This is a genomic window from Kitasatospora sp. NPDC059827 (assembly GCF_042731675.1).
Lineage (GTDB): Bacteria > Actinomycetota > Actinomycetes > Streptomycetales > Streptomycetaceae > Kitasatospora.
Window position 1 is genome coordinate 115,344 of the sequence record NZ_JBHWIV010000014.1, and the last position, 41,848, is coordinate 157,191.

23 protein-coding genes and 2 pseudogenes (1 of these 25 running past the window's edge) are annotated in these 41,848 nt (G+C 74.2%); 15 read left to right on the forward strand and 10 right to left on the reverse strand.

Annotated features, from left to right (window positions below):
* Positions 1-675, forward strand: the 3' portion of a protein-coding gene (locus ACFV8H_RS12145) for a hypothetical protein (RefSeq protein WP_380398843.1). It extends 24 nt beyond the left edge of the window; only the last 675 of its 699 coding nucleotides appear in the window; its start codon lies off the left edge, out of view; the stop codon is at positions 673-675.
* Between the two features lie 52 nt (positions 676-727).
* Here ACFV8H_RS12145 and ACFV8H_RS12150 read toward each other — a convergent pair whose 3' ends face one another.
* Positions 728-1,408 (reverse strand): macro domain-containing protein, encoded by a 681-nt coding sequence (locus ACFV8H_RS12150; protein ID WP_380398845.1) that lies wholly within the window; start codon positions 1,406-1,408, stop codon positions 728-730.
* 242 nt (positions 1,409-1,650) lie between these two features.
* Here ACFV8H_RS12150 and ACFV8H_RS12155 point away from each other — a divergent pair, with 242 nt between their 5' ends.
* The 6 genes from ACFV8H_RS12155 (at position 1,651) to ACFV8H_RS12180 (ending at position 10,960) form a co-directional block, all read left to right on the forward strand.
* Positions 1,651-3,291 (forward strand): ADP-ribosyltransferase domain-containing protein, encoded by a 1,641-nt coding sequence (locus ACFV8H_RS12155; RefSeq protein WP_380398847.1) that lies wholly within the window; start codon positions 1,651-1,653, stop codon positions 3,289-3,291.
* Positions 3,292-3,873: 582 nt separating this feature from the next.
* Positions 3,874-4,587 (forward strand): thioesterase II family protein, encoded by a 714-nt coding sequence (locus ACFV8H_RS12160; RefSeq protein WP_380398849.1) that lies wholly within the window; start codon positions 3,874-3,876, stop codon positions 4,585-4,587.
* An 80-nt stretch (positions 4,588-4,667) separates the two neighbouring features.
* Complete coding sequence (locus tag ACFV8H_RS12165) at positions 4,668-6,227, forward strand: condensation domain-containing protein (protein WP_380398851.1); 1,560 nt, start codon at positions 4,668-4,670, stop codon at positions 6,225-6,227.
* On the forward strand, positions 6,224-7,723 hold the full coding sequence (locus ACFV8H_RS12170; protein WP_380398852.1) for a lyase family protein: 1,500 nt from the start codon (positions 6,224-6,226) through the stop codon (positions 7,721-7,723). Before ACFV8H_RS12165 ends, ACFV8H_RS12170 begins: the two co-directional genes overlap by 4 nt.
* On the forward strand, positions 7,720-8,700 hold the full coding sequence (locus ACFV8H_RS12175) for a kinase (protein ID WP_380398854.1): 981 nt from the start codon (positions 7,720-7,722) through the stop codon (positions 8,698-8,700). The genes ACFV8H_RS12170 and ACFV8H_RS12175 overlap by 4 nt, the downstream gene beginning before the upstream one ends.
* Positions 8,690-10,960 carry a pyridoxal-phosphate dependent enzyme gene (locus ACFV8H_RS12180; RefSeq protein ID WP_380398856.1) on the forward strand — a complete coding sequence of 757 codons (2,271 nt, stop codon included), beginning with the start codon at positions 8,690-8,692 and terminating at the stop codon, positions 10,958-10,960. Before ACFV8H_RS12175 ends, ACFV8H_RS12180 begins: the two co-directional genes overlap by 11 nt.
* A gap of 89 nt (positions 10,961-11,049) precedes the next feature.
* Here ACFV8H_RS12180 and ACFV8H_RS12185 read toward each other — a convergent pair whose 3' ends face one another.
* The 4 genes from ACFV8H_RS12185 to ACFV8H_RS12200 form a co-directional block, all read right to left on the reverse strand.
* Entirely contained in the window at positions 11,050-16,215 is a 5,166-nt protein-coding gene (locus ACFV8H_RS12185) for an amino acid adenylation domain-containing protein (RefSeq protein ID WP_380398858.1), read from the reverse strand.
* A gap of 67 nt (positions 16,216-16,282) precedes the next feature.
* On the reverse strand, positions 16,283-17,557 hold the full coding sequence (locus ACFV8H_RS12190) for an MFS transporter (protein ID WP_380398860.1): 1,275 nt from the start codon (positions 17,555-17,557) through the stop codon (positions 16,283-16,285).
* The gene (locus ACFV8H_RS12195) at positions 17,554-18,306 is read right to left on the reverse strand and encodes a thioesterase II family protein (RefSeq protein ID WP_380398862.1); all 753 of its coding nucleotides are present in this window, start codon (positions 18,304-18,306) and stop codon (positions 17,554-17,556) included. The genes ACFV8H_RS12190 and ACFV8H_RS12195 overlap by 4 nt, the downstream gene beginning before the upstream one ends.
* Positions 18,307-18,371: 65 nt before the next feature.
* Positions 18,372-23,948 carry an amino acid adenylation domain-containing protein gene (locus tag ACFV8H_RS12200; RefSeq protein ID WP_380398864.1) on the reverse strand — a complete coding sequence of 1,859 codons (5,577 nt, stop codon included), beginning with the start codon at positions 23,946-23,948 and terminating at the stop codon, positions 18,372-18,374.
* Between the two features lie 194 nt (positions 23,949-24,142).
* Here ACFV8H_RS12200 and ACFV8H_RS12205 point away from each other — a divergent pair, with 194 nt between their 5' ends.
* The 3 genes from ACFV8H_RS12205 to ACFV8H_RS12215 are packed head-to-tail and all read left to right on the forward strand — an operon-like array spanning position 24,143 to position 30,178.
* The gene (locus ACFV8H_RS12205) at positions 24,143-27,391 is read left to right on the forward strand and encodes an amino acid adenylation domain-containing protein (protein WP_380398866.1); all 3,249 of its coding nucleotides are present in this window, start codon (positions 24,143-24,145) and stop codon (positions 27,389-27,391) included.
* Entirely contained in the window at positions 27,388-28,614 is a 1,227-nt protein-coding gene (locus ACFV8H_RS12210) for an NAD(P)/FAD-dependent oxidoreductase (protein WP_380398868.1), read from the forward strand. The genes ACFV8H_RS12205 and ACFV8H_RS12210 overlap by 4 nt, the downstream gene beginning before the upstream one ends.
* A gap of 22 nt (positions 28,615-28,636) precedes the next feature.
* Positions 28,637-30,178, forward strand: a complete 1,542-nt coding sequence (locus tag ACFV8H_RS12215) for an AMP-binding protein (RefSeq protein WP_380398870.1) — start codon at positions 28,637-28,639, stop codon at positions 30,176-30,178.
* A gap of 81 nt (positions 30,179-30,259) precedes the next feature.
* Here ACFV8H_RS12215 and tgmC read toward each other — a convergent pair whose 3' ends face one another.
* Together tgmC and ACFV8H_RS12225 are read right to left on the reverse strand one after the other, a co-directional pair.
* On the reverse strand, positions 30,260-31,408 hold the full coding sequence (gene tgmC / locus ACFV8H_RS12220) for an ATP-grasp peptide maturase system methyltransferase (RefSeq protein ID WP_380398871.1): 1,149 nt from the start codon (positions 31,406-31,408) through the stop codon (positions 30,260-30,262).
* Positions 31,405-31,590, reverse strand: a pseudogene (locus ACFV8H_RS12225) (ATP-grasp ribosomal peptide maturase); the annotation flags it as partial. The pseudogene ACFV8H_RS12225 and the gene tgmC, both read right to left, overlap by 4 nt.
* Before the next feature lie 179 nt (positions 31,591-31,769).
* On the opposite strand from ACFV8H_RS12225, the pseudogene ACFV8H_RS12230 reads away from it, so the two are divergent.
* Together ACFV8H_RS12230 and ACFV8H_RS12235 are read left to right on the forward strand one after the other, a co-directional pair.
* Positions 31,770-31,886, forward strand: a pseudogene (locus ACFV8H_RS12230) (helix-turn-helix transcriptional regulator); the annotation flags it as partial.
* A gap of 33 nt (positions 31,887-31,919) precedes the next feature.
* A complete protein-coding gene (locus tag ACFV8H_RS12235) occupies positions 31,920-33,005 on the forward strand; it encodes a transcriptional regulator (protein WP_380398893.1) in 1,086 nt (361 codons plus the stop codon).
* A gap of 4 nt (positions 33,006-33,009) precedes the next feature.
* Here the strand turns inward: ACFV8H_RS12235 and cutA are convergent, their stop codons facing one another.
* From cutA to ACFV8H_RS12250, 3 genes are all read right to left on the reverse strand, one after another.
* Positions 33,010-33,336 carry a divalent-cation tolerance protein CutA gene (gene cutA / locus ACFV8H_RS12240; RefSeq protein WP_380398873.1) on the reverse strand — a complete coding sequence of 109 codons (327 nt, stop codon included), beginning with the start codon at positions 33,334-33,336 and terminating at the stop codon, positions 33,010-33,012.
* A 100-nt stretch (positions 33,337-33,436) separates the two neighbouring features.
* Positions 33,437-35,821: a non-ribosomal peptide synthetase gene (locus tag ACFV8H_RS12245; protein ID WP_380398875.1), complete on the reverse strand. Its 2,385-nt coding sequence runs from the start codon at positions 35,819-35,821 to the stop codon at positions 33,437-33,439.
* Positions 35,818-37,197, reverse strand: coding sequence for a condensation domain-containing protein (locus tag ACFV8H_RS12250; RefSeq protein ID WP_380398877.1), 1,380 nt, complete (start codon positions 37,195-37,197; stop codon positions 35,818-35,820). Before ACFV8H_RS12250 ends, ACFV8H_RS12245 begins: the two co-directional genes overlap by 4 nt.
* A gap of 358 nt (positions 37,198-37,555) precedes the next feature.
* Between ACFV8H_RS12250 and ACFV8H_RS12255 the strand changes: the two genes are divergently transcribed.
* The 3 genes from ACFV8H_RS12255 (at position 37,556) to ACFV8H_RS12265 (ending at position 41,723) form a co-directional block, all read left to right on the forward strand.
* Positions 37,556-39,988, forward strand: coding sequence for an amino acid adenylation domain-containing protein (locus tag ACFV8H_RS12255; protein ID WP_380398879.1), 2,433 nt, complete (start codon positions 37,556-37,558; stop codon positions 39,986-39,988).
* A 14-nt stretch (positions 39,989-40,002) separates the two neighbouring features.
* On the forward strand, positions 40,003-41,391 hold the full coding sequence (gene glyA, locus ACFV8H_RS12260; protein WP_375890507.1) for a serine hydroxymethyltransferase: 1,389 nt from the start codon (positions 40,003-40,005) through the stop codon (positions 41,389-41,391).
* Positions 41,392-41,510: 119 nt separating this feature from the next.
* Entirely contained in the window at positions 41,511-41,723 is a 213-nt protein-coding gene (locus tag ACFV8H_RS12265; RefSeq protein ID WP_380398881.1) for an MbtH family protein, read from the forward strand.
* Positions 41,724-41,848 lie beyond the last annotated feature (125 nt).

Here is a 41,848-nt window from a genome sequence, read left to right on the forward strand (position 1 = left end):
GTGCTGCTGCCGGCCGGGATCGCGGTGGCGGTGGTGGGCGGGGTGGCCGGGCTGCTGTTGTGGGCCGAGGTCCGGCTCGGGGGGAGTGTGCTGTTGGGGGTGGCGGGGCTGCCGCTGCTCTCGTTCCTGGCGGTGTTCGGCAACGCGGCGGTCCTGGTCGCTGCTGCGGGTGCCCTGCGGGGGCGGCCGGTGGGGGTCCGGTCCGGCTACGGGCGGGTGGCCGGGCGGTGGCGGGCCTTGGCGAGGTGGGCGCCGGCCGGTGTCGTGCAGGTGCTGAGCGCACTGCTGGTGGTCGGCCTGCCGTGGTCGCTGCGGAACTACCTGGTGGTGCCGGCGGTGCTGCTCGACGGGGTGGGGGTGCGGGCGGCGATGCACGGGTCGCGGGAGGTGTACCGGCGGGACACCGGGGCCTTCCTGCGGGGGACGACTCTGCTCGGGCTGCCGTTCGTCGTGGCCTTCCTGCCCTCCGTCGTGCTGCTCCTGGTCGGAGCGACGGCCGCCGAGCGGGGGCCGGGGGCCCTGCTGATGGCCGGCGGCGGGCTGCTCCTCTGGGCGGGGTCGTCGCTGACGGTCGGTCTGTTCGGGGTGTTCCGGACGCGGCTGTACCTGGAGTCGAAGGGGGCGGCCGGACCGGAGCCGGCCCGGTCGGTGTTGCACGTGTCGCCCGTGGAGTAGGACGCGTGCGGGCCGGCAGCCGCGGGGGCGGCTGCCGCGCGACGGGACCGAACTACCGCCCGGAGCGGCTGCGGGTCGGGGGCGTCGCGATGCGGACCCGGGTGGTGGCAGGCGCCTGCTCCAGGTCGTCCAGCTGGGCGAGGATGGTGGCGCGCAGCTCGTCGTCGTCCTCGAACCGGTGGTCCTGGAAGAGGGTGTAGCCCGTCCACATCAGGTTGGCGCACACCCGGGCCGGCACCCGGCCGGTCTGCGCGCCCATGCCGACCAGGGCCACCGACCGGATGCTGTCCGGCGCGAGCCGGTTCTGCCGGTGGACGGCCTGGAAGGCGGCGGCGCAGGCGAGGGCGACGTTCAAGGTCTCGCTCACGTTCTGCGAGGAGGTCTGCATCGTGGGCGCCGAGATCAGGAACTTCGGGTTGACCGCACCGGAGGGCACGCAGACCGCGCTGCCCACCGGCAGGGTGCCCGCGTGGGCGCTGCGTATCCTCCGCTGCACCTTCAACTGGATGCCCGCCCCCAGGTGGCGCTTGATCGCGGCGTCCGCCCCGCCGTCCATCCGGCCCTTGGAGTTGGTCGGGCTGACCCAGGCGTCGACCTGCTCGGTGAGGATCGACCCCTGCCGGATCTCGATGCCGGGGGTGTCGGCGAAGGCGGCCCGCCAGGACTCGACCACCGAGGCGTTGAGGTCCGTCAGTACCACCCTGAGCGGGGTCTGCGCGCGGTCCGTCGTCATGCGGCAACTCCTTTCGTACGGGGAGGGGTTCTCCCCGTCGTTCTTCGTGTCGTTCTCCCGGTCGAATCCGACGCTAGCGGGTGCCACTGACAATCCGTCCGGGGCCGTTCGGGCAGGTGGAGCGTCGGGTGGGGCGTCGGGCCGGACTGTCGGTGCGGGCTGTTAGGAATGTGTCGTCCGCCGGAGAGCTGACGGACCGTCATTCGAAGCCTTTCCGTGACCCGACCAGCCGGAGTACCACCATGAGCGCTGCCGACACCTCCGCCACCGACCAGCCCGGAACGAACGACCCGAACGACCCGTTGGCCCTCGCGGAGCTGTTCCGGGGCGGCGGCGAGCCGTGGCTCCCGATGCTCAAGCCGGTGATCGAGGCGCAGCCCGGCGCGGCCTCGTTCATCGGCCCGGAGCGCGGTTCGGAGGTCGTGCCGGTCCGCGAGCTGACCTTCCAGGCGCTCAAGCCGCACGCCCCGCACCGGTGGAAGGTGGTGGTCTTCGGGCAGAACCCGTACCCGCGCCCGGAGAGCGCCACCGGCATCGCGATGTTCGACAACGCCTTCCACGACTGGAAGGACAGCCAGTTCGGCCGGGTGATCAGCATTCGCTGCATCATCAAGGCCGCGGCGATGTGGAAGTACGGCATACCCAAGAAGACGCCGATCGCGGACATCCGCGCGCTGTTGAAGAAGGAGGAGACGGTCCAGCCGCCGGAGTGGTTCCAGGCGATTCTGACCCAGGGCGTGCTGCTGCTGAACGCGGCGCTGACCGCCAGTGCGGACGGCGCGATGGGCCCGGATCAGCACACCGGGTTCTGGCGGCCGGTGGCCGAGCGGATCGTGGAGGAGATCCTGCAGGCCAAGCAGCAGGCGGGGGAGGAGGACCGGGGTGTGGTCTTCGCCTGGTGGGGTGCGCACGCGCGCAGCTTGAAGAGCGTGGTGCAGCGGTTGGAGAAGAAGTACCCGGGGGTCGAGGTCCGGCACATCGACCACGCCAACCCGGCGGCCCAGGGCGACATCTTCTGCGACAACGAGCACTTCGCCGCGGTAAACGCCGCGCTCGCCTCGCTCGGCGCGGACGGGATCGACTGGCTGCCGAGCAAGGGCTGGGACGCCGCCGCGGCCGCGGTCGGGGGTGCCGACGACGGTGTCGCCGAGCGGATGGGCGCGTTCATCGCGTCCACCATGGAGCTGCACCAGCTGTACCTGGACCGGCTCGCCGGGGTGAAGGACGAGGGTCTCGATCTCCCGGCCATCAGCGGGGTGTTCGACACTCCGCTGATGGACTTCCGGGAGGCGGTGGCCCCGGTGGCCGAGCTGCTGCGCGGGCTGGACCGGCACGTCACGTCGTCGCACGAGTTCGGCAGGCGGCGGGCGGACGAATGGGCGGGGGCGCCCGACGGGCTGTCCGCGGACGCGATCGCCGCGCTGTACCTGTACACCTGCGAGTCGGCGTTCTACCGGGAGATCAACGCGGTGCTGCGCTCCCCGGACCGGGCCCGGCTGGTGCCCTACCTGCCGTACCTGCGGCTGCTGTTCGCCGCGGTGTCGCAGCTGCCGGTGCGGACGGAGCCGCTCTGGCGCGGGGTGGCGCTGGACCTGCGCAAGCAGTACCCGCTGGGGCGGACGGTGACCTGGTGGGGGGTGTCCTCCTGCACGTCCGAACCGGGCGTGGCGAAGTCCTTCCTGGGCAGCCGGGGCAAGCGGACGCTGTTCGAGGTGCGGCCGCTGCGCGCCACGGGCATCCAGCGGTTCTCGGCGTTCACCGGCGAGGAGGAGTACATCCTGCTGCCCGGCACCCAGTTGGAGGTCACGGATGTGCAGGCCCAGCGCGGCGGGCTGTGCACCGTGACGCTGACCGAGGTTGCGGAGGCGCCGCTGGTGTCCTGAGCCCGTGGCCCGGACAGTCCGGACGGTCCGGACGGTCCGGAGCGCCAACGCCCGTTCGCCGGGCGGCCGCCCGGGTGGTCGGGTTCGTGGACCGACCGCCCGGGCGGCGGGGGCCCTCGCCCGGTCCGGTCCGGCCCCCCGCGCGGTCGGCGCCCGCCCGCGGCCGGGCCGTGCCGTACGGGGCGCCGCCGGATAAGCCAATGGGAGTTCCCCGCGAGTTGCGCCCCCGATTCCCGGGCGCGGTGGGCGGGTTGTCGAATCGACCCATTCGGGAGGGGGCGCTGCCGCCTGCTGGCCGGTTATCGCCAACTATTGAGCGTGCTCACTCAGCTGAGGTACAGTCATCAGCGGTTGATCGGCACACTATTCATCATCCTCGATGGCAGAACCGACCAGGCGGCACGACCGGCCTCCGCAGAGCGGCGATCCAGTGACGGATCGAATGAGTTCTGACATCTTTTCCAGAAAGGCCGCTTCGGAGACCATGGACTTTCCGGACGACCTCGGGCCAAAAGCCGGACTTCCTGGATGGCGCCCGTGAACGGCCAGATACTCCCCGACAAATGGTTCGTTTCCCGAGAATTGCGTCCGGAGGCGCCGGTCAGGCTCGTCTGCTTCCCCTATGCGGGCGGCGCCACGTCCATCTACGCCCGCTGGCCGGCCGCACTCGGCCCCGAGGTCGAGGTCGCCGCACTGGCCCTGCCGGGCCGGGAGCGCCGCCTCGGTGAGCCCGCGGCCGTCGACGTGGAGCGGATCGCCGAGGCCGTCGCGGCCACCGCCGACCGCCCGTACGCGCTGTTCGGCCACTCGATGGGCGGCCTGCTGGCCTTCGAGGTGGTCCGGTGGCTGCGCCGGTCCGGGGCCGAACTGCCCGTCCACCTCTTCGTGTCGGGCTGCCCGCGGCCCGACCTGCCGCGGGGCGACGACATCTTCGACGGCCTGTCGGCACTGCCGGACGACGCCATGCTCCAGCGGCTGGTGCGCGGCGGTGGCCTGCCCGCCTTCGTGCTGGACGAGCCGGAACTGCTGGAACTCGTCCTGCCCGTCTGCCGGGCCGACTTCGGCTGGCTGGACGCCTACGACTGCGGTGACGAACCGCCGGTGCCGGTACCGATCACCGCCTTCGTCGGCAACGAGGACGCCTCGGCCCGGCCCGAGGACGCGGCCGGCTGGGCCGCGCACACCACCGGACCGTTCGCCCAACACGTCCTGCTGGGCGGTCACTTCTTCCTCGACGACAACCTGGACGCGATCAGCCGGGCCGTTCGTGCCGGGATCGGGAGCCCCGTGGCGTGATGCCGCGGGCCCCGGCAGGGGGCCCCGAGACAGGCAGGCCCCAGTCCGCGACGGTTGGAACGACGAGGTCAGGAACTGCGATGGCGGATGGAACCACCGGGTCGGCCGGGCCCGGCGCGGAGGGGGCGCGGATCGCCCGGGCGGCCCACGGCCAGGAACTGGTCTGGCGGACCGGCCGGCGCTCCGGGGGCCTGCTGCTCCAGCACGTGGCCGACACCTTCCGGTTGGACGCCGCGGTCGACGAGGAGCAGGTCCGCTCGGCGCTGGCCGCGCTGACCGCCCGGCACACCGCGCTGCGGACCTCGGTACGGGTGCTGGACGGCGAGCTGCGGCAGGTGGTGCATCCGGGGATCGAGCTGCCGGTGGAGTTCACCGACCTCAGCGGTCCGGACGACGGCAAGCGCGCCGAGCGGCTCGCCGAGATCGCCGACCAGGCCGCCGTGCTGCCCTTCGACCCGGCCCGGGCTCCGCTGTGGCGGGCCGTCGCCGTCCGGCTCGGTGAGGCGGACTGGGCGGTGGTCCTGGTCGCCCACCAACTGGTGTGCGACCCGGCCTCGTTGTTCCTGCTGAACGCCGAACTCGCCGAACTCTGCGCCGCCGAGGAGCAGGGCCGGGCCCCGGTGCTGCCGGAGCGGCTGCTGGACTTCGCCGACCACGCGGACCGGCAGCACGAGCGGGACCGGTACGAGCGGGACCGGCAGCACGAGCGGGACCGGTACGAGCGGGACCGGCAGTACGAGCGGGACCGGCCGGAACCCCACTCGGACACGGCCGAGTTCTGGCGCTCCCGGCTGGCCGGACGGCCGTCCGGGCACGGCCTCCCGCTGGACCGGCCCCGCCCGGCCGTCCGGGCCTTCGCGGGCGCCGAGGTCCGCGCCGAGTTCCCGTCCGGCCTGGCGGCCGCGCTGCGGGCGGGCGCCCGCCGGCTCGGCGGGTCGCCGGCCCCGGTGCTGCTGGCCGGTTACGCGGCGCTGCTGCACCACCGCTCCGGCCGGACCGACCACCTGATCGGCGTGCCCGTCTCGGGCCGGCGCGGCCCCGAGACGCTGTCGCTGGTCGGGGCGCTGGCCGGCCAGGTGGTGCTGCGGCTGGACACCTCCGGCGACCCGTCCTTCGGCGCGCTGGTGGAGCGCGTCCGGGAGGTCGCCTCGGCCGCCTGGCAGCACCAGGAGCTGCCCGTCGCGGAGCTGGCGGACCTGGCGGAGCTGGCGGAGCCGTCCGCCGGGCAGGCACCGGGACCGGGCGCGCCCGTCCACCAGCTGGCGTTCACCCTCGCCGAGGGCGAGCTCGGTGCCCCCTGCGGGTACGCCGAGGACGACCTGCTGCTCGAAGTGGCCGACCGCGCCGCCCGGTTGGTGTACGACACCGAGCTGTTCGCCCCAGCCACCGCGCGCGCCCTGCTCGACGACTACCTGGCGCTGCTCGCCGCCGGTCTCGCCGAACCGGCCGCCCCGCTGTCCGGCCTGCCTGGGCTGCCCGCGGCCGCCGCGGGCTTGACGCCCGCCGCCCGCCCGGCACCCGGCGCGGCCGGGGACGGCCGGGCCGAGAGTTTCCCCACCGGCAGCCCCGGACCGGCCGGGCCGGAGGGTCCGGGCGAGGGCCGGTCCGCCCCATCGGTTCTTCTGAGGAGCACGCAATGACGGTGACCGGTCGGATCGTCGGCATCCCGAGCGAGGTGTGGCACGAGGAAGTGCTGGCACCCCAGTTCGCCTACGAGGCCGAGCACCTGCTGCGGCACTACGTGGCGATCGAGAAGGTGCTGCTGCTGGAGTACCGGCGGATGGAGCTGGTCGACGGCCCCGGCACCGCCGCGATCGCCGCCCGCCTGGACACCGTCGACCAGGACGGCATCCGGGCGAACCCGAGCGAGAACATGTCGGACATCTCCTTCGCCCTGGAACGGCACGTCGCGGCCGGCCCGGTCCCGCCGTTCGCCGCCTGGCACGCCGACCGCAGCCGCAACGACCTCCAGGTCTGCGCCCAGCTGCTGTCCGCCCGCGAGCAGGTCCGGGCGCTGGCCGCCGACCTGCTGGCCTTCGACGCGGCCGTCCGGGCGCTCGCCGCGGGCGCCGTCGAGGTGCCGATGCCCGGCTACACCCACGCACAGGCCGCCCAGGTGATCAGCCCCGGCTTCTACCTGGCCGCGCTGTCCAGCGAGACGCTGACCGCCGTGCGCCGACTGCTGGCCGCGTACGACGAGATCGACGCCTGCCCGCTGGGCGCGGGCAGCATGGCCGGGCAGGAACTCGACTGGGACCGCTCCCGGATGGCCGGGCTGCTCGGCTTCGCCCGGCCCCAGCCGCACGCCCTGGTCGCCGTCGCCTCGCGCGGCTGGGCGCTGGCGATCGCGGCCGAGGCGGCGAACTTCGCCGTCGCGCTGAGCCGCTTCACCACCGACCTGATGGCCTGGGGCGGCAGCGCCCACGGCTTCCTGGACCTCCCGGACGAGCTGTCCGGGATCTCCGCCGCGATGCCGCAGAAGAAGAACTTCCCCGTGCTGGAGCGGATCCGCGGCCGCTGCGCGCTGGTCGCGGGCAGCGCGGCCGAGCTGGCGGCGGCCCAGCGCAACACCCCGTACACCAACACCGTCGAGGTGTCCAAGGAGGCCGGCGCCCACCTGCGGGTGCAGACCGAGGCGCTGCGCTCGACCCTGCGGCTGGCGCACGCCGTGGTCACCGGTCTGGTGTTCCGCACCGACCGGATGCGGGCGGCCTGCGAGGGCGAGTTCCTCGGCGGTTTCACCCTGGCCAACCGGCTGACCCTGGACGAGGGCGTGCCCTGGCGGACGGCGCAGATCATCGCCGGGCGCTACATCAAGGCCGCGCTGGACAAGGGCCTGGCCCCGGCCGACGGGGACGCGGCGCTGCTGGCGGCGGTCGCGGAGGAGGCCGGGCACCGGCTGGCCGGGCCGCAGGCGCTGCTGGCGGCCTCGCTGAGCGTCGAGGCGGGCCTGCGCGCCAAGACCTCGGTCGGCTCGACCCACCCCGACCAGGTCCGCGCCACCCTCGCAGAACTCGACGCCGAGCAGGAGCGGTTGACCGAGTGCTGGGCGGAACGGGCCGCGGTCGCAGGGGCGGCCGCGGACGAGGTCACGGCGCTGCTCGCGGCCCCGGCGGACTCCCCGGCGCAGCCGTGACCCCGCCCTCCGCCGCGCGCCCGGCCCCGGCCGCCGGTGCCGTCCCGCCGCCGCGCCGGCCGTCCTTCGCCTCCCCCCGCCCCGGCGTCGACCTGCGCACCGGCTCGGCCCGCGCCTTCGGCACCTTCGGCGAGCTGCTCCAGGGCGCCCTGCCCGGCGGCCAGGAGTTCCTGGTGACGCTGCCGGTGGACCGCTGGGCGCGGGCCCGCTTCCGGCTCGACCCGGGCGGCCCGCTGCGGGTGTTCCCCTCGCACAAGACCAAGACCCGGCGGGTGGCCGAGGCGATGCTCGCGGCCTGCGGGCGCCCGGCCGGCGGGGTGCTGCTGCTGGACGGCGACCTGCCGGTCGGCAAGGGCATGGCCAGCTCCTCGGCCGACCTGGTGGCCACCGTGCGGGCGGTCGGCGCCGCGGTGGGCCTGGACACCTCGCCCGCCGAGGTGGAGCGCTGGCTGCGCCCGATCGAGCCGACCGACGGGGTGATGCACCCCGAGGTGGTGGCCTTCGAGCACCGCGAGGTGCGGCTGCGCGAGCGCCTGGGCGGCCTGCCGGCGGCGACCGTGGTCGCGGTGGACGAGGGCGGGCTGCTGGACACGGTGGCGTTCAACCGGGTGCCGAAGGTGTTCTCCCCGGCGCAGCGCGCCGAGTACGCGGAGCTGCTGGCGGAGCTGGGTGCGGCCGTGCGGGCCGGGGACCTCGCCCGGGTGGGGGCGGTGACCACCCGCAGCGCGGTGCTGAACCAGCGCCTGGCGCCCAAGCGCAACCTGGACGCGGTGCTGGCGATCGCCGAACGGGTCGGCGCCGCAGGGGTGGTGTGCGCGCACAGCGGCACCCTGCTGGGCGTCCTGCTGGACGAGAACGACGCCGACCACGGGCCCCGGCTCGCCGCCGCCCTGGCGGCCTGTTCGACCCTGCCCGGCACCACCACCACGGTCCGGGCCCTCACCCTTCAGGACATGGAGCTTGCTGATGCGGCATGAATCGATCGTCGACGCCATCGGCCACACGCCACTGGTCCGGCTGCGGGTGCCCGCGCCGGAGGGCGTCGAGGTGTACGCGAAGCTGGAGCTGGCGAACACCTTCGCGATGAAGGACCGGGTGGCCCGGCAGGTCGTCACCGAGGCCCGCCGCTCCGGGGCCCTGCGGCCCGGGGCGCCGATCGTGGAGAGCTCCTCGGGGACGATGGCGCTCGGCCTGGCACTGGTGGGCACCCACCTCGGGCACCCGGTGCACATCGTCACCGACCCGCGGATCGACCCGATCACCCTGGCCAAGCTGCGCACCCTGGGCTGCGAGGTGCACGTGGTGTCGGCGATGGGCGACCAGGGCTGGCAGTCGGCCCGGCTGGACCTGCTGGCCGAGCTGATGACCGGTCTGCCGGGCGCGTTCTGGCCGCAGCAGTACTCCAACCCGCAGAACCCGGCGGCCTACCGGGGCCTGGCCGAGGAGCTGGTGGCCGACCTCGGCACGGTGGACGTGGTGGTGGGCTCGGTGGGCAGCGGCGGTTCGCTGTGCGGGACGTCCCGGGCCCTGCTGGAACGTTTCCCCGAGCTGACGGTGGTCGGCGTGGACGCCGTCGGCAGCGTGCTGTTCGGCCAGCCCGACGTACCGACCCGGCGCCAGTCCGGCCTCGGCAACAGCCTCTACCCGGACAACATCGACTACCGGCTGATCGACGAGGTGCACTGGCTCTCCGACGACGAGGCCTTCGACGCGACCCGGGCGCTGGCCCGGGAGCAGAAGATCTTCGCCGGGAACACCTCCGGCTCGGTCTACCGGGTGCTGACCCACCTGGCGGCGCACGCCGCGCCCGGCACCAAGCTGGTCGGCATCATGCCGGACCGCGGCGACCGCTACGTGGAGACGGTGTACGCCGCCGACGCCGCGGTGTCCGGTTCCGCCACGGAGGCCGGCGCCGACCGGACCCCCGTGATCGCCACCGAGCCCACCCCCGTCCGCTACGGCGAGCTGGTCAGCACCTGGTCGTACGCGCGGATATCCCGCCGGGAGCGCCCGCTGCTGTTCTTCGTGGAGTCCAACACCACCGGCACCGGCATGCTCGCGCTGACCACGGCGGTGCGGCTCGGCCTGGAGCCGGTGCTGTTCGTGGTGGACCCGGCCCGCTACCAGGGCCTGGCGGAGACCGGCGCCCGGGTGGTGGTCTGCGACACCGACGACCCGGAGGCACTGCGCAAGGCCGCCGAGGTGGCCGCCGGCGACCGCGAGGTGGCGGGCGTGACCACGACCAGCGAGTACTACCTGGTCCAGTCGGCCGCACTGGCCGAGGGCCTGGGCGTGGCGGCCAACCCGGCGGCGGCGCTGGCCGCCTGCCGGGACAAGTCGGCGACCCGGCGCACCCTGCTGGCGCACGGGGTGCGCCAGCCCCGGTTCGCCGAGGTGCGCGACCCGGCCGAGGTCGAGGCGGCGGTCGCGGCGGTGGGCCTGCCCTGCGTGGTGAAGCCGGTGGACGAGTCCGGCTCGCACGAGGTGCTCTGGTGCGAGGACGTCGCCACCGTCGCCGAGCAGGCCCGCAAGCTGCTGGCCGTCACCCGCAACGTGCGCGGCCAGGCCAGCGCCGGGACGGTGCTGGTGGAGGAGTACCTGACCGGGCCGGAGTTCAGCGCCGAGATGTTCCGGGCGGACGGCGAGACCTCCTGCGTCGGCATCACCCAGCGCACCGTCAGCGAGCTGCCGTACTTCGTGGAGACCGGGCACCTGTTCCCGGCGGTGCTGCCCGAGGAGACGGCGGCGGCGATGGCCGACACCGCCCGGCGCGCCCTGGAGGCGGTCGGCCTGGAGCGCGGCCCGGCGCACGTCGAACTGCGGCTGACCGCCGAGGGGCCGGCCGTGATCGAGATCAACGCCCGGCTGGCCGGCGGCATGATCCCGGAGCTGATCCGGCCCGCGACCGGCATCGACCTGCTGGACCAGCAGATCCGGGCCGCCGCCGGTCTGCCGCTGAACCTGACCCCGGAGCGGTCCCGTTCGGCCGGGATCCGCTTCCTGATCGCCGCCGGGGAGGGCCGGCTGACGGCCGTCGAGGGCGTCGAGCGGGCGGCCGCGGTCGCCGGGGTGGAGCGGGTCACCGTGACGGCGGCCGCCGGGCGCGCGGTGCGGCCGGTGCGGGAGGCGTACGACCGGCTGGGGCACGTGATCGCGGTCGGGGACGGCCCCGAGGAGGTGGGCGAGGCGCTGGACGCCGCGCTGGCCGAGCTGACGGTCGTGGTCGAGGCCGAGTAGTCGGCGCACGAATAGCCGGCGTACGAGGCGTCGGAGTACGAGGGAGGGCCGGCGGACCGCTCAGCGGCCGCCGGCCCTCCCGTCGTGGTTCAGGCCCCGGGCGTGGGCCGCGGGCCCGGGCGGCGCCGGCGCACCACGGCCGGCTCCTCGGCGGCGTCCGGCTTCGGAGTCCGGTCGACCAGGGCCGCCAGCGCCGCGATCGTCGGGTGCTCGAAGCAGGCGCTCAGCGGCAGTTCGACACCGAGGTCGCGGTGGATCTCGGCGAGCATCCGGATCGCCGCCAGCGAGTGGCCGCCGAGGACGAAGAAGTCGTCCTCGATCCCGATCCGCTCGGTCTCGAACAGCTGCTGCCAGATCGCGGCCAGCGCCCGTTCGGTGGCGGTGCCCGGCGGGGTGCGGTGGCCCTCGGCGCCCTCCTCCGGCGGGACCCGCAGCGCCTTGCGGTCGGTCTTGCCGGAGGGCAGCGTCGGCATCGCGCCGAGCACCACGAACCGGGCCGGCGTCAGGGCCCGGGGCAGCGAGCGGGTGCAGTGCGCCCGCAGTTCGGCCGGGGTGGGCCGGGCGGCCGGGTCGGCCGGGTCCGCCGGGGAGACGAAGGCGACCAGACGCGGCCCGGAGGCCGCCGTACGGTCCACCACCACGGCCGCGTTGGCGACCTTGCGGTGCGCCCCGAGGACGGACTCGATCTCGCCGAGCTCGATCCGCACCCCGCGGATCTTCACCTGCCCGTCGCTGCGGCCCAGGTAGTGCAGCTCGCCGTCGGCCGTCCACCGGGCCAGGTCGCCGGTGCGGTACATCCGCTCGCCGGGCGCGCCGTACGGGCAGGGCAGGAAGCGGTCCGCGGTGAGGTCGGGGCGGCCCAGGTAGCCGCGGGCCAGGCTCGCCCCGGCGAGGTACAGCTCGCCGGTGACGCCCGGCGGGACGGGGCGCAGCGCCGCGTCCAGGACGAACAGCCGGGAGTCGGTGATCGGTTCGCCGAGCGGCGGCGCGGCCTCGGGGCGCAGCGGGCCGGACAGGGTGCCGAGCACGGTGGTCTCGGTCGGCCCGTAGGCGTTGTGCAGCCGGTGCTCGCGCCCCCACTGGGCCACCAGCTCGGGGCCGATCGCCTCGCCGCCGCTGACGATCGCGCGCAGCGCGGGGAAGTCGCGGGCGGGCAGGGCGGCCAGCGCCGTCGGGGTCAGCACGGCGTGGCTGATCCGCCGCTGTTCGAGCAGGACGGCCAGCTCCTCGCCGAGCACCGGGTGCGGGGGCGCCACCACCAGGACGGCCCGGGAGCGGAAGGCCATCAGGAGTTCCATCACGTACATGTCGAAGGTGGGGGACACCTGCTGGAGCATCCGGGGCTGCTCGCCGCCCGCCGCCGCGGCGGCCGTCTCGGGCAGCAGGACGGCGCGGTGCAGCTGCTCGGCGAGCGGGGCCAGCCCGGCGTGGGTGACCACGACGCCCTTGGGCTGCCCGGTGGACCCGGAGGTGTACAGCACGTACGCGGCGTTCGCCAGGTGCACCGGGGCGGCGGCCGGGCGCTCGCCGGAGCGCTCGCCGAGCGCGTCCAGCAGGTCGGGGTCGTCCAGCAGCAGGGCCGGCGGGGCGTCGGCCGGCAGTGCGGCGGCGCCGTCCTCGTCGGTGACCACCAGCGCGGCCCCGGCGTCGGCGAGGATGAAGGACAGCCGCTCGACCGGGAACCGGACGTCCAGCGGCAGGAAGGCGCCGCCCGCCTTGGCGACGGCCAGCACGGCGAGCACCAGTTCCCCGCTGCGGGGCAGCGCGAGGGCGACGGTGCTCTCCGGTCCGACGCCGCGGGCGAGCAGTTCGGCGGCCAGCCGGTTGGCCTGCTCGTCCAGCTCGGCGTAGCTCAGGGTGAGGTCGTCGGTCTCCAGCGCGGGGGCGTCCGGCGCGGCCGCCACCGCCTGCTCGAACTGCTCGGCGAGGGTGGCCGCGCCGGGCCCGGGCAGGCCGGTGCTCCAGCTGCCGAGGACGGCCTCGCGCTCGCCGGGGAGCAGCAGTTCCCAGTGCGAGAGCGGCAGGTCGGGGTGCTCGGTGGCGATCTCCAGGGCGAGCAGCAGCCGTTGGGCCAGGGCGGCCCCGGCGGCCTCGTCGAAGAGGTCGGCGCTGACCGTGAGCACGCCGCCGATGGTGGCGCGGGCGCGGTCCTCGGTCAGTTCCACGGTGATGTCGAACGGGGTGGCGGGGGTGCCGAGGTCGAAGGGCTCGGTGGGCAGTCCGCCGAGCGCCGGGACCGGCTCGGGCTCGCCGTTGAGGCTGGCCATCACCTGGAACAGCGGGTTGCGGCCGTGCCGGCGGGGCGGGTTGAGGGCGGTGACGATCTCGTCGAAGGGCAGGTCCATGTGGTCGTGCGCGGCCAGGTTGGTCTCCCGCACCCGGGCGATCAGGGTGCGGAAGCTCGGGTCGCCGGAGGTGTCGGCGCGCAGCACGGCGGTGTTGATGAAGCAGCCGATCAGGTCGTCCAGCGCCTGGTCGGAGCGCCCCGCGGTGGGGGTGCCGAGCGGGATGTCGGTGCCGGCGCCGAGGCGGGTGAGCATCGCGGCGAGCGCGGCCTGGAGCACGATGAAGACGCTGGCGCCGTGCTCGTGGGCGGCGGCGGTGATCCGCCGGTAGAGCTCGGGGCCGGCCTCCACCCGGGTGGGCAGGCCGCGGAAGGTCGGCGCGGCCGGGCGGGGGCGCGCCCCGGGCAGGGCGAGTTCCTCGGGGAGTCCGGCCAGGGTCTTGGTCCAGAACTCCAGGCTCCGGCCGAAGGGGCTGCCCGGGTCCTCGGCCCGGCCCAGCTGCTGCGCCTGCCATAGGGCGAAGTCGGCGTACTGGATGGGGAGTTCGTGCCAGCCGGGGGCGCGGCCGGCGGCCCGGGCGGTGTAGGCGGTGGCCAGGTCGCGGCAGAGCGGGGCGAGCGAGAGGCCGTCGCAGGCGATGTGGTGGACGTCCACCAGCAGCACGTGGGAGCGCGGGCCGGTGCTGAACACGTGCAGCCGCAGCGGGACTTCGGTGGTCAGGTCGAACGGGGTCTCCAGGGCGTCCCGCAGGGCCTGCTGGAGGCCGTTCGGGTGGATGGCGCTCGCCCGGACCACCTCGGCGACGGCCTCGGGCGGCTGCACCGACTGGCGCGGCGCGCCCGCGTCGGCGGGGAAGACCGTCCGCAGGATCTCGTGCCGGCGGCCGAGGTCCGCGGCGGCGGCGGAGAGCACGGCGAGGTCCAGCTCGCCCTCGATCCGCACCGCCAACGGCATGTGGTAGAAGGCCTGTTGCTGCCCGAGCCGGTTGACGATCCAGATCCCGCGCTGGGCCATCGACAGCGGCAGCAGCTCGGGCCGGGGCCCGGTGGCGGCCGGGATCGCACTGCGGGCGGAGGTCTCGGCGGGGGCGGCGGCGGCCTCGTCCAGCAGCTTGGCCAGGTCGGCGAGGACCGGGGTCTTGAGGACGTGGCGGACGGACAGCTTGACCGACCACTGGCGGCGGATCCGGGCGACCAGCCGGGTGGCCAGCAGCGAGTCCCCGCCGTCGCGCAGGAAGTCGGTGTCCCGGCCGACCTGCTCGGTGCCCAGCAGCCGGGACCAGATCGCGGCCAGCGCCCGCTCGGTGGCGGTCGCGGGGGCGGCGGAGCCGTCGGCGGCCGGCCGGGCGCTCGCGGCCCGCTGCGGCGCCTCGACGGCGTCCTCGATCCGGCCGTCGGCCAGCACCCGGGCCCGGCGCCCGCTCGGCTCACCGGCCAGCAGCAGCTCGCCGTACACCCCGGTGGGCGCCCGGTTGCCGTAGCGGTCGCGGACCTCCGCCTCGGCGCCGTCCGCCTCGGCCGGGCCGTGGGCGCCCAGCGCCACCGCGCCGACGCTCGCCGCGCCCTCGGCCAGGAAGGCCTCCAGCAGGACCAGGTAGTCGGCGGCGAGCCGCTCCACCGTCTCCCGCTCGAACAGGTCGGTGGCGTAGTCGAAGGCGAAGCCGACCTCGTCCGCGGTGTAGCTCACCGCGAGCTCCAGGTCGAACTTGGCGGAGTCGTTGCGCATCTCGACGATCTCCACCGCCAGGCCCGGCAGCTGCGGCGGCGGCACCACCTGGTTGACGCTGCACATCACCTGGAACACCGGGTTGCGGGACGGGTCCCGGACCACGCCGAGCGCCTCCACCACCCGGTCGAACGGCACGTTCTGGTTCGACAGCGCCTCCGCCGCCACCGTCCGCACCTGGCCCAGCAGTTGGCGCAGGGTCGGATCGCCGGCGAGGTCCACCGGCACGGCCAGGGTGTTGGCGAAGTAGCCGATCACCGGCTCCCACTCGGCCTGCGGCCGGTTGGCCACCGGCACCCCGACGACCACCCGCTCCTCGCCGTTGTAGCGGTGCAGCAGTGCGGCGAGGACCGTCACCGCGGTGGCGAACAGCGAGGCCTCGTGCCCGGCGCCCCAGGCGGCCAGCCGCCGCTGGAGGTCGGCCGGGACAGGCACCGTGACGCTGGCGCCCTCGCCGCTGAGCAGCACCGGCCGCGGCAGGTCGGCCGGGATCCCGGCCTCCTCCGGCAGCCGGGCCAACTGCTCGCGCCAGAAGGCCAGCTGGCCGCGGTAGAGCTCCACCGTGGCCGGCTCGGCCTCCCAGGCCGAGTAGTCGGCGTAGCGCACCGGCAGCGGCGCCAGGCCGGCCGCCGGGCCGCCGACCCGCGCGGTGTAGCAGGCGCCCAGCTCCTGGAAGAACAGCCCCTCCGACCAGCCGTCGGTGATCGCGTGGTGCATGGTGACGGCGAGGTGGTGGACCGGCGCCGCCCCTTCCGTCCCGGAGCGGATCAGCTTCGCCCGGAACAGCGGCCGGCCGGCCAGGGCGAACGGGAGCCGGCTCTCCTCCTCGATCAGCGCGACCACGGCCGGCTCGCCGAGCTCGGTCAGGTCCCGCTGCTCCCACGGCAGTTCGTCCGGGTCGAGGAGCAGCTGGAAGACCTCGTCCTCGTCGCCGGCGAAGGTGGTGCGCAGGCCCTCGTGCCGGGCCACCAGGTCGCCGACGGCCAGCCGCAGCGCCCCGGTGTCGAGCTCGCCGACCAGCCGGAGCCGGAACGGGACGTTGTAGGTGCTGTTGGGGCCGTTCAGCTGCTCCAGGAACCAGAGCCGCTTCTGCGCCAGCGACGCGGGCTCCCGCCCGTCGCCCGGGCGGGGGGCCGGGACGGCGGCGGTCGCGGGGGCGGCGGCCGCGGAGCCCGCCTCCTCCGCCAGCGCCTGGGCGAAGACGGCGTCCAGCGTGGCGCGGCCGACCGCGTCGGTGTCGTTCACGAGACCTTCCTGGCCTTCCTGGTCGTGGGGGGCGTACGGGTGCCGGGCACTGCGGTCCGACGGGGGATCAGGCGGCGGCGGGGGCCGGGGCGGGGAGCTCGGTGGGGATGCCGGTGGCCCTGCGGACCGGGGAGAGCGCCAGCAGGACGGCGGCGATGCCGATGCCGCCGGCGCAGACCACGATCGCCCACTGGGTGCCCAGCCAGGTGCCGAGCGCGCCGCCGGCCATCGCGCCGAACGGCGTGCCGGCCATCACGATCATCCGGGTGGAGGCGTTCATCCGGCCCTGCATGGCGTCCGGGGTGATCGCCGAGCGGTAGCTGCGGATGTTGACGGCGCTGGCGATCACCAGCACGGCGTAGGCGACCTGGACGAACATCAGCATCGCGAAGGCGACGCCGGTGGGCATCACCGTCGCGGCGGGGATGACCAGTTCGACGCCGGTCATCGCCACGGTGCACCAGACCACCATCCGGCCGAAGGGCAGCAGCTTGCCCAGCCGGGCCGCGAACAGGGCGCCCATCAGCGAGCCCACGCCGGTGCCGGCCAGCAGCGCGCCGACCAGGATGCCGGGCAGGTCCAGGGTGCGGGTGATGAACACCAGGAACACCGGGTCGATCGCGATGGCGGAGAAGTTGATCAGGAAGGTGACCAGCACCAGGGTGCGCAGGGTCGCGTTGCCGAAGATGAAGGAGAGGCCCTCGCCGATCTCCTTCCATATCGAGGACGGCGGGCCGTCGGCCGGGCGCTCCGGCACCGGCTCCTTCTTGCGGATGCGCAGGGTGCAGGCCGCCGCCAGCCCGAAGGCGAAGACGTCGACCATGATGACCACCGGGCCGGTGAGCAGCTGCACCAGCAGGCCGCCGAAGGTCCGGCCGCCGATGTTGGAGACCGAACTGCTCATCTCCAGCTTGCTGTTGCCCTCGACCAGGTCCTCGCGCTCGACCAGGGCGGGCAGGATGGAGGCGTTGCCGATGTCCGAGACGGTGCTGCAGGCGCCGGTGCCGAACACCACCACCAGCAGCAGCGGGACGCTCAGCAGGTCCGCCCAGGACAGCAGCGGGACGGAGAGCAGGATCAGCGAGCGGACGGCGTCCGCCGCCACGATGATCATCTTCTTCGGCCGCCGGTCCAGCCAGACCCCGACGAACAGGCTGATCAGCAGGTAGGGCAGGAACTCGGTGGCCAGCAGCAGGCCCATCTGGAACACCGAGGCGCCCAGGCTGACCGCGGCGATCAGCGGGACGGCCACCGCCACCATGTTGGTGCCCAGCATGGAGAGCGTCTGGCCGGCCCAGAGTCTGCGGAAGTCCGCGTGGTCCCACAGTCCGTTGAGCTTCATGCCGCCGGTCCTTCCGAGGTCATCGCGCGGCCCATCAGGTCCAGCAGCGGTTGCGGGGCGGCGAGGAAGGCGTGGTGGCCGCCGTCCAGGAGGTGTGCGTGGTGCCGGGCCGCCGGGACGTACCGGCTCCAGCCGCCGAGCTGTTCCGGGCGGATCTCCACGTCGTGCTGCCAGCCGACCGCGTGCACGGCGCAGCCGAGCGGCTCGGGGGCGTCCAGCCGGTAGCGGCGCTGGGCGGCGAGGTCCTCCTCCAGCACGTCCAGGGCCACGTCGAGGAAGTCCGGGTCCATCCTGGTCCCGGCCGCCTCGGCGAGGACGTTCAGCTCGACCGCGAGGTCGTCCCGCTCCAGCCACAGCCAGCGGCCGAACGGGTCCTCGTCGGGGGCGAGTTGGGAGGACATGAAGAGCGCCGTCAGCTCCTTGCCGTGGACCCGCTCCAGTTCGAGCGCGGTGGCGAAGGCGGAGAGCGCGCCGCCGCAGTGCCCGAAGAAGCCGGTCGGGCGGTCCACCAGCGGGGCCAGCGCCGCGGCGGCGGCCGTGGCCAGGTTCTGGTAGGTGACCGGGTGCGGCTCGCGCAGGCGGTTCTCCCGCGCGGGCAGCTGCACCAGGCACATCTCGACCTCGCCGATCCGCTCGGGCCAGGCGCGGTACATCGACGCGCCGGTGCCCGAGTACGGGAAGAGGAAGATCCGTGCCGGGGCGTCCTCGGATGGGGGGCGGAACAGCCATTTGCCCGCGTCGGTCTGCATGGCGCCGTGAACTCCTTGTTCCCGTCGATTCGGTGGTGGGGGCGGTGGTGCCGGGGCGGTGCCGGTCAGCCGCCGAGCGCGGCGGCGCCGAGGACGTCCGCGACGGCCCGTACGTGCGGCTGCCGGACCAGGCCGTAGTGGTCGGTGTCGAGGCGGTGCAGCCGGAACCCGCCGGCCACCACCGCGCGCCAGGCCTCGGCGCTGCCCAGGGCCCGGCCGTCCCGGCTCTCCAGGTAGACCACGTCGCCGGGGTGGCGGCGCGGCCGGTAGGCGTGGTGCGCCCGCAGGTTGGCGGCGAAGACGCGGTGGCGCGCCTGCCAGGCCTCGCTGCCGGACTCGTCCGGCGGGGCGCCGGTGAGGGCCAGGGTGTCCTGGAGCAGCGCCTCGGTGGTCCGGTCGTCGTCCAGTGCGTCGAGCTGTCCGGGCGCGGGGAAGGCGGCGTCGACCATGCAGAGCGTCACCTCCCGCCCGGCCGCGGTCAGCAGGCCCGCGGCCTCGAAGGCCAGCACCGCGCCGAAGGACCAGCCCGCCAGGTGGACCGGCCCGGCCGGGTGGTCCCGGACGATCCGGGCCACCGCGGCCGCGGCCATCTCCTCGACGGTGCTCCCGACCGGCTCGGCGCAGTCCAGCCCGGACACGGCCAGCCGCGGGTCGAGCGCGCCGGCCAGGGCCAGGTAGCCCAGGGCGCTGCCGCCGACCGGGGGGAACAGCCACAGCGGCTCGGCGGGGCCGGGGCGCAGCGCCAGCACCTCCCAGCCGTTCCCGGCCGCGGCCGGTGCGGGCGCGGTCAGCAGGGCGGCCAGGCGTTCCACCGTGTCGTGGGTGAACAGCTCGGCGACGCCCAGCCGGCGGTCGAAGTCCCGGCGCAACCGCCCGATCAGCCGGACGGCGGCCAGCGAGTGCCCGCCGACCTGGAAGAAGCCCTCGTCGGCGCCGAAGTCCGCGGTGCCCAGCACGTCCGTCCAGGCGGCCGCGACCAGGGCCTCGGCCGGGGCGAGCGGACGGGCGGGCGCGGCGCTGCGGGCGGCCCGACCGGGGGCCGGCAGCCGCTTGCGGTCGACCTTGCCGCTGACGGTCAGCGGCAGCTCGGCCAGCGGCTCCCAGACCGCGGGCACCATGTGCCCGGGCAGCAGGCGCTCGGCGTGCCGGCGCAGCTCCGCGGCCGGCAGCCCGGTGCCGGGCCGGGCGGTGTAGTAGCCGATCAGCCGCTCGCCGTCGAAGGTCACCGCGGCCGAGCCGCAGTCCGGGTGCGCGGACAGCACGGCCTCGACCTCGCCGGGCTCGACCCGCATGCCGCGGACCTTCACCTGGGCGTCGCCGCGCCCCAGGTACTCGATCGCGCCGTCCGGGCGGCGCCGGGCGAGGTCGCCGGTGCGGTAGAGGCGTTCGGTGCCGCCGTCCGGCCAGGTGTGCTCGACGAAGCGCTCGGCGGTGAGGTCCGGGCGGCCGTGGTAGCCGTCGGCCAGGCCGACACCGCCGATGTGCAGCTCGCCGGTGACGCCGACCGGGACGGGGTGGCCGGCCGGGTCGAGCAGGTGGATCCGGGTGTTGGCGATCGGCCGGCCGATCGGCACGGTGTCCGCGTCCTCGCGCACGCAGTGCCAGTACGTCACGTCCACGGCCGCCTCGGTGGGGCCGTACAGGTTCGCCAGGGCGGCCTTGGAGCGGTCCAGGAAGTCCCGCTGGAGCTCGGCCGGCAGCGCCTCGCCGCTGCACACGACCTGGCGCAGCGCGGTGGCGGCGGAGAGGTCGGCGGCGTCCAGGAAGGCCCGCAGCATCGAGGGGACGAAGTGCGCCACGGTGACGGACTGCCGGGCCAGCACCTGTTCGAGGTAGCCCGGGTCCCAGTGGCCGCCGGGCTCGGCGACGACCAGCGCGGCGCCCTCGCGCAGCGGCCAGAAGAACTCCCACACCGACACGTCGAAGGTGTACGGCGTCTTCTGCAGCACCCGGTCCTCGGCGGTCAGCCGGAACTCCTCCTGCATCCAGTCCAGCCGGTTGGCGATCGCCCGGTGGGAGACCACCACGGCCTTGGGGCGGCCGGTGGAGCCGGAGGTGTGGATGACGTACGCCGGGTCGCCGGGCCGCACCGCGACCTCGGGGGGCACGGCGCCGGGCGCGAGGTCGTCCGGGACGAACTCGACCCGGACGTCGGGCAGTTCGAAGCCATCGGTGCCGGCGGCGGTGAGCACCGTCCGGCAACCGGACTCGGCCAGCAGGGCGGCGGTGCGCCCGGCCGGGTCGGCCGGGTCCAGCGGGACGTAGGCGCCGCCGGCCTTGAGCACGGCGAGCAGCGAGACCACCAGCTCCGGGGAGCGCTCCTGGACGATCCCGACGTGGTCGCCGGGCCGGACGCCGAGGGCGGCCAGCCGGTGCGCCAGGGTGTTGGCCCGGCCGTCCAGTTCGGCGTAGTCCAGCACCCGGTCGCGGAACAGCACGGCCGGTGCCCGCGGGTGCTCCGCGGCCCGCCGGGTGATCGCCTCGTGCAGCAGGTGCGGGCCGGGGCGGCTGCGCTCCGTCCGGTTCCACCCGTCCAGTTCGGCGAGTTCGGCCGGGGCCAGCAGCGGGGCGGCGGTGGGGGAGGCGGCCGGGTCGGCCAGCATGGCCCGGAGCACGGCCACGTGGTAGCCGAAGTACCGGTCGGCGTCGGCCGCGGCGATCCGGTCGGCGTCGTAGCGCAGGCCGAGCCCGATCAGGTCGGTCGAGGTGTCGCGGTAGAACTCCGAGCCGAGCAGGAAGTCGGTGGGGGTGTGGCTGTACTCGTCCAGCACCTCCACCTCGTCGGTCGGGACGTCCGACTCGTTGCGGAAGTGGGTGTAGTTGAAGAAGGTCTCGAAGGCGGCCGCGCCGGCCACCCGGCCGCGCAGCTCCGGCATCGGGAAGCGGCGGTGCGGCTGGATCGCGATGTCCGTCGCGGCGACCTGCCGGATCAGCGCGGACCAGCTCTCGGCGGCCACCCGGCAGCGCACCGGGAGGGTGTTCAGGAACAGCCCGACCACCCGGTCCCCGTCCGGCTCGGCGATCCGGCCGTTGTAGACCGCGCCGGAGACCACGTCCTCGGCGCCGGTCAGCAGCGCGATCACCCGCAGGTGCGCGGTGAGCAGCACGATCCGCACCGGGACCTGCAAGCGGGCGGCCAGCACGCCGAGCCCGGCGGACAGTTCGGCGGGCAGCTCGCGCGGCACCACCGTCATGTCCGGCACCCCGGTGCCCGGGGCGGCCGGCACCGAGCCGAGCGCCAGGCCGTCCAGCTGCGCCTGCCAGAAGGCGAGTTGCCGCGGGTCGCGGACGGCGGCGCGCTCCAGGGCGACGAAGGAGCGGTAGTGGGCGCGGGGCGGCGGCGGCAGGGCGGCCGGGCCGTCGGCGAGCGCGGCGAGGTAGAGCGAGAGCAGCTCGCCGAACAGGATCCGCTCGCTCCAGCCGTCGATCACGGCGTGGTGGACCACCGTCCACAGCTGGACCTCGTCCTCGGCCAGCCGGGCGAGGTGGTAGCGGATCAGCGGCGGGCGCTCCCAGTCGAAGAGGTCGCGGCCCTCCCAGTCGGTGCGCTGGTCGATCAGGGCCCGCTGCTCCGGCTCCGGCAGCCCGCGCAGGTCCTCGAAGCTGACCGGCGGGTGGGCGATCCGCGCGTGCACCACCTGGAGCGGTTCGGTGAAGCCGCCGGGCGCGAAGGAGGTGCGCAACAGCTCGTGGCGCTCCAGCAGTTGGGCGACGGCGGTGCGCCAGGCCGCGGCGGAGAAGGCCACCCGCAACCGGCTCACCAGCACGTCGTGGTACATCGCGGTGTGCGCCTGCTGGCCGCTGCGGTAGAGCATGCCGGACTGCAGGGCGGTCAGCGGGTACGCGGCGACGGCGTCGGCGGGCAGCCGGGGCCGGTCCTCGGCCGCCACCAGGTCGAACGGCCCGGTGGCGGGCGTGCCGCCGCCGGCGGGCTCGGTGGCCCGCACCAGCGGGGCCAGCTCGCGGACGGTCTGGTTGCGGAGCAGGTCGCGGACCCGGAAGCCGAGGCCGCGGGCGCCGGCCCGGGCGACGATCTGCACGCTGCTGATGGAGTCGCCGCCGAGCTCGAAGAAGTTGTCGTCGATGCCGACGGCGGGGCGGCCCAGCACCTCGGCCCAGACCTCGGTGAGCACCCGCTCGGTCTCGTCGCGCGGGGCGGTGTCGGCTGCGGGCTGAGCGGAGGTGGCCTCGGCCCCGGTCTCGGTGTTGATCTCGGTGAAATCGCCTGCGGGAGCGGCGAGTTCGGCGGCAGCCGACACGGTGTCGGAGCCGAGGAAGTCGGTCAGCGGGCGGTCCGGCTGCTCGGCGGCCAGCTCCAGCACCCGGGCGTAGCGGGCGCCGAAGTCGGCGATCCACGCGGGGGAGAAGCGGTCGGCCCGGTACTCGAACTCGGCGACCGCGCCGTCCGGGGTGCGGTTGACCTGGAGGGCGAGCTGGTACTTGGCGGTCACCGACGGCACCTCGACCGGCCGGAACTCCAACTCCCCGGCCCGGACCGGCTCGAAGAAGTCCTCGCCGACGGTGAAGGCGACCTGGAAGACCGGCGAGTGGTCCTGGTGCCGGGTCGGCCGGACGTCCTTGACCACCGTCTCGAAGGGCACCGCCTGGAGGTCCTGGGCGCGCAGCACGGCGGCGCGCACCCGTTCCACCAACTCGCGGAAGGTGCGCGGGCCGTCGAGGTCGGTGCGGACCGCGATCATGTTGACGAAGCAGCCGACGGTCCGCTGGAACTCGGTCCGGCTGCGGTTGAGCGCGGGGGTGCCCACGATGACGTCGCGCAGGCCGGTGCGGTCGGCGAGCAGCAGGTCGTAGGCCGCCAGCAGGACGGTGAACAGCGTGGTGCGCAGCTCGGTCGCGAGCGCGGCGAGCCGTTCGACGGCGGGGCCGGGCAGCGGGAGGTCGGCGGTGCCGCCGGGGGCGGTGACGGCGGCCTCCCGGTCGGCGGCGGTGGCGCGGCCGGTGGCGCGGTCGGCCGGTCGGACGTCCCCCGGCAGCTCCAGCACGGGGAGTTCACCGGCGAGCAGTTCGACCCAGGCGCGCCGGGCGCGTTCACCGGCCGGGCTCTCCAGCCACTCGTCGTGCCAGAGCGAGTAGTCGCCGTACTGGTACTCGACCTCGGGCAGGTCGGGCTCGGTGCCGGTGGTGAACGCCCGGTAATGGGCGATCAGTTCGTCGCGCACCAGCTTGGCCGACCAGCCGTCGAAGACGGCGTGGTGGCAGCAGAGCGCCACCACGTGGCTGCCGTCGGCGCAGCTCAGCACACCGGCCCGGAGCAGTGGGCCGCGTTCCAGGTCGAAGGGGGCGCGGGCGGCGTGCGCCATCCGCTGTTCGCGTTCCTCCGCGTCCCGGCAGGTGGCCAGGCGCCATTCCAGCCTGGGTTCCGGATGGACGACCTGGAGGAGTCCCTGTTCGTGAATGCGGAAAGTGGTGCGCAGTGCCTCGTGCCGTGCGAGCACGGCGGTCACGGCATTCCGGAGTGCACGGATGTCGACCGGTCCCCGGACTTCCCAGAAGCACGGGATGTGAAAGGTCGGTGCGTCACCCACGGTCTGCTGTGCGAGGAAGAGTTGCTCCTGGACCTTCGACGCCGGGAACGGATCCTCGTCCGCGGCGTCCGATTGGGCGGGGAACTCGCTGTCCACGGCTCGTAGACGCCCTTTCCTCCTGGGTATGGAGACACCTCCGCGTCCCCCAGGAACGTCAGCATACAGGCGGGAAATGGCTCGGCAAGGGGCAAGATCTTGCCTCGCCCGTAAGGGATTTGACCTCTGTCATGATCGCATCGAGTAGGGTAGTCTCGCGGCATCTTGCAGTGATGAGAGCGGGGGATCAACCCATGCCCGAGCGTGTCGTTCCGATCTCGCCGCAACAGCGCAGGCTGTGGCTCCTGCACAGCCTGCATCCGCGGCTCCCGCTCTACAACGGCCCGGTGGCGCACGAGATCAGGGGGGGACTCGATGTCCCCGCACTGGAACAGTCAATCCGTGCACTGATATCCCGGCACGCCGCGCTGCGGACCGGCTTTTCCGTGGTCGACGACCAGCCCGTGCAAGTGGTCGTGGACCACCTGGAGTTCAGCCTTCCCGTGCACGACCTGAGGGGGGATCCCGATTCCCTCCGGGCCCGGGTGCGGGAGGCCGCCGCGGAGCCGTTCGACCTGGAGCGCCCCGGAGTCTTCGACTTCCGGCTGTTCCGGTCGGCGGACGCGGAGTGGACGCTGCTCCTGAACCTGCACCACATCGTCACCGACGGCTGGTCGAACGCGGTGATCGCCGCCGAGATCGGCCGCGGCTACGCGGAGGTGCTGGCCGGGCGCCCGCCGGTCGCGGGGGAGGTCGGGCACGACTACGGCGAGTACGGCGCCGCGCTGGCCCGGCGGCTCGCCGACGGCCTGGCGGAGCGCCAACTCTCCTACTGGGCCGAGCACCTGGCCGGCGCCCCCGACCTGCTGCGACTCCCGCTGGACCGGCCCCGGCCGGCCCGCCAGCGGTTCCGCGGCGAACTGCTGGACTTCGCGCTGGACGCCGGCCTCGCCGAGCGGGTGCGGCAGACCGCGGCCCGGCACCGCACCACCGACTACGTGGTGCTGCTGGCCGCCTTCACCCTGCTGATGCACGCCTACAGCGGGGAGCGCGACGTGGTGGTGGGCGCGCCCGTCACCAACCGGGACGACTCCGCCCTCGACGAGACGATCGGATTCTTCGTCAACATCCTTCCGCTGCGCAGCCGGAGCCGTCGCGGGGAGAGCTTCTCGGAGTATCTCCAGCGCTGCCGTGCCACCTTCATCGGGGGATTCCGCAACCAGTCGGTGCCTTTCGACGAAATCGTCAAGGTGACGGACAGTCAGGGTGCGGTCAGCCACTCGCCGCTGGTTCAGGCGGTATTCGGATACCACCAGGAGTCCCCGGCCCCCCTCCCGTTGGAGGGCCTGCGGACGAGCCGCTGGAACGTCCCGACCGGATTCGTTCAGACCGACCTGGAGTTCGACCTCGCACGAGCCGCGGACGGTTCCGTGGCCGGCGTCATCGCCTATGACAGCGACCTGTTCGACGAAGCGACCGTCGCCCGGCTCGGCGCGAATTACCGCGCCCTGCTGGAGGGGGCGTTGGCCGATCCGCAGGCACCGCTGGCCCGTATCGAACTGCGTTCCGCGGCGGAAATCCGGCTCGACCGGGAGGTGAACGGAACCACCGCCGAGTTCCCGGCCGACGCCTGCCTGCACGAGCTGTTCGAGGCGCAGGCGGCGCGCACCCCGGACGACGTCGCGGTGGTCTCCGAAACGGCCCGGCTCAGCTACCGCGAGCTGGACGAGCGGGCCGGGACGCTCGCCCGGGAGCTGCGGGCGCGCGGCGTCGGCCCCGAGCGCGCGGTCGGCATCTGCCTGGAGCGCTCGGCGGAGATGGTGGTGGGGCTGCTCGGCATCCTCAAGGCCGGCGGCGCCTACCTGCCGCTGGACCCGGCCAGCCCGCCGGCCCGGATCCGGCAGATCCTGGCCGACGCGGGCGCCCCGGTGCTGCTGGCGGCGCGGGCCCTGGCCGAGGAGGTCGACGCGGCCTCGGTCGGCGCGGTGACCGTCGACCCGGCGGACCTCGACCTCGCGGACCTCGACCCGGCGGACCTCGATCCCGCGGCGGTGCCCGGCGCCCCGGCCGGAGGCCCCCGTCCGCACCCCGAGAACCTGGTCTCCGTCTACTACACCTCCGGCTCCACCGGCATGCCCAAGGGCGTGGCCAGCCGGCACCGCGGCTGGGTCAACCGGATGGTCTGGATGCAGCGCAAGCACCGGCTGGCCCGGGGCGAGACGGTGCTCCACAAGACCACCCTGACCTTCGACGACGCCGCCCTGGAGATCTTCTGGCCGCTCTCGGTCGGCGGCCGGGTGGCCGTGCTCGAACCGGGCCGCCACCGGGACCCGGTGGCGGTGCTGGAGGCCGCCACCCGGTACGAGTCGGTGTACCTCCAGGTCGTCCCGAGCATGCTGAACGCGGTGCTCGACCTGGTGGAGCAGGTGCCCGACCGGGTGCCGCCGCTGCTGCGCAACACCACCTCCAGCGGGGAGGCGCTCACCCCGTCGACGGTCGATCGCTTCCACCGGCTGATGCCGGGCGCGCTGCACAACACCTGGGGCGCCACCGAGGTGTCCATCGACTCGACCTGCCACACCTGCGGCCCGGCCGACGGCAGCGCCACCGGAGCGGTCAACCTGGGCCGCCCGTTCGACAACAACACCGTGCACGTGCTGGACGACGAACTGCGGCCGGTACCGGTCGGCGTGGTCGGCGACCTCTACATCGGCGGCCTCGGCCTGGCCCGCGGCTACCTCAACGACCCGGCCCGCACCGCCGGCGCCTTCCTGCCCGACCCGTTCCGCCCCGGCGAGCGGCTCTACCGCACCGGCGACCAGGGCCTGCTGCACCCCGACGGCGGTTTCCGCTTCGTCGGGCGCAGCGACCACCAGGTCAAGATCCGCGGCATGCGGGTCGAACTCGGCGAGATCGAGACGGCGCTGCTCGGCCACCCGCAGGTGAAGGAGGCCGTGGTGGTGATCGCGGCGCAGGGCCCGGCGCAGCGGCTGGTGGCCTTCGTCACCGCCGTCGACCCGGCCGACCCGCCGACCCTCGACGCGGTCCGCGAGCACGCCAAGGAGTGGCTGCCGCAGTACATGATCCCCGCCCAGCTGGTGGTCGAGCGGGCCGTCCCGCTGAACGCCAACGGCAAGGTGGACCGCAAGGCGCTCACGGTGCCCGAGCCGCCGGCCGGTGCGCAGGCCTCCGGCGGCGAGGCGCCGCGCACGCCCTCCGAACAGTTCGTCGCCGGGGTGTGGCGGGAACTGCTCGGCGTCGAGCGGATCGGCGCCGAGGACGGCTTCTTCATGCTCGGCGGGCACTCGCTGATCGCCACCCGGTTCACCGCGCGGGTGCGCCAACGGCTCGGCGTGGAGTTCCCGCTGGTCACGCTCTACTCGGAGCCGACGGTCCGGGCCACGGCGCGGACGCTGGAGGAGCTGGTCGCGGAGAAGCTGGCCGCCGCCCAGGCGCAGCCGCCCACGGAGGCGCAGGCGCAGCCCGCCGGGGCCGAGCGGTGAGCGGCGGCTGGGACGCCGTGGTGGTGGGCGCCCGGGTCGCGGGCGCCGCCACCGCCCTGCTGCTGGCCCGGGCCGGCCGCAAGGTGCTGCTGATCGACCGGGCCGCCTTCCCCTCGGACACCATGTCCACCCTGTTCATCCACCAGCCGGGCGTGGCCAAGCTCTCCGAGTGGGGCGTCCTCCCGGCGCTGCTGGACTCCGGCTGCCCGGTGCTGGACACCATCAGCTACGAGGTCGGCGGCGTCCGGCTGGCCGCCCCGGCGCCGGTGATGCCGGGCGCCCCGGCCGCCTTCGCCCCGCGTCGCCAGGTGCTGGACCAGCTGCTGGTCGACGCGGCCGTCAAGGCGGGCGTCGAGTTCGTCGACCGGGCCAACCTCCAGGAGCTGGTGCACTCCGGCGGCCGGGTCACCGGCGTCCGCTTCCGTACCGCCACCGGTGTGCGCACCGAGTACGCCCGGCTGGTGGTCGGGGCCGACGGGATGCGCTCCCGGGTGGCCCAACTCGTGGACGCGCCACTGGAAGTGAGCGACCCGCGGGCCAGCTGTGTGTACTACACCGCCTGGACGGGCATCACCACCGGCTTCGGCTTCCACGAGAGCCCCGGCAACTGGATCGTCCGGATCCCCACCCACGACGACGTCACCCTGATCTCCACCTACTTCCCGCAGGACCGCTTCGCCGAGGTCAGGCAGGACCCGTTCCGCCACCACCTGGCGGCCGTCCGCTCCACCGCGCCCGAGCTGTACCAGCAGGTCGCCGAGGCCGACCAGGTCGAGGCGATCATCGGCACCGGCGACCAGCAGAACTACTTCCGCCGCGGGCACGGCCCCGGCTGGGTGCTGGTCGGCGACGCCGGGCACCACCTGGACACCATCAGCGCCCGCGGCATCACCAACGCCCTGCTCCAGGCCGCCTTCCTGGCCGAGGAGCTGGCGGTGGGGACGGCCGACCCGGTCCGGCTGGACGCCGCGCTCGCCCGGTTCACCCGCCGCCGGGACGAGGAGCTGACCGAGCCGTACCAGAGCACCCTGGAGCTGGCCAGGCTCACCGTGACGCCGTCCCGGCTGGAGATGCTGCGCACCATCGCGGCCTCGCCCGAGCTGACCGGGCGCTACTTCGCCGTCGTCGCGGGCATGCTCGGCATCGACGAACTCTTCGACGACGACGCGCTGTTCGACGACTTCGACGACCTCGACGACCTCGACGACGAAGACCAGTTCTGACCCCCTTATCAGGAGGAACCGCATGAGTCCCGCTCCACTCTCGCTCTGGGGCGGCGAGTCCCACCCGCCCTGCCTGCTGGCCGCGTTCGAGGAGCAGGCCCTCGCCACGCCCGGCGCGACCGCCGTGGTCGACGGCGAGCTCAGCCTGACCTACGGCGAGCTGCTGGCACGGGTCAAGGGCATCGCCGACGGCCTGGCCGCCGCCGGGATCGGCCCCGAGGACCGGGTCGCCGTCACCGGCCGGCGCAGCGCCGCCGTGGTGGCCGCGCTGCTGGGCACCATGTGGGCGGGCGCCACCTACCTCCCGCTGGACAGCGAGTACCCGGCGGCGCGGCTGGCCCACATGCTCAAGGACAGCGGCGCCGGCCTGGTGCTGTACGCGGACGCGCCGCCGGAGTTCGAGGTGCCGGTGCCCGCCCTGCCGATCGCCGGCCTGCCGACCGCCGGCACGGCCGCGAAGGTGGAGTGCCGCCCCGAGCTGTGGACGTACATCATCTACACCTCCGGCTCCACCGGCCTGCCCAAGGGCGTGTCCGTGCCGCACAGCTGCCTGGACGTGATGGCCGACTGGCAGCGCAGCCACTCCGTCCGCCGGGACCTGCGCACCGGCCAGTTCGCCCCGCTCAACTTCGACGTCTCCTTCCAGGAGGTGCTCGGCACCCTGTGCGGCGGCGGCACGCTCGTGGTGGTGCCGGAGGAGCTGCGGCAGGACCCCTTCGAACTGCTGGAGTGGCTGGGGGAGAACCGGATCGAGCGGCTCTTCCTGCCGTACGTCGCCCTGCAGATGCTCGCCGTGGCGGCGGCCGAGGAGGAGTCGCTGGAGCACCTGGCGCTCGCCGAGGTCAACGCGGCCGGCGAGCAGCTGGTCTGCACCCCGGACATCCGCGAGCTGTTCGCCCGGCTGCCGGAGTGCCGGCTGAACAACCACTACGGGCAGAGCGAGTCCGCGATGGTGACGGCCCACACCCTGACCGGCCCCAGCGCCTCCTGGCCCGCGCTGCCGCCGATCGGCGTGCCGCTGCCGGGCTGCGAGCTGCTGATCGACCCGCTGGACGCGGCCGAGCCGAACGTCGGCGAACTGCTGGTGGCCGGCGCGCCCTTGTCGCCCGGCTACCTCAACCAGCCGGAGCTGAACGCCAAGCGCTTCGTCACCGTCGACCCGACCCCGCAGGGGCACACCGCGGCCTTCCGCACCGGCGACCTGGTCCGACTGGAGGACGGCGCGGTGACCTTCCTGGCCCGCCGGGACAAGGACGTCAAGATCCGCGGCTACCGGGTCAACCTGCTGGAGATCGAGGTCCGCCTGCTGGAGCTGCCGACCGTCTCCGCCGCGGTCTGCGTCGCCCTGGACGACGGGCAGGGCTCGCGCTCGCTGCACTGCGCGGTAACTGTCGACGCGGGCGCCGCCCCACTGGACCCGGCCCTGGCGGCGGACGAACTCCGCCGCCACCTCCCGGACCCGTACATCCCCCGCACCTTCACCACCGTCGCCACTCTGCCCCGCACCCACAGCGGCAAGGTCGACCGCGACGCGGTGGCCCGCACGCTCGCCGAGCGGCACTGAACGTCCTGCCGAAGGAGGGGCCGTCCTCCGCTGGACGGCTCCTCCCCGGTGCCGTGACACGAGTTCCCTCAGCGGCCGGTCTCAGCCCGCGCACCTCGGCCACGTGATGGCCTGGCCCTCCGGCGTGACGAGGATCTCGAAGGCCTCCAGCCCCGGGGACCCGTCGGCCAGCCACTGTGTCAGGTGCTCCTCGATGTCGTCCCAGAGCCGGGCCGGCCCGCCCTGGCGGACGGTCCACCGGTTCCCCTCCCGGGTGAGAGCGGCCCATGCACCGGCCTCGACATCGATGATGACGTGCCGCTCCTGGCCGCTGTCGACGCTGAGCATGACCCTCTGAGCTCGGGGAGCCGCGATCTGGGAGACGAAGCGGGCCGTCCAGTCGCCCAGGACGTCGGGCCCGTAGACGGCGGCGCGCTCGTCCCCGGCGTCCAGGTCGGGCAGCATGCCGAGTCGCGGAGGCAGTTGGGGGCGGGCGAGCATGAACGAGATCCGCCCCCCGAGGAAGCCGCCGTGTGCGGTGCCGTCCTCGCTCACGGTGAGCCGGGCGAGTTCCGAGGAGTACATCCAGCCGCACACGGTGGCCAGGATGATCCCGCCCGGTCGGGTCTGCTCGATCCAGGCGGGCGGGATCGTGAGGACACCGCAGGTGGAGATGACCCGGTCGAACCGATGGCCTCCGGCGACGCCGGCCAGGGCGTCGCCGACGACGAGCTCGGGGAAGAACCCGCAAGCTCCCAACGACACGCCGGCCCGTGCGGACAGCTCCGGATCGACCTCGACGGAGACGATCTTCTCCTCGCCCAGCCGGTGGCAGCCCATCGCGGTCGAGTAGCCGGTGCCGGTGCCCGCTTCGAGAACCCGGTGGCCGTCCTCGACCCGGAGCTCCTCCCACATGCGCACCACCAGGTTCGGCATGGTGCTGGAGGACGTCGGGGTCCGCATGATCTCGCCCCGCAGGTCGCCGGGCACGATCGTCCCGGCGACCTGCGTGACCAGGGACTCGTCCCGGTAGCACCGCTCGAGCCAGCCCGGCGAGCCGGGCATGACGGGACGCCAGGCGGTCGGCGCGGAGCCGGGGACGGCATCGAACCATCCGCCCCGCAGGAACGCCTCACGGGGCACGGCCTCCACCGCCTCGCGCCACGGCACGCTCCTCAGGGCCCCGAGCTCGGCCAGGCTCTCGGCGAGCGCCCGGCGCAAGTGGGCGCTGTCGCCGTCGGTCCGGGTCATCCGGTCCTCCTCTCCAGCAGGTCGGCCATCGCCGTGAGCATCGGCAGGCCGGTCTCGGGCTCCAGCCAGTACCACTGGCCGGACGGATTGCACTCCAGGAACCACCATCGACCCTGCCGGTCCACCGCGAAGTCGAAAGCACCGAAGACCAGCCCGAAGCGAGCGAGGTAGGCGTGCAGGGCCAGCAGCCAACCCGAAGAGCCCCGGACCAGACGCCGGCCGAGTCCTCCCTGCGACCGAACGTGACCAGTGAGCCACCGTCAGCTATGGTCTCCCAGAGCAGAGTCGAGGCATTTCCCAGGCGTTCTCCGCCCACTCCCGTGTCTGGCCTGGGGAAATTCCGTCCAGAACCGGGGGCGCTATGGCGGCCAGGCGAGATCGGCTATCTGGGCGCCGCGCGGCACTCGGCTACAGCCAAGAAGAATTCGCCAACGCGGCGGGCGTCGCCACGTCCACGGTCGTGCGGTGGGAGACTGGCCGGGCAACCCCGCTGCCGTACCAACGCCCCAAATTGGCATGGCTGTTGAAGGTTACGGTGACAGGACTTGCGGAACTCCTCACTGTCGAGACGGTCAAGACGGCGGCGTTCACCCAGAGGTCGACAGCCCTGCTACCCGAAGGGGAGGAGGACGACGTGAACCGGCGCGACTTCACGCTTGACGCGGTAGCGCTGGTGGCCGGTGTGGCGAGCGAGCCGTGGGAGCGCCTGGCAGCGGTTCTCGGCGGCAGCAGGCCCGACGCCGAGAGCACAGCGGCACTGCTGAACACCACCGTCTCCATGTTCAGCGAGGAAGAGCACACCCCAGCCCGGATGCTTGCCTCCAAGCTCGGAGCGCACCTGGAGGACATCACCGCGCTGCTGCCGACGGCCGGAGTGCACCAACAGGCACTCACCATCGCGGCCGGGGAGACAGCTGCCCTCGCCGGATGGACGTACTGGGACCTCGGCGACCATGAGCGAGCCCAGGGCTACTACCGCACAGCTCGGAAGGCTGCCGGCGTCTCCGGGCACCGCCCGCTGCACGCCCTGGTGCTCGGATACGCCTCGTACGGTGCGTCGGCGCCCCGGGCGAGGGAGATGCTGGCGGCTGCCCAGGAACACGTGCGCGGCCGCGACTACGCGGCAGCACGGTCCTGGCTCGCCGCCCGAGAGGCCGAGGAATGCGCTGCTGCCGAGGACCGGGAAGGCGCCGTTCGGGCACTCGACCGTGCCGAGACAGCATTTGACTACGCCGACCCTGCAACCGCCCCGGCGTGGACGTCCTTCTACGGACGAGCCAGGCTTGGCTCCATGCGGGTTTCTGCGTACGCCCGGCTGCGGCACCAGGGTCTTGGCTCCGCTGCAGACCAGACGCTGGCCGACCTCGGTGAGGACGACCGCAAGGTTCGTGTGGCCATCCTCGGCGACGTCGCATCCGGATACCTGACGTCCGGCAACGTGGACCAGGCCGTCAACCTCGGCCGCCGGGCCCTCGCAGCCACGATCGAGAGCGAGACGACCATCGGACACGTTCGCCTGTCCGCCCTCGCCGACCGGCTTCCAGGGACGGCGGCGGCCCGAGAACTCCGAGAAGAGATCCAGGCCGCCCTCGCGTAGCCACTCAGTCGGTGCGCGTCTCCGTGTTCACCCAGTCCAGGTAGGCGGTCGAGCCAGTGACCACCGGTACGCCGATGATCTCAGGGGTGTCGTAACTGTGGTTCTCGCCGATGAACTCGGCCAGCCTGTCGGCGAGATCCGAGCGGGTCTTGAGATCGACCCGCCACTCCTCCGCGTCCTGCACCTCGCCGTCCCACCAGTACACCGACCGCACGGGGTACACCTGCGCGCAGGCCGCCAGACGCTCGCGGACCACCATGGCAGCCAACTCCCGGGCCTTGTCCTCGGCATCATGAGTGGTCGATACCACGATGAAGTCACGGTTCGTCATGCGGTGAACGGTACCCAGTTCCAGCCGCATCGCCCCTGGATCGTGCGTCGAGGTCCGGGCCGGTGTCCGCCGTGGCGGACACCGGCCCGTCGCGATGGTGTCAGCGCAGGGAGGGGCGCTTGCTGGTGCCGCGGCGTTGGGTGACGATGGCGGCGACCTCGGCCACGGTGTCGGCGGCGATCAGGTCGGCGACCTTGAGTGCGGTGCCGAAGCGGCGGTTCAACCGGCCGACGACCTGGATGGCGGCGAGGGAGTTGCCGCCGAGGTCGATGAACGAAGCTGCGGCGCCGGGGAGTTCGGGCAGGCCCAGTACCTCGTGCCAGGCCTCGCCGACGGCGGTGCGGATGGCCGGGTCGGAGTCGGGGGCCGGGGTGGCGGCCTCGGCGGCGAGGCGTTCGAGCTCCGGGCGGGCGATCTTGCCGTTCTGGTTGACCGGGAGCTCGGCGAGGGCGAAGACCCGGGCCGGGACCATGCTTTCCGGCAGCCGCTCGCGCAGGTGGGCGCGGAGGTCCTCGACGGAGGCCTGGCCCGCTACGGACACGTAGGCGGCCAGCGACTGGGCGATGCCCGCCGAGTCGCGCACCGGCACCACGACGGCGTCCGCCACCGCCGGGTGCTCGCGCAGGCAGGACTGGATCTCGCCGAGCTCGATCCGCACCCCGCCGATCTTCACCTGGTGGTCGACCCGGCCGATCAGCTCCAGTTCGCCGTCCGCGCGCAGCCGGGCCAGGTCGCCGGTGTGGTAGAGCCGCGCGCCGGGGACGGCGGAGAACGGGTCGGGCAGGAAGCGCTCGGCGGTGAAGGCGGGCCGGTCCTGGTAGCCCCAGCCGACGCCGAGCCCGCCCAGGAACAGCTCGCCGAGTTGGTCCACCGCGGCCGGTGCGCCGAAGGCGTCCAGCACGTGGGCGCTCTGGTTGGTCATCGGCCGCCCGTACGGGATGGAGCGCCAGCGCGGGTCGACGGCCGCGACGTCGTAGTAGGTGCTGTCCACGGAGACCTCGGTGGCGCCGCCCAGGCTGATGAAGCGGGCCTGCGGGAAGGCCGCGCGGACGGCGTCGGGTTGGGCCAGCGGGATCCAGTCCCCGCCGAGCAGGAAGGCCCGCAGCGCGCCGGTGCGGCCGGTGCCCCAGGTGCGCAGGAACTGGGCCAGCGAGGACGGGACGGAGTGCCAGACGGTGATCCCGGCGTGCTCGACCAGCTCGGCCCAGTGCTCGACGTCGTTCTCCCGGCCGCGCTCCGGCAGGACGAGCGTGGCGCCGGTCATCAGCGCGGCGAAGACGTCGTACACCGTCATGTCGAAGCTCGGCGAGGAGACGCCGAGGATCCGGTCGCCCGGGCCCAGCTCGTAGCGGGCGCTGAGGTCCAGGATCATGCTGGTCCGGCCGACGTGGTCGAGCAGGGCGCCCTTCGGCTCGCCGGAGGAGCCGGAGGTGAAGATCACGTAGGCGAGGTCCCGGCCGGTCACCGGCACCGACGGCGGCGAACCGGCCGGGGCGGCCGGCAGCTCCTCGACCGGGCCGAGGGGGATCAGCGGCACCCCCGTGCTGCTGTCGGCGCCGTTCGCGGCGCCCAGGGCGTCGGCGACCACCACGTCGACCCGGCCGAGGCGGTGCAGCACCTCGCGGCGGTGGGCGGGCAGCATCGGGTCCAGCGGGACGAAGGCGGCACCGGTCTTCAAGGCCGCGTACGCCGCCACCACCAGCTCCGCGCTGCGGGTCGCGGCCACCCCGACCCGCCCGCCGACCCCCACCCCGAGGGCGGCGATCCGGGCGGCCAGGGCCTCGGCCTTGGCGTCCAGTTCGCCGTAGGTCAGGCTGAGCCCGCCCTGCACCACGGCGATCCGCTCGGGGGCCTCGGCGACCTGCCGGGCCACCCGCTGGTGCAGGCAGACCGGTTCGGTCAGCGGCGGGCCGGGCCGGTTGACCTCGGCGACCAGCTCGCGCTCGGCGGGGGTGAGGTGGTCGACCAGGTCGATCCGCAGCCCGTCGGGGGCGGTCAGGAAGGCGGCCAGGTGCGCGGCGACCCGGTCCAGGGCGTGGTCGTCGTCCGGCCGGGCGGTGGCCCGCACGCGCAGCGTCCAGCCGCCGTCGGGGACCGTCGATCCGGGGGTTGCTCCAGCCGGGGTGAGGGCGAACACGGCGGGGGAGGAGTCCGGGTGGACGGACAGCTCCAGCGGGCGACCGTCCAGGAGCGCCCCGGCCTGTCGGGCCAGGGCGGCCCGGCAGGCCGCCAGGGTGGGCGCGGATGATCCGGTTCCGGCCAGTTCGGCGGGCTCGATCCGCCAGGCCGTCCACTCCTGCTGCCCCTCGGCGCGGCCCCACACGGTGACCGGCCGCAGGCCCCCGTACCGCAGCACCAGCGCGTACAGTCCGGCGGCGAGGTCCGCGGGCGCGGCGGCCGGCAGGCCGGTCAGCGGCCCGGACTCCACGGCCTCGGGCCGGTCCCCCCACAGCACCGGGAGGACGGGGTCGGCGTGCTCGGTCATGAGGAGGCTCCCTGGTGGGGTTCGTGACGGGTGTACGTGGCCGCGGCCAGCAGCTCGGAGCCGCGGGCGCCCGGGCGCTCCAGCGCGGCCCGGAGCAGGGCCGGCAGCTGCTCGGCGAGGCCGGCCGCCCAGGCCGGGTCGAAGGCCTCGGTGGAGTACTCGATGCTGAGCAGGAAGTCCGGGCCGTCCTCGATGAAGGTCACCGTGGCGTCGAAGGCGTGCCGCCCGGGGTAGAGGTCGACGTCCTCGCAGCTGACGCCCGGCAGCTCCGGGCGGCCGGGGGCGCTGCCGCCGGTGCGCAGCTGGAGGGTGACCTGCGCCAGCGGGTTGCGGCCCGGGCGGCGGGCCGGGGCGAGCCGACGCACCACGGCGCCGAACGGCACCTCGTGGTCGATGGCGGCCAGGGTCGCGGCGTTCAGCCGGGTGGCGAGCTGCTCGACGGTGGGGTCGTCGGCGAGGTCCGCCCGCAGCACCACCATGTTGACGAAGTAGCCGATCAGCGGTTCGAGTTCCGGCTCGCCGCGGCCGGCGAACAGGGTGGCGAAGGCGGTGTCGGGGCGGCCGGTGCGCTCGGTCAGGGCGAGCGAGAAGGCCGCGCCGAGCAGCGGGAACAGCGAGAGCCGGGCGGCCCGGGCCCGTTCGGTCAGCGCCCGGTGCAACTCCGGGTCGAGCCGGACCACCAGCCGGTCGGCGGCGAAGGAGGGCCGCCGGGGGCGGCTGCGCCCTGCCGCCAGGTCGACGGCCGGGAGGTCGCGCAGGGCGGCCTCCCAGTGGCCGAGCAGCTCCTCCAGCTCCGGCCCCTGGAAGCACTCCCGCTGCCACCGGGCGTACCGCCGGTACGGCACCGGCAGTTCGGGCAGCACCCCCTCCGGGTCCTTCCCGGCCAGCAGTGCCGCGTACCCGGCGGACAGTTCGTCGGTGAGCACCCGCAAGGACCAGCCGTCGGTGGCGATGTGATGCATCACCAGGCTGAGCACGTGCTCCTCGGGACCGAGCCGGAACAGCCGGAGCCGGAACGGCCGGCCCGCCGCCAGGTCGAAGGGCTCACGCGCCTCCCGGTGCAGGGCGTCCGCCAGCTCGGCCCCGTCGGCGACCTCGCACAGCGGCAACTCGGCCTCGCCGGGCGGCAGCACCAGCTGGTACGGGTCGCCGTCGTCCGCGCGGAAGGCGGTGCGCAGCACCTCCTGCCGGCGCACCACCAGGGTCAGCGCGGCCCGCAGCAGTTCGGGCCGCAGCGGGCCGCGCAGCCGGAAGGCCAGCGGGACGTGGTAGGCGGCGGTGCCGGGCACCAGTTGCTCGAACATCCACAGCGCCTCCTGGCCGGAGGACAGTTCGTACCGCTCGGCCGGGTCGGCCGCGCCGACGGAACCGGGCATCGTGCTCCCATCGAAGTGTCGGAACGTCGGGGGCGAGATCGGGAGGTGGCGAGATCGGGAGGTGGCGAGATCGGGAGGGTGGCGAGATCGGGAGGGTGGCGAGGTCGGAAGCTGGCGAGGGTGGGGCGGCGCCGCCCGCAATGCCTCGGCCGCGCCGGGAGGGAGTGCGCCGGCGGGCGGGCGATCATCGGTCCAGTCTGTCAGCCGTACGCACTCTGCGGAAGATCCTCCCCGGGGGTGGGCCGGAAAGTCCCCGGAAAAGTCCAACGGGAAAGGCAGTTGGTTGTCATACCTCGGCCGGTGCGGTATCCCTTGATCTCGAACCTGTCCGGTGCATGCTCACTTCCGGGAGTCGCGAATGACCGGCACACACGTGGCCGGCGGCCTCGTCACGACGGCGGCCGTGGGCCTGGTGCGGTTGCCGTGCGACCGGTGGCTCGCCAATCACCCGACCGAACGCGGCAGTTCGCGTACGCATCCGGTTCCGGAACCGGTCCTGGAGCGATTCCTGGGCCTGGCGGAGGAACCCGGCGGCGGCGCGGACGCGGTGCTCGCGGCCGTGCTCGCGGTCCTGCTGCACCACTACGCGGGGCAGCAGGACGTCGAGTTGACGCTCGACGGGCCCGGGTCGGTGCGGATCTCCGTCGACGAGGACGCCGACCTGCGCGGAATCCGGCAGCAGGTGGAGCGTCAAGTCGCCCAGGCGGGCGGCCAGGTGGACGGGGTCGAGGCCCCGCTGACCGTCAGGCTGGGCCAGGCCGGCCAGGGCGCCCTGCTGGAGGCCGCGTACGACCCGGCGCTGCTCGACGAGGCCACCGCCGCCCGGGTGCTGGAGCACACGGCCCGGCTGCTGGCCGCGCTGGTCGCCGACCCCGGTGGAGCGGTCCGCCGGGCCCGGTTCGGCTCGCCGCAGGAGCGCGAGCGGATCCTCACCGACTGGAACGGCGACGGCACCCGGACGCCGTACCCGGACTCGACCGTGGTGGCGGCCTTCGAGGAGCAGGCGCGGGCGACCCCGGCCGCGCCCGCGGTGGAGTTCGAGGACGAGGTGCTCAGCTACGCCGAACTCGACCGGCGGGCCGCCCTGGTGAGCCGCCGGCTGAACGCGGGCGCGGGCCCGGGCGCGGGCTCCGGTTTCGTCGGGATCCACCTGGAGCGCTCGGTCGAGCTGGTGGTGGCGATCCTCGGGGTGCTCAAGGCCGGACTCGCCTACGTGCCGCTCGATCCCGAACTCCCCGCCGACCGGGTGCGGTACATGGTCGAGGACTCCGGCGCCGCCACCGTGCTGGGCCGCCCCGAGGACGTCGAGGCGCTCGCCGGGCCCGGTGTCACCGTCCTGACCGTCCAGGAGGCCGTCCGGGAGGGCGCGCAGGCGCCGGAGGCCGGACGCCCGGAGATCACCGGCGACACCCCCGTCTACCTGATCTACACCTCGGGCTCCACCGGCCGCCCCAAGGGCGTGCTGAACCGCCACGCGGGCGTGTTCAACACCGTCCACTGGCGGCGCCGGCGCTTCCCGCTCGGCCCGGACGACCGGGTGCTGCAGAAGACCCCGTTCGGATTCGACGTCTCGGCCTGGGAGTTCCTCTGGCCGCTGGTCTCCGGCGCCTGCCTGGTGGTCGCCCGCCCGGGCGGGCACCGGGACACCCGCTACCTCAAGCGGACCGTCCGGGACCGGGGCGTCACCGTGATCCACTTCGTGCCCTCCATGCTGGACGCCTTCCTGGAGGAGGACGACCTGGCCGGGCACTGCGCCGGCCTGCGGCTGGTCTTCGCCAGCGGCGAGGCGCTCACCCCGACCACCGTCCGGGCCTTCTTCCGGCAGCTGGACTGCGAGCTGCACAACCTCTACGGGCCCACCGAGGCCTCCATCGAGGTGTCGCACTGGCAGGCCGCGCCGGACTTCGCCGGGCGGGACGTGCCGATCGGCCGCCCGATCGCCAACACCGGCCTGTACGTCGTGGACGAGCGGCTCGAACCGGTGCCGGTCGGCGTCGCGGGCGAGCTGTGCATCGGCGGCGTCCAGGTCGCCCTCGGCTACCACCGGCAGCCGGAACTGACCCGGGAGCGGTTCGTCGCCGACCCCTTCGCCCCGGGCGGGCGGCTGTACCGCACCGGCGACCTCGCCCGGTACCGCACCGACGGGCAGATCGAGTACCTCGGGCGGCTGGACGACCAGGTCAAGATCAGCGGCTTCCGGATCGAACTCGGCGAGATCGAGACCGTGTTGCGCGCCCAGCCGGGTGTCGGGCAGGCCGCGGTGCTCCCGGTCGGCGAGGACGGCGCCCGGCGGCTGGCCGCCTTCGTGGTGCCCGCCGGGCCGGGCGCCTTCGACCCGGAGAAGTGCCGTTCCGCGCTCTCCGAGGTGCTGCCCGCCTACATGGTGCCCAAGCAGTTCACCGAGCTGGCGGCGCTGCCCACCTCGACCAACGGCAAGCTCGACCGCCGTGCGCTGGCCGGCCCGGCCCAGGCCGCCGCCGTCCCCGCTCCCGCCGCCGTTCCTGCCCCCGCCGCCGTTCCCGCCCCCGCCGACGGCGCCGGGGACGCGAAGGGCGCCGAGGACACCGGTTCCGACCTGGAGAGCACCCTGCGCGCGCTGTTCGCCCAGTCGCTGGGCATCGCCGAGGTCGGCCCGCACGAGGACTACTTCGAGCTGGGCGGCCACTCGCTGGCCGCCGTCAAGCTGGCGACCCGGATCCGGGCCGCCCTCGGGGTGGACCTCGACGTCTGGACCCTGTTCGACTTTCCCACCGTGGCCGAGTTGGCACGCGAACTCGCCCGGCCGCTCTGACGAAGGACGGTCCCATGTCAGTTTCACCCGCCCCCGGCCGCGCCCCGGAGGACGCGGACGAGACCGAGGACACCGTGCGCGACCTGCTGGTCGCCGGTGCCGAGAAGCTCGCCGCCGACGACCCGGAGCTCCACCGGGTGCTGGCCCGTGAGCAGGCCCGGCAGAACGCCACCCTGTCGCTGGTGGCCTCCTCCAGCGTGGTCGACCCCTCGGTGCTGGCGGCCCAGGCCTCGACTGCGGTCAACGTGACCGCGGAGGGCTACCCGGGCCGCCGCTACCACGCCGGCTGCGGCGTCATCGACGACATCGAGAGCCTGGCGATCGAGCGCGCCAAGAGCGTCTTCGGCGCCCGCTACGCCAACGTCCAGGCGCACTCGGCGACCACCGCCAACTACGCGGTGCTGTCCGCCCTGTTGAACCCCGGGGACACCCTGCTGGGGATGAACCTGGCCGAGGGCGGCCACCTCACCCACGGCAGCCCCGCCGCGTACGCCGGACAGTACTTCGACGCCGTCGGGTACGGGCTGGACGCGGACGGGCTGATCGACTACGGCCAGGTGGCCGAGCTGGCCCGGGAGCACCGGCCCCGGGTGATCATCTGCGGGGCCACCGCCTACAGCCGGATCGTCGACTTCGCCCGCTTCCGGGCCATCGCCGACGAGGTCGGCGCCTACCTGATGGCCGACATCTCGCACGTCGCCGGACTGGTCGCGACCGGCCTGCACCCGAGCCCGGTCGACCACGCCCACATCACCACCGCCTGCACCCACAAGCAGCTGTTCGGCCCGCGCGGCGGCCTGATCCTGGTCGGCCGGGACCACGACGCCCCGGCGCCCAAGGGCAACGGCGACCTCGGCACCTTCCTGAACCGCGCGATCTTCCCGTACTACCAGGGCGCCCCCGCGCTCAACAGCATCGCGGCCAAGGCCCGCGCCCTCGCGATCGTGGCGACCCCGGCCTTCGCGGTCACCACCGAGCGGATCGTCTCCTTCTCCCGCGGCATGGCGGCCGAACTCGGCCGGCGCGGCTACCCGATCGTCTCCGGCGGGACGGACAACCACACCGTCCTGGTCGACCTGCGGACCCGCGGCCTCAGCGGCCTGGTGGCCGAGGAGGCGCTGGAGGAGTGCGGGATGGTGGTCAACAAGAACCGGGTGCCCGGCGACACCACCCCGCCGCTGGTCGGCGGCGGCGTGCGGCTGGGCTCCAACAGCGCCGCGCACCGCGGGATGTCCGGGGCGGAGGCGGGGCGCTGCGCGGAGCTGATCGACACCGTGCTGTCCGCCGTCACGCCGCTCGGGCCGCGCAGCTACGAACTGCCCGACGACGTCCGCTACTCGGTCGCCTCCCAGGTCGCCGAACTGGCGGCCAAGTTCCCCCTGCCCGGCTACGCCACCGCCTAGGCCCCGCCTAGGCCCCGCCTAGGCCCCGCCCAGGCCCCGCCCAGATCCCGCCTAGGCCCCGCCTAGGCCCCGCCTAGATCCCGCCCAGGTCCCACCCAGGCCCCAACGGAAGGACGAACATGAGCGAGCCCGACGACGACCGCCGGTACCTGGTGGTCCTCAACGACGAGGAGCAGTACTCCGTCTGGCCGGCCGACCGGGACGTCCCGGCCGGCTGGCGGGCGGAGGGCTTCGAGGGGACCCGCCAGGCGTGCCTGGAGCACGTCTCCGAGGTGTGGACCGACATGCGCCCGCGCAGCCTGCGGCGGGCCATGGAGGGCAGCCAGGGCTGACCGGCCCGGCCGCGAACGCCGGAGGCCCGGGGTGGTGGAACCACCCCCCGCCGCCCGCCGGGTGCGGGCCCCACCCCGGCGGTTAAAAAAAAAAACCAACCCCCCCAACACCCAGAACACAGGGT

Bases quoted from the DNA above. Each gene is read 5' to 3' on its own strand.
- ACFV8H_RS12150 (WP_380398845.1), bottom strand. From the start codon at position 1,408: ATGACGACGGACCGCGCGCAGACCCCGCTCAGGGTGGTACTGACGGAC.
- ACFV8H_RS12155 (WP_380398847.1), top strand. From the start codon at position 1,651: ATGAGCGCTGCCGACACCTCCGCCACCGACCAGCCCGGAACGAACGAC.
- ACFV8H_RS12165 (WP_380398851.1), top strand. From the start codon at position 4,668: ATGGCGGATGGAACCACCGGGTCGGCCGGGCCCGGCGCGGAGGGGGCG.
- ACFV8H_RS12170 (WP_380398852.1), top strand. From the start codon at position 6,224: ATGACGGTGACCGGTCGGATCGTCGGCATCCCGAGCGAGGTGTGGCAC.
- ACFV8H_RS12180 (WP_380398856.1), top strand. From the start codon at position 8,690: ATGCGGCATGAATCGATCGTCGACGCCATCGGCCACACGCCACTGGTC.
- ACFV8H_RS12190 (WP_380398860.1), bottom strand. From the start codon at position 17,557: ATGAAGCTCAACGGACTGTGGGACCACGCGGACTTCCGCAGACTCTGG.
- ACFV8H_RS12195 (WP_380398862.1), bottom strand. From the start codon at position 18,306: ATGCAGACCGACGCGGGCAAATGGCTGTTCCGCCCCCCATCCGAGGAC.
- ACFV8H_RS12205 (WP_380398866.1), top strand. From the start codon at position 24,143: ATGCCCGAGCGTGTCGTTCCGATCTCGCCGCAACAGCGCAGGCTGTGG.
- ACFV8H_RS12215 (WP_380398870.1), top strand. From the start codon at position 28,637: ATGAGTCCCGCTCCACTCTCGCTCTGGGGCGGCGAGTCCCACCCGCCC.
- tgmC (WP_380398871.1), bottom strand. From the start codon at position 31,408: ATGACCCGGACCGACGGCGACAGCGCCCACTTGCGCCGGGCGCTCGCC.
- cutA (WP_380398873.1), bottom strand. From the start codon at position 33,336: ATGACGAACCGTGACTTCATCGTGGTATCGACCACTCATGATGCCGAG.
- ACFV8H_RS12245 (WP_380398875.1), bottom strand. From the start codon at position 35,821: ATGACCGAGCACGCCGACCCCGTCCTCCCGGTGCTGTGGGGGGACCGG.
- ACFV8H_RS12250 (WP_380398877.1), bottom strand. From the start codon at position 37,197: ATGCCCGGTTCCGTCGGCGCGGCCGACCCGGCCGAGCGGTACGAACTG.
- ACFV8H_RS12255 (WP_380398879.1), top strand. From the start codon at position 37,556: ATGACCGGCACACACGTGGCCGGCGGCCTCGTCACGACGGCGGCCGTG.
- glyA (WP_375890507.1), top strand. From the start codon at position 40,003: ATGTCAGTTTCACCCGCCCCCGGCCGCGCCCCGGAGGACGCGGACGAG.
- ACFV8H_RS12265 (WP_380398881.1), top strand. From the start codon at position 41,511: ATGAGCGAGCCCGACGACGACCGCCGGTACCTGGTGGTCCTCAACGAC.